This window comes from Tsukamurella hominis (assembly GCF_965137015.1).
GTDB lineage: Bacteria > Actinomycetota > Actinomycetes > Mycobacteriales > Mycobacteriaceae > Tsukamurella > Tsukamurella hominis.
This window is the reverse complement of record NZ_CBCRZG010000008.1, coordinates 1-53,627: the sequence shown is the minus strand read 5'-3', so window position 1 is coordinate 53,627 and position 53,627 is coordinate 1. Positions and strand designations below refer to the sequence as shown.

The following is a 53,627-nucleotide window of genomic DNA, read 5'->3' as shown; positions in this document are numbered from 1 at the left end:
TTCTCGAGCGGCATCTCGTGGGTGTGGCCGCTGATGGCGACGCCCGCGTCGACGCGGGTGATGGGTTCGACGCCGTCGGGGGTGAGGTGCGCGTCGTCGATCAGTTCCCGCGTGACCTGCTTGACCTCCTCCTTGGTGAGCTGCCGATCGAGCAGCGCGAGGAGCGGCTGGTAGTCGGTGCTGGGCACGCCGTCGGGATAGCCGGCGCGCAGCCAATCGACGATCCTGGCCAGGAAGCCCGGACTCGAACTCATGAAGACCCCACCTCCGATGCGAGGGTGCGCCCGCGGGCGCGGTTGTGCCGTCGATACGGGCACCGATACGGGAACGGCCCCCTATCTGAACACCAGGATAGGGGGCCGCCCGCTGCTCGGGTGAGCGACAGCGAAGAGAACGTGTTTCAGCTGGCGAAACCGGTGAGCGGCCAGCCGCCCGCGGCCAGCTTGCTCGCGACGTGGCGCAGGTCCTCGTCGCTGGGCTCGGCCTGGGTCACCTTGGTGATCGCGGCCTCGATCTCGTCCTTGTGGACCTCGTCGGGGCGCTGGGCCAGGATGCGGCCGATCACCGCGTCGACCTCGGTCTCCGACAGCTGCTTGGTGAGCAGCGCGAGCAGGGGGAAGTAGTCCTTCGGCGGCACGCCCTCGGGGTAACCGGCGCGGAGCCAGTCGAGGACCTGCTGGAGGACGCTGTCCTGGGAGTTCTCGGTGGTCATGTGGTCGCCCCTACTTCTTCTTCTCGAACCACGGGTAGATGTTGTCGAACGTGAGCTCGTACTTGAAGCCCGATGCCACGATCATGGCGATGCCGAGGACGACCGCGGCGATGACGATGACGAACGCGATGGCGGCGAGCACGTTGCCGAGCGGGTTCGGCTGGTGGACGGTGCCGTCCTCCTGCTCGTGGCCGTTGCCGATCGCGAGACCCCGGACGCCGACGGCGAACAGGGCGGGCAGGCCGGCGCCGAGGATCAGGCCCACGAGGAGGACCTTCCAGACCGCGCTGAGGGCGAGGGAGATGGTTTCCATGTCTTAGACCTTCGCAATCTTCTCGTCGGCGGTCGGCGCGACCGCGTTGGTCTCGTCGTCCCACTCGGCGTTGACGTTGTTGGAGTCGACCTTCTGCTGCTGCGCCCGCCAGTACATGTAGCCGGAGAGGGCGCAGAGGATGGCGAAGGCGACGATCGGGCCGGCGAGGCCGGGGATCTTCGCGGCGACGAACCACATGATCGCGCCGACGACCGCCGCGGCGGGCAGGGTGATCAGCCACGCGGCGACCATGCGAACAGCGACGTTCCAGCGGACCTTGGCGCCCGGCTTGCCGACGCCCGAGCCGAGGATCGAGCCGGTGGCGACGTGCGTGGTCGAGAGGGCGAAGCCGAGGTGGCTCGAGGTCAGGATGATCGTGGCCGACGAGGCCTCGGCGGCCATGCCCTGCGGCGAGCTGATCTCGATCAGGCCCTTGCCCAGCGTGCGGATGATGCGCCAGCCGCCCAGGAAGGTACCCAGCGCGATCGCGGCGGCGGCGGAGAACTTCACCCACAGCGGGACGCCGTGGGTGTCGTTCCAGAACAGGAAGCCGCCGCTCTGCTCGGGGGAGCCGGCGCTGTAGCCGATGAGGGCGAGGGTGATGACGCCCATGGTCTTCTGCGCGTCGTTGGTGCCGTGCGCCAGCGAGACGAGCGAGGCGGTGCCGATCTGGCCCCAGCGGAAGCCCTCCTCGGTGAACCGCTCGGCGACGCCGGCGACGATCTTGAAGATGAGGTAGGTGCCGGCCGCGGCCACGAGGCCCGCGACGACCGGGGCGAACAGCGCCGGGAGGACGACCTTGCCGATGACACCGTCGAGCTTGCCGTGGCCGATCCACACCACGCCGCCCAGGCCGAGGGCGGCGATGGTGGCGCCGATCATGCCGCCGAACAGCGCGTGCGAGCTGGAGCTCGGCAGGCCGAGCAGCCAGGTCAGCAGGTTCCAGACGATGCCGCCGATGAGGCCGGCCAGCACGATGATGAGCAGCGCGCGCCCGTGGTTGGCGGTGAACTCCGCCTTGGGCGAGCCGTCCTTGTTCTGGATCTTGATCACCGCGTTGGTCACGGTGAGTGCGACCTCGACGGACAGGAAGGCGCCCACCAGGTTGAGGATCGCCGAGAGGCTGACCGCCGTCTTCGGCTTCAGGGCACCGGTCGCGATGGACGTGGCCATCGCGTTGCCCGTGTCGTGGAAGCCGTTGGTGAAGTCGAAGGCGAGGGCCGTCACGATCACCAACAGCAGGATGATGAGTTCGCTGTTCATGGTGAAAATACTGAGGCCGAGGGTCCCGTTCCACCAAACGGGTGAGACGGGTCCGACATCCTTCTGACCTGCAGGTTCTCGACCGTCCGGCGAGCGTTCACCCAATGTTCATTCAGGGCGCTCTCAGAATCCCCCGACCGTGTCCGGTTTGTGGCTGTTTTGCGGCAGTGCGCAGGCGGCCTGACGAGCCGTGACTACTATTTGCGCATGGCGTCTTTGGATATCCGCGTGTTGGGCCAGGTCTCGCTCTCCGTGGACGGCGCACCCAACGAGGTGTCGGGCGTGAAGCCGCGGTCGGTGCTCGCGCTGCTGGTGATGAACCGCGGCCGCGCCGTCACCGTCGACTCCCTGAGCGAGCAGGTGTGGGACGGCAATCCGCCCGCCTCCGCGCGCGCCAGCCTGCAGGTCTTCGTCAGCGGGCTGCGGAAGGCGCTCCGCGGCCCGGGCGCCGGTTCGGGCCTCGACGGCCTGCTCGTCACCTCCGGCTCCACCTACCGCCTCGACCTGGAACCCGAGCAGTCCGACATCGGCCGGTTCGACTCGGCTCGGCGCCGCGGCGCCGAGCTGGCCGCCGCCGGCCGCTACGACCAGGCCTCGCTGGCCTTCGCCTCCGCGCTGTCGGAGTTCCGCGGCGACGCCGTCGCCGACCTGCGGGGCCTGCAGTTCGCCGACAACTTCGCCATCGGCATGGCCGAGGAGCGCGCCGCGGTGCAGTCCGCGATGTACGACGCGGAGATCGCCGCCGGTCGTGCCGCGTCCGTCATCGGGGAGCTGCGGCGCCTCGTCTCCGAGCATCCGCTGCAGGAGCCGCTGTGGGGGCAGCTCATCACCGCGCTGTACGTCACGGGTCGCCAGGCGGATGCCCTCGAGGCCGCGCGGGAGCTGCGCCGCACCCTCGCCGACGAGCTGGGTGCGGACCCGACGCCGGCACTCGTCGAGCTGGAGGGCAAGGTGCTGCGGCAGGAGCAGTTGGCCTTCACCGTCGCGCGGCCCGCCGCGCAGCCGGGTGACGGGCGGGCCTTCGAGAAGACCGAGACCGACGTGACCATCGCCGGCGCGGGCCCCCGCGGCACGCTCACCGCCGAGGACGGCACGGAGTACCCGGTGCACGGCGAGGTCCGCCTCGGCCGCCTCCCCGACAACGACATCAGCATCGACGACACCAAGGTCTCCCGCGAGCACGCCGTGATCACCGGCTCCGTCAGCGGCTTCGCCGTCCGGGACCTGCAGTCGTCCAACGGCACCTACGTCGGGGAACGTCGCGTCGCCGGCCAGCTCCCGCTGTCCGACGGTGACGAACTCACCTTGGGCCGCAGCACCTTCCGCTTCCGGGTGATCGAGGAGTAGCACGGGTCGATCCGCGCGCTGTGCAATCGTGACCGCCCGGGCCGAAACGGACATTCGGTGGGATTCTGCGATCGGACATCGGCGTGTCGTCGCAGAGATGCACCGAAGGTTCGGCGCTACCGTGGGCGGATGATCAACGGGGCGCACATCATCCACTACTCCGCCGACGCGGACGCCGACCGCGCCTTCCTGCGCGAGGTCCTCGGCGTCGAGGGGGTGGACGCCGGCCAGGGCTGGTTGATCCTGCCGCTGCCCGCGTCGGAGGTCGCCGTGCACCCCACCGACGGCCCGCCGAAGCAGGAGCTGTACCTGATGTGCGACGACGTCGAGGCGGAGGTGGCGGCGCTGCGGGCGAAGGGCGTCGAGGCGGCGCCCATCACCGACCAGGGCTGGGGCCTGCTCACGTCGCTGACGCTCCCCGGCGGCGGCGCGATCGGGCTGTACCAGCCGCGCCACCGGCGCGCCCACGGCTGACCCGCGGGCTCAGGAGGAATAGCGCCCGACCGCCTTGCCGACGGTGCCCGGCCCACCCACGGTGAAGGTGACCTTCTTCTCGCCGATCAGCGTGGTGAAGGAGCCATCGGGACGCGCCTTGACCTCGCCGCCGTAGCGCTTGCCGTCGTTCCACCAGCTCAGGGTGCGCGTCGCGATCTGCGCGCGGGTGCCGGGATTGTCGACGCACGGCGCGGTCGGGCCGCCGAGCGCGCCCTTGATGCAGTCGGGGCGCACGGTGATCCAGCCCTTCGCGTCGACGGTGCCGGTGTAGTGCACGGTGGGGAAGGGCATCGGGTCGGCGAAGCCGGGTGTGGTGACCCAGCCGTCGAACCGGACGACGGTGTCGGCGTGCGCGGCGGCGGGCAGCGTTCCCAGGGCGAGCGCGGCGCAGGCGCCGGCGGCCAGGGCGAGGCGGGTGGTGCGTGCGGTCATGTGATCAGTGCTCCTCGGTATCGAAGGTGCGTCGTCTCTGACACCCGGACTATCGAGGGTGGTGATCGAATTCGTTACCGAAGGCACCGACATGGTGGTGGCGGCCGTGCGTCGCCCCGTCCGGACTGAGGTGTGTGCGATTGTGCCCGCTCAGCGGTCACGATCACACACATGTCAGGCGCGCGGACCGTCGTCGACGAGGAGCCGGCTCAGGAGGTCGAGGTCCTTCGTCATCGCGGACCGCATCGCGCGCGCCATGACGGGAGCGGCGACCCGCGCGAAACCGCTGGGGGTGCCGCGGTTCCGCAACCGCATGAGGGTGCCACCGGGCACCGTCTCCCAGGTGTAGGTGGTCTCCATGGGGAAGGGGCCGTCGGCGGTGCGCATCACCATCCGCTCGCCCGCGACGAGCTCCGTCACCTCGTAGGTGTAGGCCAGCGGCCGCCCCAGGAAGCGTGCCTCGAAGTCCATCCGCGACCCGAGCCGCACCGGGGGCTCCGTCCGCCAGGCGACGGACCGGATGTTCGCGTACCACCGCGGGGCGGTCGACGGGTCGCCCGCGAACCCCGCGACCCGCTCGCGCGCAACGGGAATCACGCGCTCGACGACCACGTCCACGTCCATGCGAGCACGATACGCGCGGCAACGCCGGGTGTCAGTCCGGCAGGGCGTCGCGCAGGAGGACGGCGGCACCGTCGGACGTGCGCGGCTTGCGTCGGAGGAAGCGCCCGAGCACTGCGCGCCGGTCGCCCGCGAACCGCGGGATCACGTGCAGGTGCACGTGATCGACGGTTTGGAAGGCGGCGCGACCGTCGTTGACGACGAGGTTCACGGCGTCGGCCCGGAGCCCACCGTCGCGCGCGGCCCGGGCCAGACGGTGCCCGAGCGCGAACATCCGCGTGCCGTCGTCGGCGGGGAGGTCGGCGAGCCGCGCCGCGTGCCGCTTCGGGACTACGAGGGTGTGGCCCTCGCTCATGGGCCGGGCGTCGAGGAAGGCGATCACCTCGTCCGTCTCGGCGACGACCGCCGCGGGCGACTCACCCGCGACGATCGCGCAGAACACGCACTGCGCCACGGGGACTCAGTAGTAGTAGGGGAAGGGGGACCAGTCGGGGGCACGCTTCTCCAGGAAGGAGTCGCGGCCCTCGACGGCCTCGTCGGTCATGTACGCCAGGCGGGTGGCCTCGCCGGCGAAGAGCTGCTGCCCGACCAGCCCGTCGTCGGGGAGGTTGAACGCGTACTTGAGCATGCGCTGCGCCTGGGGGCTCTTGCCGAGGATCTTCGCGGTCCACTCGAGCGCGACGTTCTCCAGCTCGTCATGGTCGACGACGCGGTTCACGGCGCCCATGCGGTGCATGTCCTCGGCGCTGTACACATCGCCGAGGAAGAAGATCTCGCGCGCGAACTTGTTGCCCACCTGCTTGGCGAGGTAGGCGCTGCCGTAGCCGGCGTCGAAGCTGCCCACGTCGGCGTCGGTCTGCTTGAACTTGGCGTGCTCGCGGCTCGCGAGGGTGAGGTCGCAGGTGACGTGCAGCGAGTGGCCGCCGCCCGCGGCCCACCCGTTGACCAGCGCGATCACGACCTTCGGCATGAACCGGATGAGGCGCTGCACCTCGAGGATGTGCAGGCGGCCGCCCTCGGCCTTGACCCGGGCCTCGTCGACACCGTCGGCGGTCGCGGCCTCGACGTCGGAGTCGTGGCTGGTGGCGTACTGGTAGCCGGAGCGCCCGCGGATGCGCTGATCCCCGCCCGAGCAGAACGACCACACGCCGTCCTTCGGCGCCGGGCCGTTGCCGGTGAGCAGCACCGCGCCCACGTCGGGGGTGCACCGTGCGTGGTCCAGCGCGCGGTACAGCTCGTCGACGGTGTGCGGGCGGAAGGCGTTGCGCACCTCCGGCCGGTCGAAGGCCACGCGGACGGTGCCCTGCGTGATGTGCCGGTGGTACGTGATGTCGGTCAGGTCCTCGAATCCGGGGACCGGCTGCCACAGCTCGGGGTTGAAAGTCACGCAGCCGACTCTACTGTTGGGGTCGTGGTGGACGTCGACGAACTGGTGGCCGCGGCGCGCGTGGTGCGCCTGCCGATGCGGGTCCGGTTCCGCGGGATCACGGCCCGCGAGGCCGTCGTCTTCGAGGGGCCGGCCGGCTGGGGCGAGTTCGGCCCCTTCCCCGAGTACGACGATGCCGAGGCCGCGCTCTGGCTGCGGGCCGGGATCGAGGCCGCGTACGAGGGCTTCCCGGAGCCCCTGCGCGACGCGGTGCCGGTGAACGCGACGGTGCCCGCGGTCGGGCCGAGCCGGGTTCCCGAGATCCTGGCGCGGTTCCCCGGCTGCCGGGTCGCGAAGGTGAAGGTGGCCGAGACGGGGCAGACCCTCGCGCAGGACCTGGCCCGGGTGGCGGCCGTGCGGGAGGCGATGCCCGACGGGGCGATCCGCGTCGACGCGAACGGCGGCTGGACCGTGGATCAGGCCGAGCGCGCGATCGCCCGGCTGCTCGAGGGCGGCCCGCTCGACTACGCCGAACAGCCCTGCGCCGCCGTCGAGGATCTGGCCGAGGTGCGCCGCCGGCTGGGCGGCGCCTGCGATGTCGCCGCCGACGAATCCATCCGCCGCACCGACGATCCGATGCGCGTCGCGGAGCTCGGCGCCGCCGACGTCGCGGTGGTGAAGGTGGCGCCGCTGGGCGGGGTGCGGTCCGTGCTGGACGTGGCCGCCGCGCTGAAAGCGGCTGCGGGCGTGCGGGTGACGGTCTCCTCCGCGCTGGACACCGCCGTCGGATTGTCCGCCGGGATCGCCGCGGCGGCGTGCGTCCCCGAAGGGAACGCCGCGGGCCTCGGCACGGGCGGCTTCTTCACCGCGGACCTCGGCGAGCATCCGCTCGTCGGCGGGGCGCTGCGGGTGCGGGCCGTCGCGCCGACCGAGGCGCAGTTGGCGGCGGTCGAGGTGACGGGGGAGCGCCGGGACTGGTGGCTCGATCGCCTCCGACGGTGCCACGCGCTGCTGCAGTAGCTACTTCCAGGGGGCGTAGGCCCAGCCCAGCAGCCTGGAGTTGGGTGCGATGTCGGGCTCCGGGATGACCTGGATCTGCGAGCCGTCGCCCCAGCCGTTGGACAGCCCCTGAACGCCGCCGCTGAGATACGTGCCGTTCCCGAGCGAGATGTCCACGTGGTAGCCGTAGTCGCTCTGCGAGAAGACGAGCGCGCCGCGCGGCGCGGGGAGCGAGGAGTGGCCGAGGCCCTTGGCCTTCAGTCCCTCGTAGAAGGAGCGGGCGTGGTCGCGCGGGATGCCGGTGGCGGTGGTCTTGCCGTAGGCGAAGTCGACGAAGTCCTCGCAGCCGTACTCGCCGAAGGTGTCGGTGCCGACCAGCGTCATGCCGCGGGCGATCGCCTTCTCGACGTCGGCGGCCTGCGCCGGCGGCGCACCCGCCAGCGCGAGCAGCAGCGCGGACAGGACGGCCACCAGTGTGCGTCTCATCGTTTCTTCATAGTCCTACGCATGCCGCCACCGGGGGATTTCGCGGCGGGAGTCCGCTGCGGGTTTCCTGTCGGTGCTGGGCGTTAGGGTGCGGGGCATGGAGAACCTGATGACGGAGCTCGGCGCCGCGATGACGGGGGAGCCCTCCGGGCGGAAGCAGAAGCTCGAGGCCACGTGGGCGCGGATCGCGCCCGGCGACCACGCCGCCCGGTGCATCGCTGCGCACTACATCGCGGACGTGCAGGAGGAGCTGGACGCCGAGGTGGAGTGGGACGAGGTCGCGCTCGCGGAGTCGGCGCACGTCTCGGACGCGGAGCTGCAGGCCATCCACCCGTCGCTGAGCGTCGCCGGGTTCATGCCGTCGCTGCACCTCAACCTGGCCGAGGGCTACCGCCGCCAGGGTCGTTTCACCGATGCGGCGGATCGGCTGCAGACCAGTCGGGAGTTCGACTTCGCCCTGGACTCCGCGATCGATCCCGCCTATGCGAGCGGGATCCGCGAGGCGCAGGAGCGGATGGCCGCCCGCATCGCGGCGGGCGACAGCTCGGGCACGCTCGCGCCCGAGCCCAGCTAGTCCGAGCCCGGCTAGTCCGTGTCCGGCCGGCCCAGGGCCGGTGAGTCGGCCCGGTCGCGCAGCGCGCGGGCGGCGTCCTCGTGGCCCTGCTCGAACAGCGCGCCGATCAGCATCGTGCGCAGCGCGCGCATCTTGACGGCGATGTCGGCGGCCTCGGGCAGCGCCGAGTCGAGCACCGTGAAGCCGTTGATGAGCGCGACCACGCCCCGCGCCGTCTCCGGGTCGATCTCGGCGCCGGCGAGCGCGGCCGCGCCCTGCGCCACCGCGTCAGCGGCGCGCAGGTACTCCTCGACCAGGACGCGCGAGGCCGGGTCGCGCGCCGCGCGGAGGTACGCCTCGATCAGCGCGAGCGACTCGTTGCCGCGCGCCTCGGACGATGCTGCGAACGCTGCGATCACCTCGTCGGGGCTCGCCGAGGTGTTCGCGAGGAAGGCCGCCAGGACGTCGAGCCGCGCGAACTCCTCGGCCACGAAGGTGCGCATCGCCTCGTGGGTGAGGTCGTCGATCGACGCGAAGAAGTAGCCGATCGTCGTGGTGGGGAGGCCGGCGCGGGCGGTCACGGCGCGGTGGGTCACCGAGGCGTACCCGGATTCGCCGACCGTCTCGACCGTCGCCTCGAGGAGAGCGCGCTTGCGTTCGAGCGTGCTCCGCCGGTGTTTGCGCTCCTCCACGCCCCGCAGTCTAGGCCGCGAGCGAAGTCTGTACAAAGTTCCAGACTCGGGCTATCGTCCATTTCTGTAAGTTTGTACAAACTCGGCGTGCGCGCCGGAGGAGCAGCCATGACCACGGAGATCACCCAGGCCGGCACGCGGGCGAACGCCTTCACCGACGACGCCCTCGGCACCCTCGACGCGACCGGCGTCGCCGAGGCGATCGCCGCCGGCACGCTCGGCGTCGCCGAGGCCGCGACGGCCGCGGCCGAGCGGATCCGCACCGTCGACCCCGCGACCCGGGCGGTGCGCTGGTGGCTGCCCGAGGGGGGCACCGGGCCGCAGGCCCCGGTGGACGCGGCGTTCTACGGCGTCCCGTCGGCCATCAAGGAGAACACCGCCTTCGCGGGCCTGCCCACCACGATGGGCTCGGCGGCCCTGCCCGCGACGCCCGCGAAGCGGTCCGGGCCGGTGGGCGAGCAGTTCGCCGCGACCGGCGTGAACGTGCTGGCCTCGACGGTGATGCCCGAGTTCGGCATGACCGCGAGCGCCGAGTTCGCCGACCGCGCGCCCGCTCGCAACCCCTGGAACACCGACTACACCGTGGGCGGCTCGTCGTCGGGCTCCGCGGCGCTCGTGGCCTCCGGCGCGCTGCCGATCGCGCACGGGAACGACGGCGGCGGGTCGATCCGGATCCCCGCGGCGCTGAACGGCCTCGTCGGGCTCAAGGGCACGCGCAGCCGCCTCGCCGAGCTGCCCGCGCTCGCGGTGCTGCCGGTGAACGTGGTGTGCGAGGGCGTGCTCACGCGCACCGTCCGCGACACCGCGCGGTACTTCGCCGCGGCCGAGCGGCACCGTCGGAACCCCGCGCTGCCGCCCGTCGGGCACGTGCGCGGGCCCGGCCGACGGCGGCGGATCGGGCTGGTCACCGAGTCGGTCACCGAATTCGGCATCGCCGCCGAGTGCCTCGCGCCGGTCCGGACCCTGGCCGACGAGCTGACGGATCAGGGGCACGAGATCATCGAACTGAGCATGACCGACCTACGGATCGACGGCGGCTTCGTCGACGACTTCCTGCGCTACTGGGGGCTCCTCGCCGGGCTCGAGGTCGCGGTCACCGGGGCGGTGACGCCGGGCCGGTTCGGCGCACTCGATCCCGTGACCCGCAGCCTGCTGCGGTCGGGGCTGTTCGGCGCACCGTCGATCCCGGGGGCGATCGCGCGGCTGCGCGCCGTGACCGGGAACTACGAGCGGATGTTCGTCGAGCGGGGCGTGGACGCGATGCTCTCGCCGACGATGACCAGCACCACCCCGCGGATCGGCCACCTCGACCCGGCGTTGCCCTTCGACGAATTCATGTCCCGCACCATCGCGATGGTGGGCATCACCCCGCTGAACAACGTGTCGGGCGGCCCGGCCATCTCCGTGCCGTGCGGGTTCGACGACGCCGGGCTCCCGCTGGGTGCCCAGTTCGCGGGCCCCGCCGGTACCGAGGCGGCGCTGCTCGAGCTCGCCTACGAGGTGGAGGAGCTGCGCCCCTTCGCGCGCATCGACGGGTAGTGATCGGCTAGCGGCGGAACCAGCCGCGCTTGGCGGGCTGCTCGGCGCCCGACGGGGCCGCGTGACCGTCGCACCAGTCCTCGGGGCGGACGGTGGCGCGGACGGCGTCGACGTGGGAGCCGCAGCCGGTCCAGGTGGTTTTGCCGCACACGCGGCAGGTGATCGCACTGCACATGGGCCGGACCTTACGCGTTCGCGCCGGCGACGAAGCCGCGGAAGGTCTCGAAGGCCCGCGCGCCGTGGATCGTGGCGGGGCCGCCGTGCATGAGGAAGGTGACGCCGATGGCCTCCGCCGCCTCCTGCTCGGTGGCTCCCGCGCGCGCCGCGGCCTGACCGTGCGAGGCGATGCAGCCGTCGCAGCCCTCGACCACGCCGATGGCGAAGGCGATGAGCTCCTTGGTCTTCTTCTCGAGCGCGCCGTCGGCGAAGGCGGCGCTGCTCAGGGCGCCGAAACCGGCGTAGACGTCCGGGATCGCGCGGCGCAGGTCGCGGTGCTGGGGCTGGAGCGCGCGCAGCGTCGCGGCGCCGTCGGTGGGGTGGTCGTGGGTGCTCATGTCGTCCTTCCGGTAACCCCCTGGGGGGATGTTCGTCACGAACGTAGCATCCCCCCGGGGGGATGTGCCACGATGGGTGGGACGGCGACTTCGACGGTCGCGTCGGCGACGGAAGGAACGGACCCATGGCGGAATTCACGATGAGCGCAGCGATCGACGCGCCCTACGACGAGGCGGTGGCGCGCGTGCGCGAGGGCCTCGCGGCGGCCGGTTTCGGCGTGCTGACGGAGATCGACCTGCGGGCAACGCTCAAGGCGAAGCTCGACGTCGACGTGCCGCCGAAGGTGATCCTCGGCGCCTGCCGGCCGCAGCTGGCGCGCGAGGCGCTCGGCATCGACCCGCGCGTGGCCGCGTTGCTGCCGTGCAACGTCGTGGTGTCGGCCAACGGCGCGGGCGCGCTCGTCGAGGTGATGGACCCGAACGTGATGCCCGAATTCACCGGCACGGCAGCGCTGTCCGGCGTCGCCGCCGACGCGCGGGAGCGACTGGCGGGCATGCTCGACGGGCTCCGCGCATGAAGCTCCCGGAGGAGGGCGCGAAGCCCATCGTCACCCGCCTCAAGCGGGCCCACGGCCACCTCGCGACCGTGATCCGCATGCTCGAGGAGGGGGAGGAGTGCGAGGACGTGCTCACCCAGCTCGCCGCCGTGAACAAGGCGCTCGGCCGCAGCGGCTACGCCCTCGTCGCCACCGGCCTGCAGTACTGCATCGCCACCGAGGGCCCCGAGAACGTCGACCAGAAGAAGCTGGAGAAGCTGTTCCTCGCGCTCGCGTGAACCGCTAGGTCAGCTCCTCGACGGTGACGGTGAAGTCTTGGGCGCGCAGGCGATCCGCGAGCACGTCGCCGAGCGCGACGGCCGGCGTCAGCACGCCCGCGCGGCCGGGGAGCGTCGCGCCGCCGCGGGCGGTGTCGCCGTCGAGCGCCAGCGCCAGGCTGGACTCGCCCAGCATGACGGCGGTGCCGCTGTAGCCGGGGTCGAGCTTGGCGCCGATGGTCGACCGGTAGCGGCGGCCGCTCGTGGTGCGGGTGTAGACGTCGGCGATGAACGAGCCCTTGGCCTGCGAGGACTCGCTCGGCCCCTCGCCGGGGGAGGGCAGGACCCGGTCGAGCACGGGGCGCAGCGGCTTGATCGCGAGCGCCGCCATACCCACCGCGAGGGCGCCCTGCACGGCGTGCGCGGCCACCGTCGAGACGACGGGCGGGCCGGGCACGGCCATCGTCTCCCGGTAGGTGAAGTCGGGGCCGTAGGCGAAGTCGAGCAGGCCGTTGGAGCGGCGCACGACGCGCGTGTTGTAGCTCGCCATGAAGAAGGGCGCGAGCTTGCCGCTCAGCGACGGGTCGACGGACTTGGCGTCGACGACGGACAGGTCGCCGGGCTGCTTCGGGGTCTCGCGGGTGTGATCGACGCTCAGCGAGTGCGGGCGGCCGGCGACGCGGCGCGCGTCCCGGTCGGCGCTCACCTCGTCGGCGAGGCCGATCGCGGAGGCGATGGTGCCGCCGCTCGCGCCGCCGCGGATCGAGCGGATCACCAGCGTCGTGGAGCCGAGCGTGCCGGCACCGTCGGCCCGGGCCTTCTCGTAGACGAGGAACGTGCCGAGGTCCGACGGGATGGAGTCGAAGCCGCAGGAGTGCACGATCTTCGTGCCGTTCGCGGCGGCCTGCTCCTGGAACTTGTCGATCGAGCGGCGCGCGAAGAGCACCTCGCCGGTGAGGTCGGTGTAGTGCGTGCCGGCGTTGACGCACGCGCCGACGACCGTCTCGCCGTACAGGGCGTAGGGGCCGACGGTGCTGCAGAGGACCGTCGTGCGGGCGACCATCGCGTCGAGGGTGGAGGGCTTGTCGACGTCGGCGACGACGACGCCCCAGTCCTTCGCCCGCTCGCCCAGCTCCGCGCGGACCTTCTCCAGCTTGGCCTGCGTGCGGCCGGCCAGCGCGATCCGCACCCCGTCGGGCGCGTGCTTGGCGAGGTGGCGCGCCGTCAGCACGCCGACGAAGCCGGTCGCGCCGAAGACGATGAGGTCGAATTCCCTGGTACCCGCAGTCATGCCGCGATGTTAGCAGTGTTCGCACGGTCGTGCTCGCGCCTCGCGCGCCACCTCTGGAAGGCGCGAGCCGCGGCGGGCGCGAGGAAGAGCATGAGCAGGACGCGGATGAGCTGCGCGGCGACGACGAAGGTGATGTCGACGTTCGACGAGGCGGCCACGGCGAGCACCGCGTAGATGCCGCCCGGCGTGGTCGCGAGGTAGCCGTCGAGTGCGGAGACGCCGGTCATCGCGGACAGCGCGAAGCCCAGCCCCGCGCAGCCGATCCCGACGCCGACGATGAGCAGCACAGCCCAGGGCAGCAGCCGCGCCATCGACCGCAGCGACTCGCGGGTGAAGCCCACGCCCGCCTGCCAGCCGATCACCAGGTAGCCCGCGGCGACCAGCGCCCACGGCACCGTCGCGCCCGCGGCGACGCCCGACAGCGACAGCGCGGCGGAGGCGACGAGCGGGCCGAGGAGGCCGCCGGCGGGCAGTCGCGTCGCGAGCCCTACGGCCAGGCCGCCGCCCACGCACAGGGCGGTGAAGCCGAGGTCGAACCACCAGGCGCGCTCCGGGCCCGAGGCGACCGACGAGGACCCCGGCGTGTGCGGATACAGCGCAGCGACGAGCGGCAGCGAGACCGTCACCAGCCCGACGCGCAGGTACTGGACGACCGCGACCACCTTCTCGTCGCCGCCGAGCTCGCGCGCGATCGCGACCAACCCCGACGCGCCGCCCGCCACCAGCGCGAGCGAGCCGGTGATCGATTCGGTGTCCCGGTGCCGGCCCAGCAGCGCGCCTGCGCCGACGGACAGCAACAGCGTCGCGAAGCCGACGAGCAACGCCGCCGGCCACCGCGACCCCAGCGCCGCGACCGTGTGCGCCTGCATGAGCGTGCCGATGTACGCGCCGAGGACGCCCTGCGCGCCCAGCTGCACCGGCCGCGGGATCGGCCCCGGCGCGCGGCCCGCGAGCGCCGCGACGACCGCGCACACGAGCGCCGCGAATAGTGGCGCGCTCGGCACGCCGGCCGCCATCAGTGCGGCGGAGAGGGCGCAGGAGGCGACGATCAGGCCGGTCCATCTCGTCAGCTCGCTTCGCATGACGACAAGTATCTGCTTGCAGAAGACGTCGTGCAACTCGCGAAATGCGCAAAAGTATGAAGTAAACTCTTGCTATGTCCGATGTCAGCGAGCTCCGCTACGGCGTGCACTCCCTCAGCCGCGAGATCCGGGCCCACCGCCGGCCCGGCCCGCTCACCGAGACCCAGTACCTGATCCTCGGCAGCCTCGACCGCGGCGGACCGGCCACGCCGGCCGAGCTCGGCGAGGCGCACCACGTCCGCGCGCAGACCCTCACCCCCGCGCTCAACGCCCTCGCCGACGCCGGCCTGGTGCGCCGGCGCCGGGACGAGGCGGACCGTCGGCGGCAGTACGTCGAGCTGACCGACGCGGGCCGCGCCGTGATCGAGGAGGACCGGGCGATCCGCAACGCCTGGCTCGCGTCGGCGATGGCGGAACGGCTCACCGACCTCGAACGGGACCTCCTGCTCCTGGCCGGTCCGGTCCTGGCGAAGCTGGCCGACGGGTGATGCGGTCGTAAGGTGGTCCGCATGCAGAAGCCGCCGAACCCGTCCACGCTCCAGGCGCGCGTGATCGTGGACGAGCTGGTCCGCGGCGGCGTCACCGACGTGGTGCTGTGCCCCGGCTCGCGCAACGCGCCGCTCGCCTTCGCCGTCCACGCGGCGGACGCGCGCGGTGAGCTGCGGCTGCACGTGCGCATCGACGAGCGCACCGCCGGCTTTCTCGCGGTCGGCCTCGCCGCGGCCGCCCGCCGCCCCGTCGCGATCATCATGACCTCCGGCACCGCCGTCGCGAACCTCGCGCCCGCCGTCTACGAGGCCAACTACGCCCGCGTCCCGCTGCTGGTCGTCAGCGCGAACCGGCCCTACGAGCTGCTCGGCTCCGGCGCCAACCAGACCGTCGAGCAGTTCGGCATCTTCGGCACCCAGGTCCGCGCGTCGCTGTCCCTCGGCCTCGCCGAGCCCGGCCTCGACCGCAATTCGCAGTGGCGCAGCGCCGTCTGCCGCGCGCTGTCGGCCGCCCGCGGCGCCCGCACCGGCAACGCCGGCCCCGTCCAGTTCGACATCCCGCTGCGCGAGCCCCTCGTCCCCGACGACCCGTCGCCCGAGTTCGCGCACGGCCGGCCCGACGGGGGGCCGTGGACCGTCGCGCCCGTCGCCACCCTCGACGTGCCGCTGCCGATCGACCTGACCCCCGACACCGTCGTCATCTCCGGGCACGGGGCGGGCGAGAACCCCGCGCTCGCCGGGCTGCCCACCGTGGCCGAGCCGACGGCCCCGCACCCCGAGAACGCGCTGCACCCGTGGGCCCTGCCCGCGCTCAAGCCGCGGCAGGCCATCATCTGCGGCCGCCCGACGCTGCACCGCGAGGTGAGCGCCCTGCTCGCCGATCCCGAGGTCACCGTCTACGCCGTGACGACGGGGCCGCGCTGGCCCGACGTCTCCGGCAACGTCGCCGCGACGGGCACGCGGGTCCTGCCCGTCGGCGAGCCCGATGCGGCCTGGCTGCAGCGCTGCGCCGACGCCGACGCCGCCGCGCGGGAGGCCGTGGCGGAGGGACTCGACGCCGAGCCCGTCACCGGCCTGCACGTGGCCCGCGCCGTCTGCGCGGCCCTGCGCACCGGCGACCAACTCGTGGTCGGCGCGTCCAACCCCGTCCGCGACGTCGCCCTCGCCGGCGACGTCCCGTCCGGCGTCCGCGTCCTGTCCAACCGCGGCGTCGCGGGCATCGACGGCACCGTCAGCACCGCCGTCGGCGCCGCGCTCGCCCACCAGGACCGGCGCACCGTCGCGCTGATGGGCGACCTGACCTTCGTGCACGACGCCTCCGGCCTGCTCATCGGCCCCGAGGAGCCCCGGCCGGCCAACCTCACCATCGTCGTCGCCAACGACAACGGGGGCGGCATCTTCAACCTGCTGGAACAGGGGGAGGAGCGGTACTCCGGGGCGGAGTACGACGGTGCCGCCGCCCGCGTCTTCGGCACCCCGCACGGCACCGACATCGGCTCCCTCTGCGCCGCCTACGGCGTCGAGTACGTGCGCGCCGAGCTGGACGGCCTCGCCGACGCGACCCGCGCCGACGGCCTGCGCGTGGTCGAGGTGCGCACCGAGCGCACCGGCCTGCGCGCGCTGCACGCCGGCATGCGGGCGCGGATCAGCGCCGCGGCGTCGAGCGGCCCGGCCGCGGGGGAGGGCGCGTGAGCCGCACCGCGCTGCGGCGCGTGCAGATCGTCCTGCTGAGCGCGGCGATCCTCATCACCGGGCTCTGCGTGGTGCTGGTCGCGGCCGCGTGGCGCGACGACCGCACCATCGACGCCGACCGCGGCACGGCGACCGCCGAGGTGCTCTCCGCCGGGCCCCGTCGCTCGACGATCAGCTTCTACACGACCGACGGCGTCAACCACAATCCTCCGCTCGGCGTCCTCTACCCCAGCGAGCTCAACGTCGGCGACCGCATCCAGGTCGAGTACAGCCGCTCCGATCCGGAGCTGGTGCGCGTGGCCGGACGGTCCGCGGCCGTCGCGGTGCTGCCCGCCGCGTCCGTCGCCGCGGGGACGTGGCTGGTGGTGGGGGCGATCATGCTGCTCATCGCCGCCGGCTACCACCGGGGTGAGAGTTCACCTGACGTTCCGCGCACCGTCGACCGGTAGGGAACCTCACGGTCACCGCCCCGGGCGACACTGCTGACGTGCGTATCGCGATCGTGGCCGAGTCCTTCCTGCCGAACGTCAACGGAGTCACCAACTCGGTGCTCCGCGTCCTCGAGCACTGCCGCCGCACGGGCGCCGAGGCGATCGTCATCGCGCCCGATGCGGTCGCGGGCGAGGAGCCGGCGCCGACCCAGCACCTCGGGTTCCCCGTGTACCGGGTGCCCGCGCGGATGCTGCCGAAGATCTCGTCGCTGCCGATCGGGCAGCCGAACATGCTGATCGTCGACGTGCTGCGCGACTTCCGGCCCGACGTGGTGCACCTCGCCTCGCCCTACTTCCTGGGCGCGGGCGGCCTCGCCGCGGCGAAGCGGCTCGGCATCCCCGTGGTCGCGATCTTCCAGACCGACGTCGCCGGGTTCGCCGGCTCCTACGGCCTCGGCCCGCTGGAGCGCGCCGCCTGGTGGTGGACCAGGCAGATGCACAAGCAGTGCGACCTGACGCTCGCGCCGTCGTCGGCGTCCGTCGCCGACCTCGAGGCGCACCGCATCCCGAGGGTGAAGACCTGGGCGCGCGGCGTCGACGCGGAGCGCTTCGCCCCGTCGCACCGCTCGGCCGCGCTGCGCGCCGATTGGCTGGGGGACCGCCCCGACCGGCTGGTGGTCGGCTTCGTCGGGCGGCTCGCCGCGGAGAAGCACGTCGAGCGCCTCGCCGGGCTCGCGCACCGCGACGACGTGCAGCTGGTCATCGTCGGCGACGGCCCGGAGCGCGCCCGGCTCGAATCACTGCTGCCCGGAGCGGTCTTCACCGGGCAGCTCGGCGGCGCGGACCTCGGCGCCGCGTACGCCTCGCTCGACGTCTTCGTGCACGCCGGCGAGCACGAGACCTTCTGCCAGGCCGTGCAGGAGGCTCTCGCGTCGGGCGTCCCGTCGATCGCCCCCGACCAGGGCGGCCCGCGCGACCTCGTCGCGCACTGCCGCAACGGCTACCTGCTGCCGACCGCGGAGTTCGCCGAGCTGCTGCCCGGCGTCATCGATACCCTGGCCGATCCCGCGCTCCGCGCCCGGTTCGGGGAGGCCGCCCGGAAGTCCGTTCTGGCCCGCACCTGGCCGGCCCTCTGCGACCAGCTGTTCGGGCACTACGAGAGCGTGATCGCCGGACCTGCGGCGGGCCGGTCGGTCCGCGCCGTCGTGTAGCTTTCGGGGCATGGCAAGGGCCTCTCTGGACAAGAAACCGGGCGACGTCGCGTCGATGTTCGACGGTGTCGCGCGCCGGTACGACCGGACCAACACGCTCATGACGGGCGGGCTGGACCGGTACTGGCGCGCCCGCACCCGGCGCGCGCTCGACCTCAAACCCGGGGACCGCGTGCTCGACCTCGCCGCCGGCACCGGCGTCTCGACCGTCGACCTGGCCCGCTCCGGCGCCTGGGTCGCGGCCTGCGACTTCTCGACGGGGATGCTCAAGGCCGGCGCCTTCCGCCGGGTGCCGATGGTCGCGGGCGATGCCATGGCGCTGCCGCTCGCCGACGACTCCTTCGACGCCGCCACCATCTCGTTCGGCCTGCGCAACGTGCAGGACACCGTCGCGGGCCTGCGGGAGATGGCGCGGGTCGTGCGGCCCGGCGGCCGCCTCGTGGTCTGCGAGTTCTCCACCCCGACCAACGGCGCCTTCCGCGCGCTGTACGAGAAGGTCGCGCTCGAGGCCATCCAGGTGGTGGCGAAGGGATCGTCGAACCCGGAGGCCTACACCTACCTCGCCGAGTCGATCCGGAACTGGCCGGCGCAGGCCGATCTCGCCGAGCTCGTCCGCGAGGCGGGCTGGGGCGACGTGGCCTGGACGAACCTGACCGGCGGCATCGTCGCGCTGCACACCGCGACCCGCCCGCTAGGCTGAACACGTGGAGAAGACGGTAGCCGGGGTCTCGCTGGGATCCGACGAGTTCGCGGCGGGGATCCGCGCGGACCTCGCCCGCGTCGAGCAGGTCATCGCCGACGGCATCGCCGAGGCCGACGGGTGCGTGATCGAGGAGGCCCTGCACCTCTTCCAGGCCGGCGGCAAGCGGTTCCGGCCCATGTTCACGGTGCTCTCCGGCCGGATCGGCGGAGCCCCGTCCGACCAGGTCATCACCGCCGCCGCGGCGATGGAGCTGACCCACCTCGCGACGCTGTACCACGACGACGTGATGGACGAGGCGGACACGCGCCGCGGCGCACCGTCGGCGAACGCGCGGTGGGGGAACTCGATCGCGATCCTCGCCGGCGACTTCCTCTTCGCCCGCGCCTCCGCGTACGGCGCCGACCTCGGCCCCCGCGCCGTCGGCGTCATCGCGAAGTGCTTCGGCGAGCTGGTCACGGGCCAGATGCTCGAGCTCAAGGGCGCCGGCGACGGCGACCCGGTGCGGCACTACCTCGACACCATCTGGGGCAAGACCGGCAGCCTCATCGCCACCTGCGGCCTGCTCGGCGCGCTGCACGGCGGCGCCGACGAGGAGACGGCGCAGCGGATGTACCGCATCGGCGCCGCCATCGGCATGGCGTTCCAGATCAGCGACGACATCATCGACATCAGCTCGATCGCCCAGGACTCCGGCAAGACGCCCGGCACCGACCTGCGCGAGGGCGTCTTCACCCTGCCGGTGCTCTACGCGCTGCGTGACGAGGGCCCCGAGGCCGATCGGCTGCGCGAGATCCTCGTGGGCCCGGTCACCGACGACGCGCTGGTCGACGAGGCCATCGAGCTCCTCGGCCGCTCCGCGGGCATGAAGGAGGCGCAGGCCACGCTGGCCCGCTACGCCGACGAGGCCCGCGCCGAGCTGGCCGAGCTGCCCGAGTCCGAGCCCCGCTCCTCCCTCGAGTCCCTGGTCACCTTCACGGTCGCCCGCCTGGGCTGAGGACCCCCGAAGTGCAGGGCCTGGGGAGTAGGACCGGCAATCAGATCCGCACCGCGCTGCTCCTGGCGCTGGTCGCGGGCTTCCTCATGGCCACCGGCGCGGTCTTCGGGCAGACGGCGTTCGTGCTCTCGATCGTGCTCGCCGCCGGCGTGTGCGCCTACCTGTACGTCAGCGGGCCGTCGCTGCCCCTGCGCGCGATGCACGCGCGCAGTGTCTCCGAACTGCAGCAACCCGCGCTGTTCCGGCTGGTCCGGGAGCTGTCGACCTCCGCGCGGCTGCCCATGCCCGCGATCTACGTCTCGCCCACCGCGGCGCCCACCGCCTTCGCGACCGGCCACGGCCCGACGCACTCCGCGGTGTGCGTGACCATTGGGCTACTGGAGCTGCTCTCGGAGGACGAGCTGCGGGCCGTGCTGGCGCACCAGCTCGCCCGGATCGGCTCCCGGGACACGCTGACCGCCTCCGTCGCCGGGGCGCTCGGCGCCGTGATCTGCGGTTTCGCCGGCTTCGGCTACCTCCTCGGCTTCGGCGACGGCGGCGCGCGGCGCAGCCGGGTCGTCGACGCCATGCTGTCGGTGCTCGCGCCCATCGCCGGTGCGCTGATCCGCCTGGGCGTCTCGCGGACCGTCGACTACCGCGCCGACCACACGGGCGCGCTGTTGACCGGGTCGCCGTCCGCGCTGGTCAGCGCCCTGGAGAAGGTGTCCGACGGTGCCGCCCGCGCACCCCTGCCGCCCGAGCCCGAGATCGCCGTGCACGCCAACACCATGCTGGTCTGCCCCTTCCTCGACACCGACCGCATGGGTCGCATCTTCCGCACGCAACCGCCCGTCGACCGCCGCGTCGAGCGCCTGCAGGCCCTCACGTCGTAGCCCGACGGTCCGCCGTCGGCTGCCGGTCCGCCGGTGCGCCGCGGCGTGTGGTGGGGGACCGGTCGCCGAGTGGGGGACGGTCGAGCCCCCACCGGAGGAACGGCGTCCGGCGAGGGTTGGAACGCCGGGTGGGGGAATCGGCGCCGAGCGGGGGACGAAAAGTTGTGAGTACTCGCCGGTAGCCTGTGGACGAGCGGGTTCTCGCAGCCGAACTCGGGTCCGGGCACTGGTTGACTGCGGTCCATGGGGGAGCTGCTAACGAGGAAGTATCTTCTCGCTACCGGCCGGAACAGCGCGGAGATCAGTCGCGCCGTCGACCGGGGCGAGCTGATCCGGCTGGCGAAGGGCGTCTATGCGCTCGGCGCGGACTACTCCGCGCCCGAGCTGTATCGGATGCGGGTGCAGGCGGTGGGGATGTCGTGCAGCGGGGTGATCAGTCATGAGAGCGCGGCGGTCCTGTTCGACGTCCCGTACCTGCGGCCGGAGCGGAAGGACGTCCACGTGACCGTCGACCGGGTGCACGGTGGCGGGCGTCGGCCGGGGATCCATGTGCATCCGCGGCCGCTCGTGGCCGGGGAGATCGTGGAGTTCGACGGGATGCGGGTGACGTCGCGGGTCCGCACGTCGATCGACGTCGCGATGACCGGCGACCTGATCCGCGGCGTGGCCGCGATCGACGCGGTGCGATGCGTACCGCGCTTCCCGAAGCCGACGGATCCGTCGCCGGTGCCACGGGCGGCGCTGACGGAGTGTCTCGACCGGTTGGGGCGTCGACGGGGTTCCGCGGTCGCTCGTCGCGCGCTGGGGTTGTCCGTGGACTGCTCCGGATCGCCGGGAGAATCGTGGTCGCGGGTGCTGATCCACTCGTGGGGTCTGCCGGCGCCGCGGCTGCAGACCCCGTTCGACTTCGGCGGCCGGCAGGTGTTCGCCGACTTCGAGTGGGGCTCGCTCATCGGCGAGTTCGACGGCAAAGGCAAGTACGGCACCACCGACGCCGAGCGCGCCGCGGCCCTCGAGGCGGAGAAGGACCGGCACGCGCTGTTCGTGGGCGCCGGCTTCGAGGTGGTGCGGTGGGATTGGGACGACCTGCTCAACGACGCCCTTCTCCGCGCGAAGCTGACTCCGACTCTTGCCCGCCACGGCCTCCTCTCCGCGTAGCGCGGCCGGCGTCCAGTGGGGGATTCGGCGNNNAGCGNGGGACGTTCGAGCCCCCACCGGAGGAACGGCGTCTGGCGTGGGCTGGAACGCCAGGGTGGGGATTCGGCGTGTGGCCGGGGAGCGAATGCGACGTGGGGGACGACGCCGCTGTGCCCGAGGCGTGACGAAATCCGCCGCTCCTCTCCTGACGTGAGGAAACCCACAGCCGAGATCACGGACCCCACGGCCGCTACCTCCAGCGGGGCGACCAGGAACCGAACGAGGGACGAAGGGCGGCGTCGCCGCCGAGCGATTCTGCAGTGCCCGAGCCGATAGGCGAGGGCGCGAAGCCCAGCGAGCGGCGATGCCGCCCTTCGGCCCGGCCGCGAGCGCACCGTCGAACTACGCGGCCGGCCGCGAGCGCACCGTCGAACCAGGAGACCTAGCGGTAGTTGACGAACTGGACCGCGATGTCGAGGTCGGCGTTCTTGAGCAGCGACTGGACGGCCTGCAGGTCGTCGCGCGACTTGCTGGAGACGCGGAGCTCGTCGCCCTGGATCTGCGCCTTGACGGACTTGGGGCCCTCGTCGCGGATGAGCTTGCTGATCTTCTTGGCGTTCTCGCTGGTGATGCCCTCGACGAGCGTGCCGGTGATCTTGTACGTCTTGCCGGAGGCGACGGGGTCGCCCGCGTCGAAGGCCTTGAGCGAGAGGCCGCGCTTGATGAGCTTCTCCTGGAAGACCTCGAGGCCGGCCTTGGCGCGCTCCTCGGCGTCGGAGGTGATCACGATCTTGTCCTCGCCCGAGGACTCGACGGTGGTGTTCGTGCCGCGGAAGTCGTACCGCTGGCTGAGCTCCTTCGAAGCCTGGTTGAGGGCATTGGCGACCTCCTGGCGGTCGATCTTGCTCACGACGTCGAACGACGAATCGGCCATCTTCTGTTGCACTCCTATGAGGTTGACCTGCGGGTTTGCGCGCCCCCCACGGGGGCGTTGTAGTCTATCGTCCGCTGCCTTCACCGGCAGTGAAAGGCACGTTGCCCGAGCGGCCAATGGGAGCGGACTGTAAATCCGTCGGCTTAGCCTACGTAGGTTCGAATCCTACACGTGCCACCAGCTGCGGCCCTCGACGTTCACGCGTCGGGGGCCGCAGCGATAACGAGCTGACCTGCGGATTTGGATGAACTCGGCCGCGGTGTGTAATCTCGTTGAGGCTCTTGGAGCGCCGGGAACGGCGACCTGAGGCACGCCCCCTTAGCTCAGTCGGCAGAGCGTTTCCATGGTAAGGAAAAGGTCGACGGTTCGATTCCGTCAGGGGGCTCGCTAGACCAGTGCAATGTGCTGATAGCTCAGGGCGGTGTAGCTCAGCTGGTTAGAGCGCACGACTCATAATCGTGAGGTCGGGAGATCGAGCCTCCCCACCGCTACAACTGACAAGAGATTTGCGAAAGAGGGACCGTCGTGGCTTCATCGACAGATGTCCGCCCCAAGATCACCTTGGCGTGCGAGGTGTGCAAGCACCGCAACTACATCACCAAGAAGAACCGTCGCAACGATCCCGATCGCCTCGAGCTGAAGAAGTTCTGCCCGAACTGCGGATCGCACCAGGCGCACCGAGAGTCGCGCTGACGTAGACGTCGACAAGGGGGAGGGCATCCACAGCGGATGCCCTCCCTTTTGGCATACTGCCCTTCAGCCCATTCACGATAGGTAGGTTCGTCACGTGAGCAAGGACATCGATGTGCCGGGTGGACCGGTCACCGAGCAGCTCAGCCCCGAGGAAGTCGCGGAGCGCACGCGCGCCGCGGTCGGTTACAACTACGAGTACGACGAGAAGTACTACGTCAGCCGCGAGAAGGTCCGCGAGTTCGCGAACGCGTCCCAGCTGACCGATCCGGTCCACCACGACGTGGAGGCCGCGCGCGCGGCCGGCTACGCCGACATCGTGGCGCCCCCGATCATGTTCTCCCTGATCGGCATCATCGCCCACCGCCCGCTGTTCGAGAACGCGATCGTCGGCTACGGCCGTCGGCCCGTCGTGCAGTCGGCGCAGGAGGTCAAGTTCCACGCGCCGATCGTCGCGGGGATGACGCTCACCACCCACGTGCACTTCGACGCCTTCCGGCAGGCCGCGGGCGCCGACCTGATCGTGACCCGCAACGAGATCTCCGACCAGGACGGCAACCACCTCGTCACGTCCTGGACCACCCTGGCCGGCCGGTCGGGTGAGGACGAGGACGCCGCATTCGTCGGTGCAATGGAAAAGGTGATGATGTATGGCGCTTCGTAACTTCGCGGACGTGACGGTGGGCGAGGAGCTCCCGGCGCGCACCTTCGAGCTGACCCGCGGCGACCTGGTGAACTACGCCGGCGTCACCGGCGACCCGAACCCCATCCACTGGTCCGATCACATCGTGAAGCTGGCCGGCATGGAGGACGTCGTCGCGCAGGGCATGCTGACCATGAGCCTGGGCTCGAACTACATCACCGAGTGGCTGGGCGATCCGGGCGCGCTCAAGGAGTACAGCGTCCGCTTCACCGCGCCGGTGTTCGTGCCGGCCGACCAGAAGGCGGAGCTCCTCTACTCGGGCAAGATCAAGTCGCTCGACGAGGAGACCAAGACGGGCGTCGTGTTTTTGACGGTCAAGCAGGGCGAGCGCAAGATCTTCGGCAAGCCGGTCGCCACCGTCCAGTTCGCCTGACGGTCCGCGGCCCGCTCGGGCCGCATGACCGGTGCGTTTTGAGGTGCGGCACCGATGTGCCGTACACTGAACTGTCCGCACAAAACGGCGGGCGTGCGAAAGCGCGCCCATCGAACGGTGCGGGTGCGGGGCCGGAAGGTCTCGCAAAGGGGTGTAGCTCAGTTGGTAGAGCAGCGGTCTCCAAAACCGCAGGTCGCAGGTTCGAGTCCTGTCGCCCCTGCATAGCGCGGGCCCCCGGGGCCCGGCTGTCGAAATCGGCGGGCCGACGCCCGCTGGAAGATCCAGCGGAGGGATGTGCGTGAGCGACGAGAAGGACGACGCGACCACCGGCGAAGCCGCCGGCGACAGCGTCGCCGAAGACGCCCAGCAGGCCCGCCCCTCCGGTAAGCGCGCGAGTCGCCGTGGCGGCCGCACCGCGCTCGCCGAGGCGCCGGAGCCCGGTTCGGCGGTCGAATCCGGCGCCGCGAAGAAGCCCGCGGAGGCGAAGAAGTCGCGCAATCCGTTCGCCGCCATCTGGTTGTTCATCCGCCAGGTCGTCGCGGAGCTGCGGAAGGTCATCTGGCCGACCCGGTCCCAGATGATCAACTACACGATCATCGTGCTGGTCTTCGTGGTGGTCCTCACCGCGATGATCAGCCTCCTCGACCTCGGCTTCGCGAAGCTGATGTTGTGGGCGTTCGGCAAGTAGCCGGACCACACGAGTTAGACGAGACGGAAGGAACTTCGGCGCTGTGAGCACCCCGGAGAACGAGGCAGAGCAGAACGTCCAGGACGTGCTGGTCGACGATGCCGCCGCGGCGACCGAGGTCGAGCAGGCCGAGGACGCCGCCGAGCAGGCCGACGACGACGCGCTGGTCGAGATCGAGGAGAGCGTCCTCGGTGCGGACGAGCCCGGCGACGGTGCCGAGATCGTCGCCGAGGAGGAGCCCGAGGAGATCGACCCCGTCGAGGAGCTGAAGGCGCAGCTGCGCACCGCCCCCGGCGACTGGTACGTGATCCACACATACGCGGGCTACGAGAACAAGGTCAAGGCCAACCTCGAGACCCGTGTCCAGAACCTCGACGTCGGCGACTACATCTTCCAGGTGGAGGTCCCCACCGAGGAGGTCACCGAGATCAAGAACGGCCAGCAGAAGCGGGTCAATCGCAAGGTGCTGCCGGGCTACATCCTGGTGCGCATGGACCTCAACGACGAGTCGTGGGGCGCGGTGCGCAACACCCCCGGCGTCACCGGCTTCGTCGGCCTGACCAGCAAGCCCTCGCCGCTCACGATGAACGAGGTCGTGAAGTTCCTGCTCCCCGAGAGCGCGCGCACCAAGCCCGCCAAGGACAAGGCCGGCGCCGCGTCCGACGGTTCCGCCGCCTCCGGTGGCGCGGCTGCGCAGGGCCCCGCGGTCGAGGTCGACTTCGAGGTCGGCGAGTCGGTCACCGTCATGGACGGCCCGTTCGCCACCCTGCCCGCGTCCATCAGCGAGATCAACGCCGAGCAGCGCAAGCTCAAGGTGCTGGTGTCGATCTTCGGTCGTGAGACGCCCGTCGAGCTCGCCTTCAACCAGGTCGAGAAGATCTCCTAGCGAGACACATGCTTCCCGCGCCACCGCAAGGGCGCGGGGTGAAGAAAAAGGAAACTGAGGATGCCCCCGAAGAAGAAGAAGGTCGCCGGGCTCATCAAGCTGCAGATCCAGGCCGGGCAGGCCAACCCTGCTCCGCCCGTGGGTCCCGCGCTTGGTCAGCACGGCGTCAACATCATGGAGTTCTGCAAGGCGTACAACGCCGCGACCGAGTCGCAGCGTGGCAACGTCATCCCCGTCGAGATCACGGTCTACGAGGACCGTTCTTTCGACTTCAAGCTGAAGACTCCTCCGGCCGCCAAGCTGCTGCTCAAGGCAGCGGGTGTGCAGAAGGGCTCGGGCGAGCCGCACAAGACCAAGGTCGCCAAGGTGACCTGGGATCAGGTGCGCGAGATCGCCGAGACCAAGAAGGAAGACCTGAACGCGAACGACATCGATCAGGCCGCGAAGATCATCGCCGGCACTGCTCGCTCGATGGGCATCACCGTCGAGTAAGTCGCCGGGAGGCTTCGGCCTCCCGTGGGAGGGCCGGCTCGGCCCGCAGAACCACTCACTGCCCATCAGCTGGGCAAGAACGAAAGAGCTAGATACATGAGCAAGAACAGCAAGGCCTACAAGGCCGCTGCCGAGAAGGTCGACAAGGACAAGCTGTACAGCCCGCTCGAGGCCGTCACGCTCGCCAAGGAGACCTCCTCCACCAAGCAGGACGCCACCGTCGAGGTCGCCATGCGCCTCGGTGTCGACCCCCGCAAGGCCGACCAGATGGTGCGCGGCACCGTCAACCTGCCGAACGGCACCGGTAAGACGGCCCGCGTGATCGTCTTCGCCGTCGGCGACAAGGCCGAGGAGGCCAAGGCCGCGGGTGCCGACGAGGTGGGCGCCGAGGACCTGATCGAGAAGATCCAGGGCGGCTGGCTCGAGTTCGACGCCGCGATCGCCACCCCGGACCAGATGGCCAAGGTCGGTCGCATCGCTCGCGTGCTCGGCCCCCGTGGCCTCATGCCGAACCCGAAGACCGGCACCGTCACCCCCGACGTGACCAAGGCCGTGGGCGACATCAAGGGCGGCAAGATCACGTTCCGCGTCGACAAGGCCGCGAACCTGCACTTCGTGATCGGCAAGGCGTCCTTCGACGCCAAGCAGCTGGTGGAGAACTACGGCGCCGCGCTGGACGAGATCCTGCGCGCGAAGCCGTCGGCGGCCAAGGGCCGGTACCTGAAGAAGGTCACCGTCTCGACGACCACCGGACCGGGCATCCAGGTGGACCCGCAGCGCGTGAGCAACCTCACCGAGGACGAGGCGTAAGCCTCCCTCATCAGGGTCTGAACCACGAAGCCCCCGATCTCCGCGAGGAGGTCGGGGGCTTCGTCGTGTCAGGGTCAGATCAGCGCGGTGCCGGAGCTCGCGATGAGGAACATGAGCAGGAAGAAGCCGCCGAAGGCGAGGATCGCGAGCAGGGTCAGCGCGGTGAGGGCGCCGCCGATGACCATGCCGATGGTCGCCAGCGTGTTCTTGTAGCCGCGGTCGCGGGACTGCCGGTGCGCGATCCAGCTGACGATCAGCCCGACGGGGTACAGGCCCAACACGGTCAGCACGAGCCCGACGATGCCCATCGCCTGATCCGGGTCCTGCAGGCCCTGCGGCGGCGGGTAGCCGGGGTAGGGCTGGTACGCCGGGTACGGCTGGGCGGGGTACGACGGTGGCTGTCCGTACGGGTCGTAGCCGTACGGGTCCTTGGGCGTCGACATCGTGAACCCTCCCCTTGTCATTGTGGAGATCGGTGTGCGCCCAGCGTAACCGAGTGCACCTCCAGTCCGTCCTCGTCCGGCTCCTGGTCATCCTCCGAGCGGAGCCGCCGTTCCGTCGACGGTATCCGGCGGCGATGGTGATTCGCTTGCCGTGCGCTTGGGCCCGCGGAACCGCGGGCCGGTCGTGGAGTCGGGCGCGGAACCGTGTCGGTGGGCGCCGGTATTCTCGCGCGCATGGACGACGACAGGCTGCTCGCACGCATCGGGGCGCTGCTGCGGCAGGCGGAGGGCACTGACAACGAGCACGAGGCCGCCACGTTCACCGAGGCCGCGCAGCGGCTCGCCACGGCCGCGTCGATCGATCTCGCGGTCGCCCGCGCGCACCAGCGCGGCGCCGAGCGGGCGCGCGCGGTCCCGGAGCAGCGCACCGTCCGGATCGGGGAGGCGGGGCGTCGCGGCCTGCGCACGTTCGTCGAGCTGTTCGTCGCGATCGCCCAGTCGAACGACGTGCGGTGCGACGTGGCGTCCAACTCCACCTTCGTCTTCGCCTACGGCTTCGCGGAGGACGTCGACGCGTGCGAGGCGCTGTACGCGTCGCTGGTGATCCAGATGGTCCGCGCGTCGGACGCCTACCTCCGTTCGGGCGCCCACAAGTCGGAGACGGTGCAGCAGCTCTACGAGGACCGGCGCACCCGGCGCCGCTGGGTGGAGACCAAGCCGGTCTCGGGGGTCACGGCGCGGATCAACTTCCAGTCCGCGTTCGCCGCCCGCATCGGGGCGCGCCTCGCGGAGGCCCGGGCCGAGGCCACGGCGCAGGCCACGGAGCGTGGCGAGCCCGGCACGGCGGTCGCGCTGCGCGACAAGGAGGTCGAGCTCGCCTCGTTCTACCGGGACGAGTCCACGGCGCGGGGCCGATGGCGCGGGTCCTCCGCCTCGGCCGGCTACTCCGACGGTGCCCGCCGCGCGGGTGATCGGGCCGGGCGATCCGCGCGCCTGGGCACCCACTCCGAGCTGAGCGGCGGCCGCGGAGCATTGGAGCAGGGCCGGCCGTGAACCCGTACCCGCCGCCACTCCCGCACGCCCCATCACCGCCGCCGCCGTCGCGCGGGAACGCGGGGCTGTGGTGGGCGACCGGGGGAGCGGTCCTCGCCGTCGTGCTGGTCGCGGTGTTCGCAGCGCTGCTGATGGCGCGCGGCTCCGGCGGCTCGTCGACGACGGCGGGAGCCACGTCGGCGGCTTCGGGAAAGGCCGGCGCCTGCGGGCTCCCCGGCGCCGGCTCGACCACCCCGATCGGCGAGCGCGTGGTCGCCGGCCCGGTGTCCTTCCCCGCGTCCGCGGCTCCGGGGTGGACCCCGCAGCGCTACCAGCTCTTCGCGCCCGGCGCGCAGGCGGCGGGTCTGCGCACCGCGGTGCCCGGCCACACGTGGGACGCGCACGTCGAAGTCGGGCTCACCACGTTCGCGCCCAAGGTCTCGGTCGCGGAGGCCGCGCGCCGGATCATCCCGTGCATCGTCGCGAGCAGCCGGTACGACTCGTATCGGCCTCGGCTCGAGGGGCTGACCGAGCCGGAGGCGATCACGGTCGACGGGGTGCCCGCCGCGCGCGTCGTCGGCCGCATCCTCGTCAGCCGCGAGGGACTCGCGATTCCGGGTGACGTGGTTACTGTTGTGGTGATCGGCTCGGCGCCCCAGGCATACTTCGAGTCGGACACCCCGATCGGGGACACTGCTCTCGCGGCGGTGGCCCAGCAGGTCTTCGAGCAGCTCAAGGTGGCGAGGGACGTATGAGCAACCCGCAGGATCCGAACGGACAGCAACCCGATCCGTACGGGCAGCCCGATCCGTATGCGCAACCAGATCCGTACGCGCAGGGCGGCTACCAGTACGGGTACGGCCAGCAGACGAACCCGTACGGGCAGCCCGCGGATCCCTACGGGCAGCAGCAGCCGTACCAGCAGGGCTACCAGTACCCGGGCCAGCAGTACGCCGGCCAGCAGGGGCAGCCGCCGCAGAAGCCGAATCGCACGGGCCTGTACGCCGCGATCGGCATCGCCGTGGTGCTGGTGGTCGCGGTGGCGATCGCCGCCGTGCTGCTCGTGGTGAACTCCGGCTCCGGTGAGAGCGACCGGACCGCCGCGCCCAGCGCCGGCCCCTCCTCGGTCACGCCCAGTACGGGCGGCGACTGCGGGGTGCCCGGCACCGGCCTGGCCTCGCCGATCACCGACCGCGTCGCCTCGGGCCCGCTGTCCTTCCCCGTCGCGGCCGCGCCGGGCTGGGAGCAGGAGAGCTACACCGTGTACGCGCAGAGCATCGCCGCCGCGGGCCTCCAGAAGTCGATGGACGACGGACAGCCCTGGCAGGCCGGTGCCGAGGTCGGCCAGACCAACTTCACCTCGAAGCTCGACCCGAAGGACGCCGCCTCGCGGATGATCCAGTGCATCGCGGACGGTGCCGGCTACCTCAACGTGAACTCCAAGCGGGTCGAGCAGTCCGCGGCCGAGGCGATCACGGTCGACGGGGTGCCCGCCGCCAAGGTCACGGGAAAGATCCTGGTCACGGGCGACAAGCTCACCGTCGCGGGCGACGACATCACCGTGATCGTCATCGCCTCCGCACCGCAGACCTACGCGATGCTGGTCATTCCGATCGGCCGTGACGACATGGCAGCGACGGGCAAGGCGATCATCGAGCAGCTCAAGGTCGCGAAGGATGTGTGACCCCGCTGGCTAGGGACGCGCAGCGGGCCGCGGTCTACCGCGCGGAGGAACTGGTCCGTGGCCTGTTCGAGCACGCGGGGGCGGGCCGCACCGTCGACGTCCTGGGGGTGCCGCTGACGCTGCCGCCCGAGGCTCGCTTCGCCTCGGTCGAGTCCGTGCAGACCTACGCCGACCGGGTCCTCGGCTCCGGCGCGGTGCGGGTGCGGGCTCGAGCGGGCGCGGCCGGCGCGCACTACGAGAGCGGTCCCGCCGGCCCGGTCGTCGCCGTCCCCGCCGGGCGCGACGGTGCCTGGGCCCTGCGCGAGCTGGTCATCCTGCACGAGCTCGCGCACCACGTGGTCGCGTCGGTGGACGCAGACGGGGCCGCCCACGGCCCGTCGTTCACCCGCGCCTTCGTCGACCTCGCGGCGCAGGTCATGGGCCCGGAAGCGGGCCTCGCCCTGCGGATCGTCTACACGGAGTCCGGCGTGACCGTCGGCTGACTGGCGTGCACCCGGCGGCACCGGCCGTAGGTGCCCGCCCGGGGAGCCGGCTTGTCGTGGGGGAGAGTCGGCGTCGAGTGGGGGAGTGAACGCGGCGCGGGGGACGACCGAGCCCCCTCCCCACGCACGGCGTTCGGTGGGGGACCGAATCCTGGGGTGGGGACCGGGTGTCTGGTGAGGGATGGAACGTTGAGCAGGGGATGTGACACGGCGGGGTGCGATATGCCGCGGCCGAGTCCCAGCTGCAGGATTCGGCGCCGCGCGGGAACGACACCCAATGAGGCACGGTGCTCCCGACCGTCCCGGCCGCACCGCACCGTCGAACCACGATTTGGCGAACCCGCGCACCGTCGGTACTCTGGTCCTTCGGAATCCGGTGACAACCGGACCGTTCCACCGAAGACCGTCGGTCGTCAGGCGCGAGCCTGATCGAAGGTCCGGCCCCGAGCCGGCGACCCACGCAGGAGGACGAGGATTCTTCATGAACCCCGTGCGCCCTGCGCCGGGGTTCTCGTCGTTTCAGGGCAAGGCCTCCCACGACGGATGACACGTAGAGAGGAGGCGAAGTATGGCAAACGCCGAGAAGGTCGCAGCAGTCGCTGAGATCGCTGAGCAGTTCTCCAAGTCCACGGCCACCGTGGTCACCGAGTACCGCGGGCTGTCGGTCGGTTCCATCACCGAGCTGCGTCGTTCGCTCGGAGAGGGTGCTACCTACTCCGTCGCCAAGAACACCCTGGTCAAGCTCGCCGCCAAGGATGCTGGCGTCGAGGGCCTGGACGAGCTGTTCGTGGGCCCGACCGCTATCGCCTTCATCGAGGGTGAGCCGGTCGAGGCCGCCAAGGCGATCAAGAAGTTCGCCAAGGACAACAAGGCCCTGGTCATCAAGGGCGGCTACATGGACGGCAAGGCGCTGTCCGTGGCTGAGGTCGAGCGTATCGCCGATCTCGAGTCGCGCGAGGTGCTCCTGGCCAAGCTCGCCGGTGCCATGAAGGGCAACTTGGCGAAGGCCGCTGGCCTGTTCAACGCTCCCGCCTCGCAGGTGGCCCGCCTGGCCGCCGCGCTGCAGGAGAAGAAGGCCGCCGACGAGGCTGCCGCGTAAGACCGCTGATCCAGCGAACCCCCGCGCGCACCGCTCGCGGGAACCATCACCACCTTGCCTCGCGGATCAGCGAGCAAGACTGAACGGAAGGACGCCACCATGGCGAAGCTCACCACCGACGAGCTGCTTGATGCTTTCAAGGAGCTGACCCTGCTCGAGCTCAGCGAGTTCGTGAAGGCTTTCGAGGAGACCTTCGAGGTCACCGCTGCTGCTCCGGTCGCCGTCGCGGCTGCCGGTGCCGCCCCGGCCGCCGGCGGCGCCGACGCCGCTGCCGACCAGGACGAGTTCGACGTCATCCTCGAGGGTGCCGGCGACAAGAAGATCCAGGTCATCAAGGTCGTCCGCGAGCTGGTTTCGGGCCTCGGCCTGAAGGAGGCCAAGGACCTCGTCGAGGGCGCCCCCAAGGCGATCCTGGAGAAGGTCGACAAGGAGGCCGCCGACGCGGCCAAGGCCAAGCTCGAGGAGGCCGGCGCGTCGGTTTCGGTCAAGTAATAACCGAACCGCACGTCAGTGCTTGCAACCGCCCCGTCGCCCAGTGCGACGGGGCGGTTCGCGTTTCCGACGGTGCCACCGGCCTCGAGTAGAACAGGTCCGGTACCGCCACCAGCGGGTACTGGGGTACTGTGCTCCCAGCGGTCTGTGGCGCGAGCCACACCTGGAAGCGACGAAAGGTCTCGACAGTGGGTGTCGAAGTAACAACCAAGAACCTGACGAAGTCGTTCGGGTCCCAGAACATCTGGTCCGACGTTTCGCTGACCCTGCCCGCGGGCGAGGTCTCGGTTCTGCTCGGCCCGTCGGGTACCGGTAAGTCGGTGTTCCTGAAGTCGCTGATCGGTCTGCTGCGCCCCGAGGAGGGCGAGATCATCATCGACGGTACGGACATCCTCACGTGTACGTCCTCGGAGCTGTACGAGATCCGCAAGATGTTCGGCGTGCTGTTCCAGGACGGCGCGCTGTTCGGCTCGATGAACCTGTACGACAACACGGCCTTCCCGCTTCGTGAGCACACGAAGAAGAAGGAGAGCGAGATCCGTCAGATCACGATGGAGAAGCTCGAGATGGTCGGTCTGATCGGCGCCGAGGACAAGCTCCCGGGCGAGATCTCCGGCGGTATGCGTAAGCGCGCCGGCCTCGCCCGCGCCCTCGTGATGGACCCGCAGATCATGCTCGTCGACGAGCCGGACTCCGGCCTCGACCCCGTGCGTACCACCTACACCAGTCAGCTGCTGATGGACATCAACGCGCAGATCGACTGCACGACGCTGATCGTCTCGCACAACATCAACATCGCCCGCACCGTGCCGGACAACATGGGCATGCTCTTCCTCAAGCACCTGGTCATGTTCGGCCCCCGCGAGGTGCTCCTCACGTCCGAGGAGCCGGTGGTCAAGCAGTTCCTCTCCGGTTCGATGATCGGCCCGATCGGCATGTCGGAGGAGAAGGACTCGGCGCAGATGGAGGCCGAGATGGCCCGCGTCGCCGCCGGCCACTCCGACGGTGGCGTCGACGTGCCGGACGAGATCGCCCCGCAGATGCAGCCCACGCCGGGCATGCCGCCCCGCAAGGGCGAGCAGCGGCGCAAGGCCCGCGTCCGCCAGATCCTGCCGACGCTGCCCGAGAAGGCCCAGATCGCGATCCGCAAGGACCTCGGCGACGACCCGGCCGACTACGCCACGACGGTGCCCGCGGCCGCCGCGCAGCAGTACCAGCAGGTCCCGGAGACGGCCCCCGTCTCCATCCAGAAGGAGTACGCGGGCGACGAGGCCCCGACGTCGGCCTACCCGGTGACGCAGCCGGACGAGAACCCCACCGACCACCTGCCGAAGGTCGAGGACGGCCGCTGACCGCACCGTCGTGACAACCGCCGACACCGGCCCGGGAACTCCTCCCGGGCCGGTGTCGTCGTCCCGGGGGTGGCGTCGGCCCCGATATTCGAAGGAAATCGGCGGTTTCGCTTGACGTTCGCGCGGATTCGGGTCACAGTTATCGGCAGGACGCGAGTGCTCGTGTCCACGTGAGAGCATCCTCGGGTGCCTCCGGCCCGCACGGCAGCCAGCCCGCGGCCGGGGCCGACGGCGGAGCCGACCGACGATGCCGGTGTTCGAAGAACGGCGCGCGTCATGCTTGCGCGCAAGCCCCTCGGGGCTTAGTCTGGACTGCCCCTTGCGGGGTGGTCATTCCTCTGTTAGTGTTGGACGTTGCGCTGGCTGCCTCCTGCCCATCTGAATATTCGCCCTTCGTAGGGGCCGTACTCTGCGGGTTGCCGTCAGCACAGTTTTGGCAACGTTACTAGTCACAGCAGAGGACGCATCTTGGCAGTCTCCGTCTCCAGCCAGACTCAGAACGATCAGAACGACGCCGTGGTGCCCGGAGCGCCCAAGCGCGTGTCGTTCGCGAAGATCTCCGAGCCGCTTCCCGTACCGGGCCTGCTCGATCTGCAGATCGACTCGTTCGACTGGCTCGTCGGTACGCCCGCTTGGCGGGAGAAGGCCGCGGCGCGCGGCGAGGCACAGCCCACCGGCGGTCTGGAGGACATCCTCGCTGAGCTGTCGCCGATCGAGGACTTCTCGGGCTCGATGTCTCTCTCCTTCTCCGATCCGCGCTTCGACGAGGTCAAGGCCTCGATCGAGGAGTGCAAGGACAAGGACATGACGTACGCGGCGCCGCTGTTCGTCACCGCCGAGTTCATCAACAACAACACCGGCGAGATCAAGTCGCAGACCGTCTTCATGGGCGATTTCCCCATGATGACGGACAAGGGCACGTTCATCATCAACGGCACCGAGCGCGTCGTCGTCTCGCAGCTCGTCCGCAGCCCGGGCGTGTACTTCGACGAGAACATCGACAAGTCGACCGAGAAGCCGCTGCACAGCGTCAAGGTCATCCCGGCCCGCGGTGCGTGGCTCGAGTTCGACGTCGACAAGCGCGACACCGTCGGTGTCCGCATCGACCGCAAGCGCCGCCAGCCCGTCACCGTGCTGCTCAAGGCGCTCGGCTGGACCACGGAGCAGATCCTCGAGCGCTTCGGCTTCTCGGAGATCATGCGGTCCACCCTGGAGAAGGACAACACGGCCGGCACCGACGAGGCGCTGCTCGACATCTACCGCAAGCTGCGCCCGGGCGAGCCGCCCACGAAGGAGTCGGCGCAGACCCTGCTGGAGAACCTGTTCTTCAAGGAGAAGCGCTACGACCTGGCCCGCGTCGGCCGGTACAAGCTGAACAAGAAGCTCGGTCTCCCGGCGAACTCCGACGGCACGCAGCCGCTGGTGCTCACCGAGGAGGACATCGTCGCGACGATCGAGTACCTCGTGCGCCTGCACGAGGCACCGTCGGAGCAGCTCACCTACATGACCGTGCCCGGCGGCGAGGAGGTGCCCGTCGAGGTCGACGACATCGACCACTTCGGCAACCGTCGCCTGCGCACCGTCGGCGAGCTGATCCAGAACCAGCTGCGTGTGGGCCTGTCCCGCATGGAGCGCGTCGTCCGCGAGCGCATGACCACGCAGGACGTCGAGGCGATCACCCCGCAGACCCTGATCAACATCCGCCCGGTCTCGGCGGCGATCAAGGAGTTCTTCGGCACCTCGCAGCTCTCGCAGTTCATGGACCAGAACAACCCGCTGTCGGGCCTGACCCACAAGCGCCGCCTGTCGGCTCTGGGCCCCGGTGGTCTCTCGCGTGAGCGCGCCGGCCTCGAAGTCCGCGACGTCCACCCGTCGCACTACGGCCGCATGTGCCCGATCGAGACCCCTGAGGGCCCGAACATCGGCCTGATCGGTTCGCTGTCGGTGTACGCGCGGGTCAACCCGTTCGGCTTCATCGAGACCCCGTACCGCAAGGTCACGGACGGTAAGACCACGGACGAGATCGTCTACATGACGGCCGACGAGGAGGACCGCTACTACATCGCGCAGGCGAACGCGGCCACCGACGCCGACGGCCGCCTGACCGACGAGAAGGTGCTCGTGCGGAAGCGCGGCTCCGAGGTGGAGTTCGTCCCCGTCTCCGCCGTGGAGTACATGGACATCTCGCCGCGCCAGATGGTCTCGGTCGCGACCGCGATGATCCCGTTCCTCGAGCACGACGATGCCAACCGTGCCCTCATGGGCGCGAACATGCAGCGTCAGGCCGTGCCGCTGGTCCGTTCCGAGTCGCCGCTGGTCGGCACCGGTATGGAGCTGCGCGCCGCGGTCGACGCCGGCGACGTCGTCATCACCGAGAAGCCGGGCGTCGTGGAGGAGGTCTCCGCCGACTTCATCACGATCATGGCCGACGAGGGCACGCGCAAGACCTACAAGCTGCGCAAGTTCGCGCGGTCGAACCAGGGCACCTGCGCCAACCAGCGTCCGATCGTGAACGCCGGGCAGCACGTCGAGGCCGGCCAGGTCCTGGCCGACGGCCCCTGCACCGACAACGGTGAGATGGCGCTCGGTAAGAACCTGCTCGTGGCGATCATGCCGTGGGAGGGCCACAACTACGAGGACGCGATCATCCTCTCGCAGCGCCTGGTGGAGGAGGACGTGCTCACGTCCATCCACATCGAGGAGCACGAGATCGATGCGCGCGACACGAAGCTGGGCGCCGAGGAGATCACCCGGGACATCCCGAACGTCTCCGACGAGGTGCTGGCCGATCTCGACGAGCGCGGCATCATCCGCATCGGCGCCGAGGTCCGCGACGGCGACATCCTGGTCGGCAAGGTCACCCCGAAGGGCGAGACCGAGCTGACCCCGGAGGAGCGCCTGCTCCGCGCGATCTTCGGTGAGAAGGCGCGCGAGGTCCGCGACACCTCGCTCAAGGTGCCCCACGGCGAGACCGGCAAGGTCATCGGCGTCCGCGTCTTCTCGCGCGACGACGACGACGAGCTGGCCCCCGGCGTGAACGAGCTGGTCCGCGTCTACGTGGCCCAGAAGCGCAAGGTCCAGGACGGCGACAAGCTGGCCGGCCGCCACGGCAACAAGGGCGTCATCGGCAAGATCCTCCCCGCCGAGGACATGCCCTTCCTGCCCGACGGCACCCCGGTCGACATCATCCTGAACACGCACGGCGTGCCCCGTCGTATGAACATCGGCCAGATCCTGGAGACGCACCTCGGGTGGGTCGCCAAGACCGGCTGGGACGTGCGCGACGAGAACGGCAACATCCCTGAGTGGGCGGCGCAGCTGCCCGAGGAGATGTACAGCCAGCCCAAGGACACCAACACCGCCACCCCCGTCTTCGACGGTGCGCGGGACGAGGAGCTGGCCGGCCTGCTCGGCTCGACGCTCCCGAACCGCGACGGCGACGTGATGGTCCAGGCCGACGGCAAGGCGACGCTGTTCGACGGCCGCTCGGGTGAGCCCTTCCCGTACCCGGTGGCCATCGGCTACATGTACATCCTGAAGCTGCACCACCTGGTGGACGAGAAGATCCACGCCCGCTCCACCGGCCCGTACTCGATGATCACGCAGCAGCCGCTGGGTGGTAAGGCGCAGTTCGGTGGACAGCGCTTCGGCGAGATGGAGTGCTGGGCGATGCAGGCGTACGGCGCCGCCTACACCCTGCAGGAGCTCCTCACCATCAAGTCGGACGACGTGGTCGGCCGCGTGAAGGTGTACGAGGCGATCGTCAAGGGCGAGAACATCCCCGAGCCCGGCATCCCCGAGTCGTTCAAGGTGCTCCTCAAGGAGCTCCAGTCGCTCTGCCTGAACGTGGAGGTGCTGTCGTCCGACGGTGCCGCCATCGAGATGGCCGACGGCGACGACGAGGATCTCGAGCGCGCTGCTGCCAACCTCGGCATCAACCTCTCGCGCAACGAGAACGCCTCCGCCGAAGACCTCGCGAACTAGTCCACGCCAACCGAACGAATTAGGAGAGAAGTGCTCGACGTCAACTTCTTCGACGAACTGAAGATCGGTCTGGCGACCGCCGATGACATCCGTAACTGGAGCTACGGCGAGGTCAAGAAGCCCGAGACCATCAACTACCGCACGCTCAAGCCCGAGAAGGACGGCCTCTTCTGCGAGAAGATCTTCGGCCCGACCCGGGACTGGGAGTGCTACTGCGGCAAGTACAAGCGCGTCCGCTTCAAGGGCATCATCTGCGAGCGCTGCGGCGTCGAGGTCACTCGCGCCAAGGTGCGTCGTGAGCGGATGGGCCACATCGAGCTCGCCGCGCCCGTCACCCACATCTGGTACTTCAAGGGCGTCCCGTCGCGCTTGGGCTACCTGCTGGACCTGGCGCCGAAGGATCTCGAGAAGATCATCTACTTCGCGGCCTACGTGATCACCGAGGTCGACGAGGAGCAGCGCCACAACGAGCAGTCCACGCTCGAGGCCGAGATCACCTCCGAGAAGAAGGTGCTCGAGGACCAGCGCGATGTGGACCTCGAGAACCGCGCCAAGAAGCTGGAGGACGACCTGGCCGTCCTCGAGGCCGAGGGTGCCAAGGCCGACCAGCGCCGCAAGGTGAAGGACGGCGGCGAGCGGGAGATGCGGCAGATCCGCGACCGCGCGCAGCGTGCCATCGACGAGCTCGACGAGATCTGGACGACCTTCGTCAAGCTCGCGCCGAAGGACATGATCGTCGACGAGAAGCTCTACCGTGAGCTGCAGGACCGCTACGGCGAGTACTTCAAGGGCGCCATGGGCGCCGAGGCGATCAAGAAGCTCATCGAGAACTTCGACATCGACGCCGAGGCCGAGTCGCTGCGCGAGACGATCCGCTCGGGCAAGGGGCAGAAGAAGCTCCGCGCCCTCAAGCGGCTCAAGGTCGTCGCGGCGTTCCAGCAGTCGGGCAACTCGCCGCTGGGCATGGTCCTCGACGCGGTGCCGGTGATCCCGCCGGAGCTGCGCCCGATGGTCCAGCTCGACGGTGGCCGGTTCGCCACGTCCGACCTGAACGACCTCTACCGTCGCGTGATCAACCGCAACAACCGCCTCAAGCGACTGATCGACCTCGGCGCGCCCGAGATCATCGTCAACAACGAGAAGCGGATGCTGCAGGAGTCCGTCGACGCGCTGTTCGACAACGGCCGCCGCGGCCGTCCGGTCACCGGACCGGGCAACCGCCCGCTCAAGTCGCTGTCCGATCTGCTCAAGGGCAAGCAGGGCCGGTTCCGCCAGAACCTGCTCGGCAAGCGCGTGGACTACTCGGGCCGTTCGGTCATCGTCGTGGGTCCGCAGCTCAAGCTGCACCAGTGCGGCCTGCCGAAGCTGATGGCGCTCGAGCTGTTCAAGCCGTTCGTGATGAAGCGCCTGGTGGATCTCAACCACGCGCAGAACATCAAGTCGGCCAAGCGGATGGTCGAGCGGCAGCGCCCGCAGGTGTGGGACGTCCTCGAAGAGGTCATCGCCGAGCACCCCGTGCTGCTCAACCGTGCCCCCACGCTGCACCGCCTGGGCATCCAGGCCTTCGAGCCGCAGCTCGTCGAGGGCAAGGCCATCCAGCTGCACCCGCTCGTCTGTGAGGCGTTCAACGCCGACTTCGACGGTGACCAGATGGCAGTGCACCTCCCGCTGTCCGCGGAGGCGCAGGCCGAGGCCCGCATCCTGATGCTGTCCTCGAACAACATCCTGTCGCCGGCGTCGGGCCGCCCGCTCGCCATGCCCCGTCTGGACATGGTGACCGGCCTGTACCACCTGACCACCGAGAAGGCCGACGCGAAGGGCGCGTACACGCCCGCCGCGAAGGACCAGCCGGAGACCGGTGTGTACTCGTCGCCGGCCGAGGCCATCATGGCCGTCGACCTGGGCGACCTGTCGATCCAGGCGCCGATCAAGGTGCGGCTCACGCAGCAGCGCCCGGCGGCCGAGGTCGAGGCGGAGCTGTTCGACGGTGCGTGGACCCGCGGTCAGGCCTGGACGGCCGAGACCACCCTGGGGCGCGTGCTGTTCAACGAGCTGCTCCCGGCGGACTACCCGTTCATCGACGAGCAGATGCCGAAGAAGCGTCAGGCCGTGATCATCAACGACCTGGCCGAGCGGTACCCGATGATCGTGGTCGCGCAGACCGTCGACAAGCTCAAGGACGCCGGTTTCTACTGGGCCACGCGTTCGGGCGTGACGGTCTCGATGTCCGACGTGCTCGTTCCGCCGAGCAAGAAGGACATCCTCGACCGGTACGAGGAGCGGGCAGACGGCATCGAGCGCAAGTACGCCCGCGGTGCCCTCACCTCGGGTGAGCGGCGCGACGCGCTGGTGGAGATCTGGAAGCAGGCCACGGACGAGGTCGGTAAGGCGATCGACGACTTCTACCCCGAGGACAACCCGATCACGATGATCCCGAAGTCGGGCGCCACCGGCAACATGACCCAGGTGCGCAACCTGGCGGGCATGAAGGGCCTGGTGACGAACCCGAAGGGCGAGTTCATCCCGCGTCCGATCAAGTCCTCGTTCCGCGAGGGCCTGACGGTGCTGGAGTACTTCATCAACACCCACGGCGCGCGTAAGGGTCTGGCCGATACCGCTCTGCGTACCGCCGACTCGGGCTACCTGACCCGTCGTCTGGTCGACGTCTCGCAGGACGTCATCGTCCGCGAGACCGACTGCGGCACCAGCCGCGGCATCGTCGTCCCGCTGGCGGAGGTTCAGGCCGACGGTTCGCTGATCCGCGACGCGCACGTCGAGACCTCGGCGTACGCCCGCACGCTCGCCGAGGACGCGGTCGCCAAGGACGGCACCGTCGTCGTCGAGCGCGGTCACGACCTGGGCGACCCGCAGATCGAGGCGCTGCTCGAGGCCGGCATCGCCGAGGTGAAGGTGCGCTCCGTGCTCACCTGCACCACCGGCACCGGCGTCTGCGCCACCTGCTACGGCCGCTCGATGGCGACCGGCAAGCTCGTCGACATCGGCGAGGCCGTCGGTATCGTCGCCGCGCAGTCGATCGGTGAGCCCGGTACCCAGCTGACCATGCGTACCTTCCACCAGGGTGGCGTCGGTGACGACATCACCGGCGGTCTGCCGCGAGTCACCGAGCTGTTCGAGGCCCGTGTCCCCAAGGGCAAGGCCCCGATCGCCGAGGTCTCCGGCCGCATTCGCCTGGAGGACGACGACCGGTTCTACACGATCACCATCACGCCGGACGACGGCAGCGAAGAGGTCGTGTACGACAAGATCAGCAAGCGCCAGCGCCTCCGCGTGTTCAAGCACGAGGACGGCTCGGAGCGCCTGCTGGCCGACGGTGACCACGTGCAGGTGGGCCAGCAGCTCCTCGAGGGCGCTGCCGACCCGCACGAGGTGCTGCGCGTCATGGGCCCGCGTCAGGTGCAGGTGCACCTGGTCAACGAGGTCCAGGAGGTGTACCGGTCGCAGGGTGTGTCGATCCACGACAAGCACATCGAGACCATCGTGCGCCAGATGCTGCGTCGCGTGACGATCATCGATTCGGGTTCGACGGAGTTCCTGCCCGGTTCGCTCACCGAGCGTTCCGAGTTCGAGTCCGAGAACCGTCGCGTCGTGGCCGAGGGCGGCGAGCCCGCGGCCGGCCGTCCGGTGCTCATGGGCATCACGAAGGCCTCGCTCGCGACCGATTCGTGGCTGTCGGCGGCCTCCTTCCAGGAGACCACCCGCGTGCTCACGGACGCCGCGATCAACACCCGCTCCGACAAGCTGGTGGGCCTCAAGGAGAACGTCATCATCGGTAAGCTCATCCCGGCCGGTACGGGCATCAACAAGTACCGGAACATCCAGGTGCAGCCGACCGAGGAGGCTCGCGCGGCCGCGTACTCGGTGCCGACCTTCGACGACCAGTACTACGGCCCGGAGGGTGCGTTCGGCGCCCCGTCCGGTGCCGCGGTGCCGCTCGACGACTACGGCTTCTCCGACGGCTACCGGTGAGCTGAGTAGCTAGCTGAATCCGGCCCCCGACCCTTGCGGTCGGGGGCCGGATTCGTTGGTCCGACGGTGACTGTCGGCCGGGCCGGGCGGGGACGTGCGGGGTTCGGCGCGATTGCTTGCGGTTTCGGTGCCGGCGACCTGCGAATCGTTCACCGAAACCGCTGGGAAACCAGTGTCGCCGGCGTCGTCCCCCGCGCGGCGTCGACGGGGCGTGGGGGAGAGTCGGTCCCCATGAGACGACCGGCTTCCCATGGGGGAGGCGCGGTCCCCCACGCGACGTGTTCGTCCCCCGCGCCGCGCCGATCCGCGGCCCCGGCGTTCCGTCCCCCATGAGACGCCGTTCGTGCGGTGGGGGAGGCGTCGTCCCCCTCGCGGCGCCGATTCCCCCATGAGGAGCCGGCTCTCCTAAACGGAACGCCGAATCCCCCACGAGGAGCCGGCTCTCCCAAACCGGACGCCGATTTCCCACACCGAACGCCGCGGGGTCGACCTATTGACGCAACCGATCGGTTGTGTGTACGGTGTGAACATTGCTGATGTTCACGCCGTGAACACCGAACCGAGGAGCCTCTCATGTCCGCCGACGTCGCACCCGCAACCGCAGATTCCGCCGCGCAGGGCCGCTCGAAGTCCTGGATCGCCGGCATGGTCATCACCGTGCTGGTCTGGGCGTTCCTGGTCTTCGACGTCGTCGGCAAGCTGACGAAGCCGCAGGCCGTCATCGACGGCACCCTGAAGCTCGGCTTCCAGGAGAAGCACATCCTGGTCATCGGGCTGGTGCTGCTGGTCGGCGTCGTGCTGTGGACGATCCCGCGCACCGCCGTGATCGGCGCTATCTACCTCACCGGCTACCTCGGCGGCGCCGTCGCGATCAATCTGCGCGCCGAGCAGCCGATCGCGGGCTTCGTGCTCTCCGGCGTCTACGTGGGCCTGCTGATCTGGCTCGCGATGATCCTCCGCCGTCCCGACCTGCGCCGCGCGATCCTCGGCCGCTGACCGCCGGGCTACGAGGTCGGCACGATCTCCGAGCCCAGCGGCAGCAGCGAGAGCCGGATCATCTTGAAGTTCGCGACGGCCAGCGGGATGCCGATGATGGTCAGGCACAGCGCGATCCCGGTCAGGATGTGCCCGATCGCGAGCCAGATCCCCGCGACGAGCAGCCAGATGATGTTGCCCACCAGCGACGGCGCTCCGGCGCCGGGCCGGTCCACGACGGTCCGCCCGAACGGCCACAGGGCGTAGTTGGCGATGCGGAACGACGCCAGCCCGAACGGGATCGTCACGATCAGCAGGCAGCAGATGATCCCGGCGACCGCGTACCCGACGGCCATCCAGAACCCGCAGAGCACCAGCCAGATGATGTTGAGGATCAGCTTCACCACCCCAGTATGCCGACGCGGCTACCGTGGTGGCATGAACCTGTTCCAGCGCACCGCCAAGCTGTTCAACGCCGCGTTCACGCCGCTGCTGTCCCTGCCCGTCATCGGGCCCGCGCTCGGGAAGTCGATGGTCACCGTCAGCTACACCGGCCGCAAGTCCGGCAAGCACGTCTCCCTGCCGGTCGCCTACCAGCGCCGGGGCGACGAGGTCGTCATCGGCGTGGCCATGCCGGAGCAGAAGCAGTGGTGGCGCAACTTCCTCGGCGAGGGCGCCGACCTCACCCTCCACTTCGCCGACGGTGACCGCACGGGCCGCGCCGTCGCCACCAGCGGGGCGGACGGCACCGTCGTCCGCGTGAACCTCGCCTGACGGCGCGGCCGGTCAGCCTAGGCGGTAGACCCGTCGGGCGGTCCCGCCGAGCACCGCGTCCCGTTCGGTCGGCGAGGCGCCGTCGAGCAGTTCGACGGTGAGCCCGAGCACCTCGGCGTACGAGGCCTGCAGCAGGCAGACCGGCCAGTCCGAGCCGAACATCACGCGGTCCGCGCCGAACGCGTCGAGCACGTGGTGCGCGTAGGGCTCGATGAGCGAACGGCTCCACGGCTGCGGCGGGCACTCGGTCACCAGCCCCGACAGCTTGCACACGACGTTGGGAAGCGCCGCCATCGCGGTGATCCAGGCCGCCCACGGTTCCCATTCGCCCGCACCGATGTTCGGCTTGCCCGCGTGGTCGATGACGAACGACGTCCCGGGCTGCTGCCGCGCCGCGCCGAGCGCCGCGGCGCGCTGCGGAGCGCGGACCAGGAGGTCGACGGCGAGCCGACGCTCGGCGGCGGCCGCGAGCCCGCGGAGCACGGAGGGGCGGACCAGCCACCCCGGATCGGGCTCGTCCTGCACGAGGTGCCGCAGCCCGCGCAGCCTGCTTCCGCCGGGCGCGGCGGCGAGCTCGTCCAGGCGCGTCCCGCACCGCGACGAGATCAGGTCCACCCATCCGACGACTGCGCCCGCCGGTCCGGCGGACGCGAGGAGGTCGTAGGTCTCCGCCGAGGAGTTCAGGGTCTGCACCGCCACCGTCGACCGCACGTCGCTCGGGGTCGACGCGGCGAGGTCGGCGGCCGTGAAGTCGCGCCGGATGACCTCGAGGCCGGGGGTGTCCAGCCAGCGGTGATCGTGCCGCGCGCGGTCCCAGAGGTGGTGGTGGGCGTCGACGATCATGCGGGTCCGAGGGGAAGCGCCCACACCAGCGGGATGCCGCGATCGTCCCCGGAGTAGTCGTCGGGAACGTCGAGCAGTTCCGCCATCCGCGCCTGCCAGGGCACGTTCGCGGGATGGTCCGCCAGGTGCCTCCGCATCGCGCGGTAGTCGTCGACCTCGACGAGGTGGAAGAGGTCGCGCCCGTCGCGCCAGATCCGCCACGCGCGCACTCCAGCGTCGCGGAGCGCGACGTCGAGCTCGGCGGGGATCACGGCGTGCACCCGGTCGTACTCGTCCTCCGCGCCGGCCTTGAGGCGCGTATGCAGGGCGATGGTCTCTGGCACCATTCCTCCGATCACTACTCCAGCTCCTGAGGCGAGTCTAGGTCAGGGCGGCGCGCGGTGCATCCAGTTGACCGCAAGACCTCCGATGTTTACAGTCATGAGTTGTGACTCATGACACAGCGCTCCGGCGCGGTCGTGGGAGGCGTCCGACACCGGTCGGACCCATCGCTCTGAACGCGGAAGGAAGCCGATGAGACTGCGGCGAGTCGGGGAAGCGGGCGCCGAGCGCCCGATCGTGTCCACGGGCGACGGGCGGTGGTTCGACGCCTCGCCCATCGTCACCGACTACCATCCGGGAACGCTCGGCGATGCGCAGCGCCTGCTCGCGAAGGCCCTCGCGGCGGGCCGGTTGGCGGAGGTCGACCCCGCGGGGCTGCGGGTCGGCGCCCCGGTCGCGCGGCCGGGCAAGGTCGTCTGCATCGGGGTGAACTACCTCGCCCACGCGCAGGAGACGCAGCACGAGGAACCCGCCGAGCCCGTGGTCTTCCTCAAGACGTCGGGCACGATCGTCGGCCCGCACGACGAGGTCCTGATCCCGCGCGGCTCGGTCGCCACCGACTACGAGGTGGAGCTCGCCGTCGTGATCGGCAGTACCGCACGGTATCTCGACGATGCCGCGCAGGGCCTCGCCTGTGTCGCCGGGTACACCGTCTCCGACGACGTCTCCGAACGCGACTTCCAGATGAACCGCGGCGGCACCTGGGACAAGGGCAAGAACTGCGAGACCTTCAACCCGCTCGGCCCCGAGCTGGTCACCGCCGACGAGGTCCCCGACCCGCAGGCCCTCGACATCCGGCTCACTGTCAACGGCGAGGTCCGCCAGCAGGCGAACACGGCGCAGATGATCTTCGGCGTCGGCGAGATCATCCGGTACCTCAGCCACTTCATGGTTCTCGAGCCCGGCGACGTGGTGAACACCGGGACTCCCGCCGGCGTGGCCTTCGGCTATCCGGACCCCAAGCCCTACCTGCGCCGCGGCGACGTGATCGAGACCCACATCGATCTGCTCGGCGGCCATCGCTCCGTCCTCGGGGAGGCCTGAGATGTCCGGTGTCTTCACGGAGTTCCGCACCCTCGACGTGCGATTCCCCACCTCGTCCCAGCTCGACGGCTCCGACGCGATGAACCTCGATCCCGACTACTCGGCCGCTTACCTGATCCTCGGCACCGACGTCGGCGACGGCCTGGAGGGCCACGGCTTCGTCTTCACCATCGGCCGTGGCAACGACGTCCAGCGGGCGGCGATCGAGGCGCTCGCGCCCTACGTTCTCGGGCGCGGCGTCGACGCCGTCCTCGCCGACCTCGGCGGCGTCTACCGCGAACTCGTCTACGACGCCCAGCTGCGCTGGCTCGGCCCCGAGAAGGGCGTCATGCACATGGCGATCGGCGCCGTGGTCAACGCCCTCTGGGACCTGCGCGCCAAGCGCGCGGGCCTGCCGCTGTGGCAGCTGCTCGGCGAGCTGTCCCCGCAGGAGATCGTCGACCTGGTCGACTTCCGCTATCTCACCGACGCCCTCACCCCCGACGAGGCGCTGGCCCTGCTGACCGCGTCGGAGCCGGGGCGGGCGGAACGAGCCGCCGCGCTGCGCGCGAACGGCTACCCCGCCTACACCACCTCGCCGGGTTGGCTCGGCTACTCGGACGAGAAGATGACGCGCCTCGCGAAAGAAGCGGTGGCGGAGGGATTCACGCAGATCAAGCTCAAGGTCGGTGCCGACATCGACGACGACGTCCGGCGGTTCGCCCTCGCCCGCTCGGTGGTCGGCGACGACGTGCGGATCGCCGTCGACGCGAACCAGCGGTGGGACGTCGACGAGGCGGTCGAGGCGATCGAGCGCCTGCGCGAGTTCGATCCGTGGTGGGTCGAGGAACCGACCGCCCCCGACGACGTCCTCGCGCACGCCGCCATCCGCCGCCGGGTGCGGCCGGTGCGCATCGCCACCGGTGAGCACGCCCACAGCCGGGTGCTGGTCAAGCAGTTCCTCCAGGCGGAGGCGATCGACGTGCTCCAGCTCGACTCCACCCGTGTGGCCGGCGTCAACGAGAACATCGCGATCCTGTTGTTGGCGGCCAAGTTCGGCATTCCCGTCTGCCCCCACGCCGGCGGGGTCGGACTGTGCGAACTGGTGCAGCACCTCGCCATGTTCGACTTCGTCGCGGTCTCCGGAACCCTCGCGGACCGGAACATCGAGTACGTCGACCACCTCCACGAGCACTTCCTCGACCCGGTGCGCATCGTGAACGGGGCGTACGCCGCGCCCGCGGCGCCCGGCTTCTCGGCGCAGATCCGGCCGGAGACGCTCGTGCGGTTCGGCTTCCCCGACGGGGAGGCCTGGAAGGAAGCACAATGAGTAACGCAGACGAATTCGCCGGTTTCCGGGCCGTCGTGACCGGTGGGTCCTCGGGGATCGGCCGACGGACGGCGGAGGAGCTGATGGTGCGGGGTGCGGTCGTGGCAGTGCTCGACCTGCAGCCCGACGACGCGCCGCCCGACTCCATGGGCATCGCGTGCAACGTCGCCGACGACGAGGCGGTGGCCGCCGCGGTCGCCACCGCCGCCGAATACCTCGGCGGGATCGACGGACTGGTGAACAACGCGGGAATCGGCGCGCAGGGCACCGTCGAGGCCGGGACGCTCGACGACTGGCGGAAGGTGCTGGACGTCAACGTCCTCGGCACCGTTAGGGTCACCCGGGCGGCGCTGCCGCACCTGCGCGGATCCGCGAACCCCGCCGTCGTCAACACCTGTTCGATCGCCGCGACCGCCGGCCTGCCGGGCCGCGCGCTCTACAGCGCGTCGAAGGGCGCGGTCGAGGCGATGACCCGCGCGATGGCGGCCGACCATGTGCGCGAGGGCATCCGATTCAACTGCGTCAACCCCGGCACCGTCGACACCCCGTGGGTGCGACGCCTGCTGGACGCGGCCGCGGACCCCGAGGCCGAGGCCGAACAGCTGCGGCAACGCCAGCCCACCGGGCGCCTGGTGACGGACGCCGAAGTGGCGGGGGCGATCTGCTACCTGCTCAGCCCCGCCGCCTCCGCCACCACGGGCACCTCGCTCGCCGTCGACGGCGGCATGAGCGGCCTCCGACTGCCGCCGCGGCGATGACCGTGACCGGGTACGACGCGGCCCTCGCCGCCTCCCGCCCCTTCGGTCGCGGGGGCCTCACCGTGGCTCCGCTGTCCTTCGGGGCCGCGGCGATCGGCAACCTGTTCACCGCGGTCGACGACGCGGAGGCGACGGCCGCGGTGCGCGCCGCGGCGGACGCGGGCATCGACTACTTCGACACCGCCCCGCACTACGGTCTGGGGCTCTCCGAAAGCAGACTCGGTGCGGCACTGCGGGACCGGACCGGCGTGGTGCTCTCCACCAAGGTCGGCCGCCTCCTCCGCCCCGCGTCGGAGAGCAGCGCGCCCGGTGACACCGAGGGCTTCGCCGTGGCCGCCGACGTGGAGCGCGTGTGGGACTTCAGCCGCGACGGCGTGCTGCGCTCGATCGAATCCAGCCTGGAACGGCTCGGCCGCGACCGCGTGGACGTCGTCTACGTGCACGATCCCGACGACCATTTCGCGGAGGCGATGGACGGTGCGTTCCCCGCGCTCGACGAGCTGCGCAGGCAGGGCGTCATCACGTCGTACGGCGCGGGGATGAACCAGTCGGCGATGCTGACCCGGTTCGTCCGCGAGACCGATCTCGACGCGGTGCTCATCGCCGGTCGCTACACGGTGCTCGACCGCAGCGCCGCCGACGACCTGCTGCCGGCGTGCCTCGAGCGCGACGTCTCGGTGGCCGCGGGCGGCGTCTTCAACTCCGGCATCACTGTCTCCGCGGATCCGCGGCCGGGGGCCACCTACGACTACGCGCCCGCCACGCTCGAGGTCCTGGACCGGGCGCGCCGGCTCGCGGCCGTCTGCCGGGCCCACGGCACCACGTTGCCGCACGCCGCCGTGCACTTCCCGCTGCGCCACCCCGCCGTGCGGACCGTGCTCCTCGGCATGCGCTCCGCGGACGAGGTGCGCGCCGACCTCGCGTTGCTGGCGGCGCCCCCGCCCGACGCGCTGTGGCCCGATCTCGAGGCCGCGTTGTGAGGCCTCCCGTCCCCTCGCGCCGCTAGGATTGACCGATGTCGACCAACGAGGGTGCCGGGCGGATCTCGCGGACGGACGACGCGATCCTCAAGCTCAAGGCGATGATCACCGACGGGGAGCTCCCCGCCGGGAGCCGGCTGCCGCGCGAAGTCGATCTCGCGGCCCGGCTCGGACTGTCGCGCAACTCGCTGCGCGAGGCGATCCGTGCGCTCGCCATGCTGCGGATCCTCGACGTCCGGCAGGGCGACGGCACCTACGTCACCAGTCTCGAACCCACCCTGCTGCTCGACACGATGGGCTTCGTCGTCGACTTCCAGCAGGAGGATTCGGTGCTGCACTTCTTCGAGGTGCGCCGCATCCTCGAGCCGGCGGCCACCGCGATGGCGACGCACCGGATCACCCCGGACAAGCTCGCCGTCCTGGAGGGGACCCTGTCCCTCGGCGGCCCCGATGCTTCCGTGGAAACCCTCGTGCAGCAGGACATCCTGTTCCATCAGACGATCGCGGAGGCCTCCGGCAACCCGGTACTGCGGGCACTCATCTCGGGCCTCTCCGCGCCGACGCTGCGCGCCCGGATCTGGCGCGGCACCGAGCAGGAGGACGCCCGCGCCCGCACCATCGCCGAGCACCGCCAGATCTACGAGGCCCTCGTCGCCGGTCAGGCCGATGTGGCCTGCGCCTGCGCGACGGTGCACATCGCCGGCGTCGAGGGCTGGATCCGCCGCGCGATGGCCGAGGACGCCTCCTCCTAGCCCGGCCCCAGCGCCGACGCCGCCTCGGCGAGCCGGGTCGCGAGCGCGGCGCGCACCGCGGGTGGCCCCAGCACCTCGACGTGCGGCAGCGCGCCCCACAGCGTCCAGACCGCGCGACCGAGGTCGCTGAAGCCGAGCGTGCCGGCACCGTCGGGCCCGGGCGGCGCGACGACCGTCCCGAACCCGGACAGCTTGGTCCAGCCGTACTCGTCGGCGCGCAGCTCGACGAGCACCGCCTCGTGCCCGGAGCGGAAGGAGGCGCGGGACTCCTCGAACTCCGCCGCCAGATCCACCGTCTCCGGGCGCTGCGCGGGCTCGTCGAGCACCGTCACCGCGGAGAACCGCGAGGTGCGGTAGGTACGGCGCGCGCCGTTCCGCAGGGCCATGAGGTACCAGGCCTGTCCCGCGTGGACGAGGCCGACGGGGTCCAGCGTCCGCTCCGCCGCTGCGCCGCCGCGCGGCCGGTAGACGGCCCGCACCCGCAGCCCGTCGATGACGGCGCGCTGCAGTTCGCCGAGGTGCGGGTCGGGCTCGGGCGCGCGGGCGAAACCGTCGGGGCGCACGTGGATCCGCTGTGCGGCGGCCGCCGCTTCCCGACGGTGCGCCTCCGGCAGCGCCGCCGCCACCTTCCGCATCGCGCCCGCGAAGGCGGGGGAGTCGGGCGCCCCTGCGAGCAGGGCCTTCGCCTCGTCGAGGGTGAGGCCCGTGAGGTCGGTGCGGTAGCCGGGGAGCAGGCTGATACCGCCGCCCCGCCCGCGGTCGGTGTAGACGGGGACGCCGGCGACGCCGAGCGCCTCGACGTCGCGCAGCACGGTGCGGGTGGAGACCTCGAGCTCCGCGGCGATCTGGGCGGCCGTCATGGTGCCGCGGTGGCGCAGCAGCATGAGGACGGACAGGAGGCGGTCGGCGCGCATGGATCTCAGATTGCCAGACAAACATGACAGAAGATGTCATGTTTGGCCGGTTGAATCGCTCCCATGACCACCACAGCCACTGATCCCCGCCCCTCCTACGCCGCCGCCACCGCCTGGGTGCAGTCCCTGCTCGCCGCCGTCAGCGAGGAGCAGCTCGCGCTGCCCACGCCCTGCGACGAGTTCGACGTCCGCGCCCTCGGCGAACACCTCATCGCCGTCGTGATGCGCGTGGAGGCGCTGGCGACCGTCGCCACGGTCGAGGGGCAGCCCTTCCGCGCCGCCGAGCACGACGCCGCCACGTACGGCGCGATCCGCGAGAAGGCGCTCGCGGCGTGGGACGTCGCCCCGCTCGAGCGCGAGGTCACCGTCCCCTGGGGCGTCGTCCCCGGCTTCGCGGCGCTGGGCATGTACGTCAACGAGACCCTCGTCCACGGCTGGGACCTCGCGGTCGCCACCGGCCAGAACGCCGAGTACCCCGAGCCCGCGCTGCCCGAGGGCGTGCTCGCGGTGGTCACGAACGTGCTGCCCGCTGATTTCCGCGGCGGCGACGTGCCCTTCGGGCCGGTCGTCGAGCCGCGCGAGGGCGCCGGCCCCACCGAGCGCCTCGCCAACTGGAACGGCCACCACTGGCCCGCGGCCTGAGGTCGCGGTGCAAAGAGGTCAGGAACTGGCACCTGGGGCGGGTTGACTCGAGGGCATGACAGAGATCGCCCTCGACCCCCGCCCCACCTATTCCGCCGCCACGGCGTGGGTGCAGTCCCTGCTGGAGGGGCTCACCGACGACCAGCTCGGACGGCCCACGCCGTGCGGCGAGCTCGACGTCCGCGCACTGGCCGGGCACCTGACCGCTCATTGTCTGCAGGTGATCGCGCTCGCGGAGACGGGCACCGTCGCCGGCCTGCCGAACCTCGTGCCGGAGCACGACGCCGCGACCTACGCCGACGCCCGCACGCGGTCCCTCGCCGCGTGGTCCGACGCCCCGCTCGACACGGTGGTGACCGCTCCGTGGGGCGAGGCGTCGGGCTCCGAGGCCCTCGCCACCTACGTCAACGAGGCGCTGGTGCACGGGTGGGACATCGCCGTCGCCACCGGGCAGCCGGCCGAGATCCCCGACGGTGCCGTCGCCGTCGCCGCCCTCGAGGTGGCGCGGGTCGCGATCCCGGCGGAACTCCGTGCGATACCGGAGTTCCCGTTCGGGCCCGTCGTGGAGGCCCGCGACGGCGCAGGCCCCACCGAACGCCTCGCGAACTGGAACGGCCGCAGCGTGAACGGTGGGGCCGCGTGAGCACCGTCGCGCTGTTCCACTCCGTGCTCGGCGTGCGCGAGGGCGTCCGCGACGCCGCGAGCCGCCTCCGCGCCGCCGGGCATGCGGTGCACGTCGTCGATCAGTACGACGGCCGCGTCTTCGACTCGTACGAGGAGGCTTCGGCCTACGCGGAGGGGATCGACTACCCGGAGCTCATGGCGTCCGCGCTGGCCGCGGTCGAGGGGCTGCCGGAGGATCTGGTGGTCATGGGCTTCTCCAACGGCGGCGGCATGGCGACGTACGTCGCGGGCAACCGGCCCGTCGCGCGGGCGGTGCTCTGTTCCGGGGCGCTGCCGCTGGAGATGATCGGCCAGGATCACTGGCCGCAGGGCGTGCCGGCCCAGCTGCACTACGCGCTCGACGACCCGTTCCTGCAGGCCGGCTCCGTCGAGTCGGTGCTGCGCTCCGTCGGGGAGGCGGGCGCGATCGGCGAGTACGTCCAGTACCCCGGCACCGGTCACCTCTTCACGGACCCTTCGCTCCCGGCGGAGTTCGACGGTGCCGCCACCGAAGCGTTCTGGAGTGCGGTCCTGCGGTTCGTCGGCGGCGGCACTCCGGCCGTTAGCCATTGACATGAACGCCGGTTGAGGTCCTAGCGTCGAGGCATGAGCATCGAACTGAACCACACCATCGTCGCAGCGTCCGACAATCTCGTGACCGCGCGGTTCCTCACCGAACTGCTCGGTCTCGAGGATCCGGTGGACGTGGCCGGCGGGCACTTCCAGCAGGTCCGCCTCGCGAACGCCGTCGTCCTCGACGTCATGACCGTGCCCGGGCCCGTCCACCCGCAGCACTACGCCTTCCTCGTCTCGGAGCAGGAGTTCGACGAGATCTTCGCGCGGATCACCGCGCGCGGCCTCGACTTCTACGCCGAGCCCGACGGCTCCGGCGTCGGGGAGATCAACCACCGCTTCGGCGGCCGCGGCGTCTACTTCCGCTCGCCCGACGGCCACGCCCTCGAGGCCCTCACCGCGGCCTGACCCCGCGGAAATCCGTTGCCCGCGACCCTGACCCTCGTCCGCCTGCACCCGCGCGGCCGCCGGCTCCGCGAAGAGCAGTCGGCCTCTGCTGGAGACTTTCGGCGTACGGCGAGGGTGTGGACGCCTGGTGGGGGAAGAACTGGCGTCCAGTGAGGGAGAGCCGGCTCCTGGTAGGGGACTCGGCGTCGCGCGGGGGAAGACCGAGCCCCTACTGGAGGCACGGCGCCCGGTTGGGGAGCGAACGCTGGAGCCGCGGTTCGGCGCGGCGTGGGGGACGAACGCTCACACTCGGTCGCAAGCCTCGCCGCCGCGCGAGCGTAGGTATCCGGTTCTTGCATGAGCGAGCGCTCGAATATCGCCTCTGAACTGCGCATTCATGGGTATGCGCGACACTCAGTGCGATTCTGGAGGTGCCGCGGTCGTGTCACCGGCCCGAGACACTTTCTTTGCTGGGGAGTCTCTGGTGTTGACGCCGCTGCGGTGGTTGGGTTCAGTTCACCGGGCATCTGGCTC

At 70.8% G+C, this 53,627-nt stretch carries 61 protein-coding genes, 4 tRNA genes and 1 pseudogene (1 of these 66 running past the window's edge); 46 read left to right on the top strand and 20 right to left on the bottom strand.

Annotated elements, in window-relative coordinates; genetic code table 11:
* From ACM9LD_RS12460 to ACM9LD_RS12445, 4 genes are all read right to left on the bottom strand, one after another.
* Nucleotides 1-254, bottom strand: partial view of a DUF3349 domain-containing protein gene (locus ACM9LD_RS12460; protein ID WP_415676958.1) — the 5' portion only. 100 nt of this gene lie to the left of the window's left edge; 254 of the gene's 354 nt are visible here — the first part of the coding sequence; the start codon lies at nt 252-254; its stop codon lies off the left edge, out of view.
* 146 nt (nt 255-400) lie between these two features.
* On the bottom strand, nt 401-712 hold the full coding sequence (locus tag ACM9LD_RS12455; protein ID WP_224647577.1) for a DUF3349 domain-containing protein: 312 nt from the start codon (nt 710-712) through the stop codon (nt 401-403).
* A gap of 10 nt (nt 713-722) precedes the next feature.
* Nucleotides 723-1,025 carry a hypothetical protein gene (locus ACM9LD_RS12450; protein ID WP_415676957.1) on the bottom strand — a complete coding sequence of 101 codons (303 nt, stop codon included), beginning with the start codon at nt 1,023-1,025 and terminating at the stop codon, nt 723-725.
* A gap of 3 nt (nt 1,026-1,028) precedes the next feature.
* Complete coding sequence (locus tag ACM9LD_RS12445) at nt 1,029-2,288, bottom strand: inorganic phosphate transporter (protein ID WP_415676956.1); 1,260 nt, start codon at nt 2,286-2,288, stop codon at nt 1,029-1,031.
* Nucleotides 2,289-2,495: 207 nt separating this feature from the next.
* Between ACM9LD_RS12445 and ACM9LD_RS12440 the strand changes: the two genes are divergently transcribed.
* Nucleotides 2,496-3,635 (top strand): BTAD domain-containing putative transcriptional regulator, encoded by a 1,140-nt coding sequence (locus tag ACM9LD_RS12440; protein ID WP_415676955.1) that lies wholly within the window; start codon nt 2,496-2,498, stop codon nt 3,633-3,635.
* Nucleotides 3,636-3,764: 129 nt separating this feature from the next.
* Complete coding sequence (locus ACM9LD_RS12435; RefSeq protein WP_415676954.1) at nt 3,765-4,109, top strand: VOC family protein; 345 nt, start codon at nt 3,765-3,767, stop codon at nt 4,107-4,109.
* 9 nt (nt 4,110-4,118) lie between these two features.
* On the opposite strand, the gene ACM9LD_RS12430 is transcribed toward ACM9LD_RS12435, so the two are convergent.
* From ACM9LD_RS12430 to ACM9LD_RS12415, 4 genes are all read right to left on the bottom strand, one after another.
* Entirely contained in the window at nt 4,119-4,562 is a 444-nt protein-coding gene (locus ACM9LD_RS12430; RefSeq protein ID WP_415676953.1) for a hypothetical protein, read from the bottom strand.
* Between the two features lie 174 nt (nt 4,563-4,736).
* Nucleotides 4,737-5,186, bottom strand: a complete 450-nt coding sequence (locus ACM9LD_RS12425; RefSeq protein WP_415676952.1) for an SRPBCC family protein — start codon at nt 5,184-5,186, stop codon at nt 4,737-4,739.
* Between the two features lie 31 nt (nt 5,187-5,217).
* Nucleotides 5,218-5,637 carry an HIT family protein gene (locus tag ACM9LD_RS12420; RefSeq protein WP_415676951.1) on the bottom strand — a complete coding sequence of 140 codons (420 nt, stop codon included), beginning with the start codon at nt 5,635-5,637 and terminating at the stop codon, nt 5,218-5,220.
* A gap of 6 nt (nt 5,638-5,643) precedes the next feature.
* Nucleotides 5,644-6,570, bottom strand: a complete 927-nt coding sequence (locus tag ACM9LD_RS12415) for a 1,4-dihydroxy-2-naphthoyl-CoA synthase (protein ID WP_415676950.1) — start codon at nt 6,568-6,570, stop codon at nt 5,644-5,646.
* Between the two features lie 24 nt (nt 6,571-6,594).
* On the opposite strand from ACM9LD_RS12415, the gene ACM9LD_RS12410 reads away from it, so the two are divergent.
* Nucleotides 6,595-7,569: an o-succinylbenzoate synthase gene (locus tag ACM9LD_RS12410; protein ID WP_415676949.1), complete on the top strand. Its 975-nt coding sequence runs from the start codon at nt 6,595-6,597 to the stop codon at nt 7,567-7,569.
* Here ACM9LD_RS12410 and ACM9LD_RS12405 read toward each other — a convergent pair whose 3' ends face one another.
* Nucleotides 7,570-8,034 carry a hypothetical protein gene (locus ACM9LD_RS12405; RefSeq protein ID WP_415676948.1) on the bottom strand — a complete coding sequence of 155 codons (465 nt, stop codon included), beginning with the start codon at nt 8,032-8,034 and terminating at the stop codon, nt 7,570-7,572.
* A gap of 97 nt (nt 8,035-8,131) precedes the next feature.
* Here ACM9LD_RS12405 and ACM9LD_RS12400 point away from each other — a divergent pair, with 97 nt between their 5' ends.
* Nucleotides 8,132-8,608: a hypothetical protein gene (locus ACM9LD_RS12400; protein WP_415676947.1), complete on the top strand. Its 477-nt coding sequence runs from the start codon at nt 8,132-8,134 to the stop codon at nt 8,606-8,608.
* Between the two features lie 11 nt (nt 8,609-8,619).
* Here ACM9LD_RS12400 and ACM9LD_RS12395 read toward each other — a convergent pair whose 3' ends face one another.
* Nucleotides 8,620-9,279 (bottom strand): TetR/AcrR family transcriptional regulator, encoded by a 660-nt coding sequence (locus tag ACM9LD_RS12395; RefSeq protein ID WP_415676946.1) that lies wholly within the window; start codon nt 9,277-9,279, stop codon nt 8,620-8,622.
* Nucleotides 9,280-9,387: 108 nt separating this feature from the next.
* Here ACM9LD_RS12395 and ACM9LD_RS12390 point away from each other — a divergent pair, with 108 nt between their 5' ends.
* The gene (locus ACM9LD_RS12390; protein ID WP_415676945.1) at nt 9,388-10,818 is read left to right on the top strand and encodes an amidase; all 1,431 of its coding nucleotides are present in this window, start codon (nt 9,388-9,390) and stop codon (nt 10,816-10,818) included.
* 7 nt (nt 10,819-10,825) lie between these two features.
* On the opposite strand, the gene ACM9LD_RS12385 is transcribed toward ACM9LD_RS12390, so the two are convergent.
* Nucleotides 10,826-10,993, bottom strand: a complete 168-nt coding sequence (locus ACM9LD_RS12385) for a hypothetical protein (RefSeq protein WP_224647592.1) — start codon at nt 10,991-10,993, stop codon at nt 10,826-10,828.
* Nucleotides 10,994-11,003: 10 nt separating this feature from the next.
* The gene (locus ACM9LD_RS12380) at nt 11,004-11,372 is read right to left on the bottom strand and encodes a carboxymuconolactone decarboxylase family protein (protein WP_415677071.1); all 369 of its coding nucleotides are present in this window, start codon (nt 11,370-11,372) and stop codon (nt 11,004-11,006) included.
* Between the two features lie 125 nt (nt 11,373-11,497).
* On the opposite strand from ACM9LD_RS12380, the gene ACM9LD_RS12375 reads away from it, so the two are divergent.
* A complete protein-coding gene (locus tag ACM9LD_RS12375; protein ID WP_415676944.1) occupies nt 11,498-11,890 on the top strand; it encodes a DUF302 domain-containing protein in 393 nt (130 codons plus the stop codon).
* Nucleotides 11,887-12,147, top strand: coding sequence for a metal-sensitive transcriptional regulator (locus ACM9LD_RS12370; protein ID WP_415676943.1), 261 nt, complete (start codon nt 11,887-11,889; stop codon nt 12,145-12,147). The genes ACM9LD_RS12375 and ACM9LD_RS12370 overlap by 4 nt, the downstream gene beginning before the upstream one ends.
* 4 nt (nt 12,148-12,151) lie before the next feature.
* On the opposite strand, the gene ACM9LD_RS12365 is transcribed toward ACM9LD_RS12370, so the two are convergent.
* Entirely contained in the window at nt 12,152-13,417 is a 1,266-nt protein-coding gene (locus ACM9LD_RS12365; RefSeq protein WP_415676942.1) for a saccharopine dehydrogenase family protein, read from the bottom strand.
* The gene (locus ACM9LD_RS12360) at nt 13,414-14,499 is read right to left on the bottom strand and encodes an AbrB family transcriptional regulator (protein ID WP_415676941.1); all 1,086 of its coding nucleotides are present in this window, start codon (nt 14,497-14,499) and stop codon (nt 13,414-13,416) included. The genes ACM9LD_RS12365 and ACM9LD_RS12360 overlap by 4 nt, the downstream gene beginning before the upstream one ends.
* 74 nt (nt 14,500-14,573) lie before the next feature.
* Here ACM9LD_RS12360 and ACM9LD_RS12355 point away from each other — a divergent pair, with 74 nt between their 5' ends.
* The 8 genes from ACM9LD_RS12355 (at nt 14,574) to ACM9LD_RS12320 (ending at nt 22,048) form a co-directional block, all read left to right on the top strand.
* Nucleotides 14,574-14,987 carry a MarR family transcriptional regulator gene (locus tag ACM9LD_RS12355; RefSeq protein WP_415676940.1) on the top strand — a complete coding sequence of 138 codons (414 nt, stop codon included), beginning with the start codon at nt 14,574-14,576 and terminating at the stop codon, nt 14,985-14,987.
* Between the two features lie 21 nt (nt 14,988-15,008).
* Nucleotides 15,009-16,679, top strand: a complete 1,671-nt coding sequence (gene menD / locus ACM9LD_RS12350; RefSeq protein WP_415676939.1) for a 2-succinyl-5-enolpyruvyl-6-hydroxy-3-cyclohexene-1-carboxylic-acid synthase — start codon at nt 15,009-15,011, stop codon at nt 16,677-16,679.
* Nucleotides 16,676-17,128 carry a DUF3592 domain-containing protein gene (locus ACM9LD_RS12345; RefSeq protein ID WP_224647600.1) on the top strand — a complete coding sequence of 151 codons (453 nt, stop codon included), beginning with the start codon at nt 16,676-16,678 and terminating at the stop codon, nt 17,126-17,128. The genes menD and ACM9LD_RS12345 overlap by 4 nt, the downstream gene beginning before the upstream one ends.
* A gap of 38 nt (nt 17,129-17,166) precedes the next feature.
* Nucleotides 17,167-18,321, top strand: coding sequence for a glycosyltransferase family 4 protein (locus ACM9LD_RS12340; RefSeq protein ID WP_415676938.1), 1,155 nt, complete (start codon nt 17,167-17,169; stop codon nt 18,319-18,321).
* A gap of 10 nt (nt 18,322-18,331) precedes the next feature.
* On the top strand, nt 18,332-19,021 hold the full coding sequence (locus ACM9LD_RS12335; RefSeq protein WP_415676937.1) for a demethylmenaquinone methyltransferase: 690 nt from the start codon (nt 18,332-18,334) through the stop codon (nt 19,019-19,021).
* A 4-nt stretch (nt 19,022-19,025) separates the two neighbouring features.
* On the top strand, nt 19,026-20,018 hold the full coding sequence (locus ACM9LD_RS12330) for a polyprenyl synthetase family protein (RefSeq protein ID WP_415676936.1): 993 nt from the start codon (nt 19,026-19,028) through the stop codon (nt 20,016-20,018).
* Nucleotides 20,019-20,029: 11 nt separating this feature from the next.
* Nucleotides 20,030-20,890, top strand: coding sequence for a M48 family metalloprotease (locus ACM9LD_RS12325; RefSeq protein ID WP_415676935.1), 861 nt, complete (start codon nt 20,030-20,032; stop codon nt 20,888-20,890).
* 243 nt (nt 20,891-21,133) lie between these two features.
* Complete coding sequence (locus ACM9LD_RS12320) at nt 21,134-22,048, top strand: type IV toxin-antitoxin system AbiEi family antitoxin domain-containing protein (RefSeq protein WP_415676934.1); 915 nt, start codon at nt 21,134-21,136, stop codon at nt 22,046-22,048.
* Nucleotides 22,049-22,469: 421 nt separating this feature from the next.
* Here ACM9LD_RS12320 and ACM9LD_RS12315 read toward each other — a convergent pair whose 3' ends face one another.
* Nucleotides 22,470-22,961 (bottom strand): YajQ family cyclic di-GMP-binding protein, encoded by a 492-nt coding sequence (locus tag ACM9LD_RS12315; RefSeq protein ID WP_415676933.1) that lies wholly within the window; start codon nt 22,959-22,961, stop codon nt 22,470-22,472.
* A 95-nt stretch (nt 22,962-23,056) separates the two neighbouring features.
* On the opposite strand from ACM9LD_RS12315, the gene ACM9LD_RS12310 reads away from it, so the two are divergent.
* From ACM9LD_RS12310 to rplA, 11 genes are all read left to right on the top strand, one after another.
* Nucleotides 23,057-23,141, top strand: a tRNA-Tyr gene (locus ACM9LD_RS12310).
* Nucleotides 23,142-23,273: 132 nt separating this feature from the next.
* Nucleotides 23,274-23,346, top strand: a tRNA-Thr gene (locus ACM9LD_RS12305).
* 32 nt (nt 23,347-23,378) lie between these two features.
* A tRNA-Met gene (locus tag ACM9LD_RS12300) sits at nt 23,379-23,452 on the top strand.
* A gap of 34 nt (nt 23,453-23,486) precedes the next feature.
* Nucleotides 23,487-23,654 carry a 50S ribosomal protein L33 gene (rpmG, locus tag ACM9LD_RS12295; protein WP_013125415.1) on the top strand — a complete coding sequence of 56 codons (168 nt, stop codon included), beginning with the start codon at nt 23,487-23,489 and terminating at the stop codon, nt 23,652-23,654.
* 94 nt (nt 23,655-23,748) lie between these two features.
* A complete protein-coding gene (gene hadA, locus ACM9LD_RS12290; RefSeq protein WP_415676932.1) occupies nt 23,749-24,315 on the top strand; it encodes a (3R)-hydroxyacyl-ACP dehydratase subunit HadA in 567 nt (188 codons plus the stop codon).
* Nucleotides 24,302-24,727, top strand: coding sequence for a (3R)-hydroxyacyl-ACP dehydratase subunit HadB (gene hadB, locus ACM9LD_RS12285; RefSeq protein WP_415676931.1), 426 nt, complete (start codon nt 24,302-24,304; stop codon nt 24,725-24,727). The genes hadA and hadB overlap by 14 nt, the downstream gene beginning before the upstream one ends.
* A gap of 147 nt (nt 24,728-24,874) precedes the next feature.
* A tRNA-Trp gene (locus tag ACM9LD_RS12280) sits at nt 24,875-24,947 on the top strand.
* A gap of 72 nt (nt 24,948-25,019) precedes the next feature.
* Nucleotides 25,020-25,415 (top strand): preprotein translocase subunit SecE, encoded by a 396-nt coding sequence (gene secE / locus ACM9LD_RS12275; RefSeq protein ID WP_415676930.1) that lies wholly within the window; start codon nt 25,020-25,022, stop codon nt 25,413-25,415.
* Between the two features lie 43 nt (nt 25,416-25,458).
* A complete protein-coding gene (gene nusG, locus ACM9LD_RS12270) occupies nt 25,459-26,301 on the top strand; it encodes a transcription termination/antitermination protein NusG (RefSeq protein WP_415676929.1) in 843 nt (280 codons plus the stop codon).
* Nucleotides 26,302-26,361: 60 nt separating this feature from the next.
* The gene (gene rplK, locus ACM9LD_RS12265) at nt 26,362-26,793 is read left to right on the top strand and encodes a 50S ribosomal protein L11 (RefSeq protein ID WP_068523954.1); all 432 of its coding nucleotides are present in this window, start codon (nt 26,362-26,364) and stop codon (nt 26,791-26,793) included.
* Nucleotides 26,794-26,889: 96 nt separating this feature from the next.
* Nucleotides 26,890-27,603, top strand: a complete 714-nt coding sequence (gene rplA / locus ACM9LD_RS12260; RefSeq protein ID WP_415676928.1) for a 50S ribosomal protein L1 — start codon at nt 26,890-26,892, stop codon at nt 27,601-27,603.
* 74 nt (nt 27,604-27,677) lie between these two features.
* Here the strand turns inward: rplA and ACM9LD_RS12255 are convergent, their stop codons facing one another.
* The gene (locus ACM9LD_RS12255; protein ID WP_415676927.1) at nt 27,678-28,046 is read right to left on the bottom strand and encodes a hypothetical protein; all 369 of its coding nucleotides are present in this window, start codon (nt 28,044-28,046) and stop codon (nt 27,678-27,680) included.
* 234 nt (nt 28,047-28,280) lie between these two features.
* Here ACM9LD_RS12255 and ACM9LD_RS12250 point away from each other — a divergent pair, with 234 nt between their 5' ends.
* From ACM9LD_RS12250 to ACM9LD_RS12205, 10 genes and pseudogenes are all read left to right on the top strand, one after another.
* Nucleotides 28,281-29,099: a DUF2786 domain-containing protein gene (locus ACM9LD_RS12250; RefSeq protein WP_415676926.1), complete on the top strand. Its 819-nt coding sequence runs from the start codon at nt 28,281-28,283 to the stop codon at nt 29,097-29,099.
* Complete coding sequence (locus tag ACM9LD_RS12245; RefSeq protein ID WP_415676925.1) at nt 29,096-29,833, top strand: hypothetical protein; 738 nt, start codon at nt 29,096-29,098, stop codon at nt 29,831-29,833. Before ACM9LD_RS12250 ends, ACM9LD_RS12245 begins: the two co-directional genes overlap by 4 nt.
* Nucleotides 29,830-30,762: a hypothetical protein gene (locus ACM9LD_RS12240; protein ID WP_415676924.1), complete on the top strand. Its 933-nt coding sequence runs from the start codon at nt 29,830-29,832 to the stop codon at nt 30,760-30,762. Before ACM9LD_RS12245 ends, ACM9LD_RS12240 begins: the two co-directional genes overlap by 4 nt.
* 5 nt (nt 30,763-30,767) lie before the next feature.
* Nucleotides 30,768-31,244 carry a TIGR04338 family metallohydrolase gene (locus ACM9LD_RS12235; RefSeq protein WP_415677070.1) on the top strand — a complete coding sequence of 159 codons (477 nt, stop codon included), beginning with the start codon at nt 30,768-30,770 and terminating at the stop codon, nt 31,242-31,244.
* Nucleotides 31,245-31,812: 568 nt separating this feature from the next.
* Nucleotides 31,813-32,343, top strand: a complete 531-nt coding sequence (gene rplJ / locus ACM9LD_RS12230; RefSeq protein WP_415676923.1) for a 50S ribosomal protein L10 — start codon at nt 31,813-31,815, stop codon at nt 32,341-32,343.
* Nucleotides 32,344-32,442: 99 nt separating this feature from the next.
* Nucleotides 32,443-32,835: a 50S ribosomal protein L7/L12 gene (gene rplL, locus ACM9LD_RS12225; RefSeq protein ID WP_415676922.1), complete on the top strand. Its 393-nt coding sequence runs from the start codon at nt 32,443-32,445 to the stop codon at nt 32,833-32,835.
* Between the two features lie 188 nt (nt 32,836-33,023).
* Nucleotides 33,024-34,187: an ABC transporter ATP-binding protein gene (locus tag ACM9LD_RS12220; RefSeq protein WP_415676921.1), complete on the top strand. Its 1,164-nt coding sequence runs from the start codon at nt 33,024-33,026 to the stop codon at nt 34,185-34,187.
* 433 nt (nt 34,188-34,620) lie between these two features.
* Nucleotides 34,621-38,171: pseudogene (gene rpoB, locus ACM9LD_RS12215) on the top strand (DNA-directed RNA polymerase subunit beta).
* Nucleotides 38,172-38,201: 30 nt separating this feature from the next.
* The gene (locus ACM9LD_RS12210; RefSeq protein ID WP_415676920.1) at nt 38,202-42,158 is read left to right on the top strand and encodes a DNA-directed RNA polymerase subunit beta'; all 3,957 of its coding nucleotides are present in this window, start codon (nt 38,202-38,204) and stop codon (nt 42,156-42,158) included.
* A gap of 573 nt (nt 42,159-42,731) precedes the next feature.
* Nucleotides 42,732-43,154, top strand: coding sequence for a DoxX family protein (locus tag ACM9LD_RS12205; protein ID WP_415676919.1), 423 nt, complete (start codon nt 42,732-42,734; stop codon nt 43,152-43,154).
* A gap of 8 nt (nt 43,155-43,162) precedes the next feature.
* Here ACM9LD_RS12205 and ACM9LD_RS12200 read toward each other — a convergent pair whose 3' ends face one another.
* Nucleotides 43,163-43,537, bottom strand: a complete 375-nt coding sequence (locus tag ACM9LD_RS12200) for a YccF domain-containing protein (protein WP_415676918.1) — start codon at nt 43,535-43,537, stop codon at nt 43,163-43,165.
* Nucleotides 43,538-43,571: 34 nt separating this feature from the next.
* Between ACM9LD_RS12200 and ACM9LD_RS12195 the strand changes: the two genes are divergently transcribed.
* Nucleotides 43,572-43,907, top strand: a complete 336-nt coding sequence (locus ACM9LD_RS12195; protein WP_415676917.1) for a hypothetical protein — start codon at nt 43,572-43,574, stop codon at nt 43,905-43,907.
* 12 nt (nt 43,908-43,919) lie between these two features.
* Here ACM9LD_RS12195 and ACM9LD_RS12190 read toward each other — a convergent pair whose 3' ends face one another.
* The gene (locus ACM9LD_RS12190) at nt 43,920-44,750 is read right to left on the bottom strand and encodes an amidohydrolase family protein (protein WP_415676916.1); all 831 of its coding nucleotides are present in this window, start codon (nt 44,748-44,750) and stop codon (nt 43,920-43,922) included.
* Nucleotides 44,747-45,073 (bottom strand): L-rhamnose mutarotase, encoded by a 327-nt coding sequence (locus tag ACM9LD_RS12185; protein WP_415676915.1) that lies wholly within the window; start codon nt 45,071-45,073, stop codon nt 44,747-44,749. The genes ACM9LD_RS12190 and ACM9LD_RS12185 overlap by 4 nt, the downstream gene beginning before the upstream one ends.
* Before the next feature lie 190 nt (nt 45,074-45,263).
* Between ACM9LD_RS12185 and ACM9LD_RS12180 the strand changes: the two genes are divergently transcribed.
* Genes ACM9LD_RS12180 through ACM9LD_RS12160 form a run of 5 tightly spaced genes read left to right on the top strand, consistent with a single transcriptional unit; the run spans nt 45,264 to nt 49,914 of the window.
* The gene (locus tag ACM9LD_RS12180) at nt 45,264-46,115 is read left to right on the top strand and encodes a fumarylacetoacetate hydrolase family protein (RefSeq protein WP_415676914.1); all 852 of its coding nucleotides are present in this window, start codon (nt 45,264-45,266) and stop codon (nt 46,113-46,115) included.
* A gap of 1 nt (nt 46,116) precedes the next feature.
* Nucleotides 46,117-47,424, top strand: a complete 1,308-nt coding sequence (locus ACM9LD_RS12175) for an enolase C-terminal domain-like protein (RefSeq protein WP_415676913.1) — start codon at nt 46,117-46,119, stop codon at nt 47,422-47,424.
* Nucleotides 47,421-48,182, top strand: a complete 762-nt coding sequence (locus ACM9LD_RS12170; RefSeq protein WP_415676912.1) for an SDR family NAD(P)-dependent oxidoreductase — start codon at nt 47,421-47,423, stop codon at nt 48,180-48,182. The genes ACM9LD_RS12175 and ACM9LD_RS12170 overlap by 4 nt, the downstream gene beginning before the upstream one ends.
* Nucleotides 48,183-48,184: 2 nt before the next feature.
* A complete protein-coding gene (locus tag ACM9LD_RS12165; RefSeq protein WP_415676911.1) occupies nt 48,185-49,162 on the top strand; it encodes an aldo/keto reductase in 978 nt (325 codons plus the stop codon).
* Between the two features lie 35 nt (nt 49,163-49,197).
* Nucleotides 49,198-49,914: a FadR/GntR family transcriptional regulator gene (locus ACM9LD_RS12160; protein ID WP_415676910.1), complete on the top strand. Its 717-nt coding sequence runs from the start codon at nt 49,198-49,200 to the stop codon at nt 49,912-49,914.
* On the opposite strand, the gene ACM9LD_RS12155 is transcribed toward ACM9LD_RS12160, so the two are convergent.
* Nucleotides 49,911-50,828 carry a helix-turn-helix transcriptional regulator gene (locus tag ACM9LD_RS12155; RefSeq protein WP_415676909.1) on the bottom strand — a complete coding sequence of 306 codons (918 nt, stop codon included), beginning with the start codon at nt 50,826-50,828 and terminating at the stop codon, nt 49,911-49,913. The genes ACM9LD_RS12160 and ACM9LD_RS12155 overlap by 4 nt on opposite strands.
* Before the next feature lie 63 nt (nt 50,829-50,891).
* On the opposite strand from ACM9LD_RS12155, the gene ACM9LD_RS12150 reads away from it, so the two are divergent.
* Genes ACM9LD_RS12150 through ACM9LD_RS12135 form a run of 4 tightly spaced genes read left to right on the top strand, consistent with a single transcriptional unit; the run spans nt 50,892 to nt 53,114 of the window.
* Nucleotides 50,892-51,470, top strand: coding sequence for a TIGR03086 family metal-binding protein (locus ACM9LD_RS12150; RefSeq protein ID WP_415676908.1), 579 nt, complete (start codon nt 50,892-50,894; stop codon nt 51,468-51,470).
* Nucleotides 51,471-51,525: 55 nt separating this feature from the next.
* The gene (locus ACM9LD_RS12145) at nt 51,526-52,113 is read left to right on the top strand and encodes a TIGR03086 family metal-binding protein (RefSeq protein ID WP_415676907.1); all 588 of its coding nucleotides are present in this window, start codon (nt 51,526-51,528) and stop codon (nt 52,111-52,113) included.
* Nucleotides 52,110-52,706, top strand: a complete 597-nt coding sequence (locus ACM9LD_RS12140; protein WP_415676906.1) for a dienelactone hydrolase family protein — start codon at nt 52,110-52,112, stop codon at nt 52,704-52,706. Before ACM9LD_RS12145 ends, ACM9LD_RS12140 begins: the two co-directional genes overlap by 4 nt.
* Nucleotides 52,707-52,739: 33 nt before the next feature.
* Complete coding sequence (locus ACM9LD_RS12135; protein ID WP_415676905.1) at nt 52,740-53,114, top strand: VOC family protein; 375 nt, start codon at nt 52,740-52,742, stop codon at nt 53,112-53,114.
* The last annotated feature ends 513 nt before the right edge of the window (nt 53,115-53,627 follow it).

Excerpts from the sequence above, each read along its gene's own strand:
- ACM9LD_RS12455 (WP_224647577.1), bottom strand. The coding sequence starts at position 712 with ATGACCACCGAGAACTCCCAGGACAGCGTCCTCCAGCAGGTCCTCGAC.
- ACM9LD_RS12450 (WP_415676957.1), bottom strand. The coding sequence starts at position 1,025 with ATGGAAACCATCTCCCTCGCCCTCAGCGCGGTCTGGAAGGTCCTCCTC.
- ACM9LD_RS12445 (WP_415676956.1), bottom strand. The coding sequence starts at position 2,288 with ATGAACAGCGAACTCATCATCCTGCTGTTGGTGATCGTGACGGCCCTC.
- ACM9LD_RS12440 (WP_415676955.1), top strand. The coding sequence starts at position 2,496 with ATGGCGTCTTTGGATATCCGCGTGTTGGGCCAGGTCTCGCTCTCCGTG.
- ACM9LD_RS12435 (WP_415676954.1), top strand. The coding sequence starts at position 3,765 with ATGATCAACGGGGCGCACATCATCCACTACTCCGCCGACGCGGACGCC.
- ACM9LD_RS12430 (WP_415676953.1), bottom strand. The coding sequence starts at position 4,562 with ATGACCGCACGCACCACCCGCCTCGCCCTGGCCGCCGGCGCCTGCGCC.
- ACM9LD_RS12425 (WP_415676952.1), bottom strand. The coding sequence starts at position 5,186 with ATGGACGTGGACGTGGTCGTCGAGCGCGTGATTCCCGTTGCGCGCGAG.
- ACM9LD_RS12405 (WP_415676948.1), bottom strand. The coding sequence starts at position 8,034 with ATGAGACGCACACTGGTGGCCGTCCTGTCCGCGCTGCTGCTCGCGCTG.
- ACM9LD_RS12400 (WP_415676947.1), top strand. The coding sequence starts at position 8,132 with ATGGAGAACCTGATGACGGAGCTCGGCGCCGCGATGACGGGGGAGCCC.
- ACM9LD_RS12390 (WP_415676945.1), top strand. The coding sequence starts at position 9,388 with ATGACCACGGAGATCACCCAGGCCGGCACGCGGGCGAACGCCTTCACC.
- ACM9LD_RS12385 (WP_224647592.1), bottom strand. The coding sequence starts at position 10,993 with ATGTGCAGTGCGATCACCTGCCGCGTGTGCGGCAAAACCACCTGGACC.
- ACM9LD_RS12380 (WP_415677071.1), bottom strand. The coding sequence starts at position 11,372 with ATGAGCACCCACGACCACCCCACCGACGGCGCCGCGACGCTGCGCGCG.
- ACM9LD_RS12375 (WP_415676944.1), top strand. The coding sequence starts at position 11,498 with ATGGCGGAATTCACGATGAGCGCAGCGATCGACGCGCCCTACGACGAG.
- ACM9LD_RS12370 (WP_415676943.1), top strand. The coding sequence starts at position 11,887 with ATGAAGCTCCCGGAGGAGGGCGCGAAGCCCATCGTCACCCGCCTCAAG.
- ACM9LD_RS12365 (WP_415676942.1), bottom strand. The coding sequence starts at position 13,417 with ATGACTGCGGGTACCAGGGAATTCGACCTCATCGTCTTCGGCGCGACC.
- ACM9LD_RS12360 (WP_415676941.1), bottom strand. The coding sequence starts at position 14,499 with ATGCGAAGCGAGCTGACGAGATGGACCGGCCTGATCGTCGCCTCCTGC.
- ACM9LD_RS12355 (WP_415676940.1), top strand. The coding sequence starts at position 14,574 with ATGTCCGATGTCAGCGAGCTCCGCTACGGCGTGCACTCCCTCAGCCGC.
- menD (WP_415676939.1), top strand. The coding sequence starts at position 15,009 with ATGCAGAAGCCGCCGAACCCGTCCACGCTCCAGGCGCGCGTGATCGTG.
- ACM9LD_RS12335 (WP_415676937.1), top strand. The coding sequence starts at position 18,332 with ATGGCAAGGGCCTCTCTGGACAAGAAACCGGGCGACGTCGCGTCGATG.
- ACM9LD_RS12320 (WP_415676934.1), top strand. The coding sequence starts at position 21,134 with ATGGGGGAGCTGCTAACGAGGAAGTATCTTCTCGCTACCGGCCGGAAC.
- ACM9LD_RS12315 (WP_415676933.1), bottom strand. The coding sequence starts at position 22,961 with ATGGCCGATTCGTCGTTCGACGTCGTGAGCAAGATCGACCGCCAGGAG.
- hadB (WP_415676931.1), top strand. The coding sequence starts at position 24,302 with ATGGCGCTTCGTAACTTCGCGGACGTGACGGTGGGCGAGGAGCTCCCG.
- secE (WP_415676930.1), top strand. The coding sequence starts at position 25,020 with ATGTGCGTGAGCGACGAGAAGGACGACGCGACCACCGGCGAAGCCGCC.
- rplK (WP_068523954.1), top strand. The coding sequence starts at position 26,362 with ATGCCCCCGAAGAAGAAGAAGGTCGCCGGGCTCATCAAGCTGCAGATC.
- rplA (WP_415676928.1), top strand. The coding sequence starts at position 26,890 with ATGAGCAAGAACAGCAAGGCCTACAAGGCCGCTGCCGAGAAGGTCGAC.
- ACM9LD_RS12255 (WP_415676927.1), bottom strand. The coding sequence starts at position 28,046 with ATGTCGACGCCCAAGGACCCGTACGGCTACGACCCGTACGGACAGCCA.
- ACM9LD_RS12250 (WP_415676926.1), top strand. The coding sequence starts at position 28,281 with ATGGACGACGACAGGCTGCTCGCACGCATCGGGGCGCTGCTGCGGCAG.
- ACM9LD_RS12240 (WP_415676924.1), top strand. The coding sequence starts at position 29,830 with ATGAGCAACCCGCAGGATCCGAACGGACAGCAACCCGATCCGTACGGG.
- rplJ (WP_415676923.1), top strand. The coding sequence starts at position 31,813 with ATGGCAAACGCCGAGAAGGTCGCAGCAGTCGCTGAGATCGCTGAGCAG.
- rplL (WP_415676922.1), top strand. The coding sequence starts at position 32,443 with ATGGCGAAGCTCACCACCGACGAGCTGCTTGATGCTTTCAAGGAGCTG.
- ACM9LD_RS12205 (WP_415676919.1), top strand. The coding sequence starts at position 42,732 with ATGTCCGCCGACGTCGCACCCGCAACCGCAGATTCCGCCGCGCAGGGC.
- ACM9LD_RS12195 (WP_415676917.1), top strand. The coding sequence starts at position 43,572 with ATGAACCTGTTCCAGCGCACCGCCAAGCTGTTCAACGCCGCGTTCACG.
- ACM9LD_RS12190 (WP_415676916.1), bottom strand. The coding sequence starts at position 44,750 with ATGATCGTCGACGCCCACCACCACCTCTGGGACCGCGCGCGGCACGAT.
- ACM9LD_RS12180 (WP_415676914.1), top strand. The coding sequence starts at position 45,264 with ATGAGACTGCGGCGAGTCGGGGAAGCGGGCGCCGAGCGCCCGATCGTG.
- ACM9LD_RS12175 (WP_415676913.1), top strand. The coding sequence starts at position 46,117 with ATGTCCGGTGTCTTCACGGAGTTCCGCACCCTCGACGTGCGATTCCCC.
- ACM9LD_RS12170 (WP_415676912.1), top strand. The coding sequence starts at position 47,421 with ATGAGTAACGCAGACGAATTCGCCGGTTTCCGGGCCGTCGTGACCGGT.
- ACM9LD_RS12160 (WP_415676910.1), top strand. The coding sequence starts at position 49,198 with ATGTCGACCAACGAGGGTGCCGGGCGGATCTCGCGGACGGACGACGCG.
- ACM9LD_RS12155 (WP_415676909.1), bottom strand. The coding sequence starts at position 50,828 with ATGCGCGCCGACCGCCTCCTGTCCGTCCTCATGCTGCTGCGCCACCGC.
- ACM9LD_RS12150 (WP_415676908.1), top strand. The coding sequence starts at position 50,892 with ATGACCACCACAGCCACTGATCCCCGCCCCTCCTACGCCGCCGCCACC.
- ACM9LD_RS12145 (WP_415676907.1), top strand. The coding sequence starts at position 51,526 with ATGACAGAGATCGCCCTCGACCCCCGCCCCACCTATTCCGCCGCCACG.
- ACM9LD_RS12135 (WP_415676905.1), top strand. The coding sequence starts at position 52,740 with ATGAGCATCGAACTGAACCACACCATCGTCGCAGCGTCCGACAATCTC.